Raw genomic sequence first — 50,254 nt, 5'->3', positions numbered from 1 at the left:
GATCGAACCGCTGACCTCTTGCATGCCATGCAAGCGCTCTCCCAGCTGAGCTATACCCCCATCGTGATCTGACTCACTTCGGGGCGCCAGACTGGCACCGAGACTTGATCCATCAACAGCATTGCTGTGTCACCAGCAATGCCCATAAAGAGCTTGGCGGAGTGGACGGGACTCGAACCCGCGACCCCCGGCGTGACAGGCCGGTATTCTAACCAACTGAACTACCACTCCGCAGTGGTTGACAACTGCGCTGGTCTTGCGACCAGCCAAGTGCTGCCAAAACTTGGCGTCTCCTAGGGGATTCGAACCCCTGTAGCCACCGTGAAAGGGTGGTGTCCTAGGCCTCTAGACGAAGGAGACATCAATTCTGTCCAACCCGATCGACGCTGTGCTCGGCAACATTCTGCAACCAGACCACCGCTGCAACTTGTGGTTGCTTGGTGGAGGTAAGCGGGATCGAACCGCTGACCTCTTGCATGCCATGCAAGCGCTCTCCCAGCTGAGCTATACCCCCTCAAGAATTGCTTCCTTCAGGTTGCCCGGCTGCTCTGTTGTTTCAAACAAAGCGTCGTTCAAGCGAGACCAAGAGTATATACCGACTTTTGAGCTTTGATCAAGCTGATGCGTTTTTTTAACGCTTCTTTTGTCGTGCGTGCTGAGCGCGCCTGAGGCGATGGACTGGGCGCTGCTGGCTTTCCAGCACTTCGCCCAGCTCCAGCCCTGTCGGCAAAGGCCACAACCGCCTCAGCAAACGCCCCCAAGCCGACTGCTGACGCTGTGCCTCCAGCCACGCCAAGCGATCAGAGACGAACAACACACCTTCCCGATGCTCGATGGCACGCACTTGCCAGGCTTGCGCCCACCAGCGAGACAGCACACTCACATACAGCCACCCTGCCATTCCGTGGCTGAAGCAGAAAGCAAACAACTGCAGCCCGCCGTCGCCCACCCAGGCCTTCAACAAGGGATAGCTGGCCACGGACAAGGCCCCCACCCAGGCACCGCTGACACCCGCAGCACCCGATACCTTGATCGACCGCTCGATGCGACAGGGGCCCAGATGAATACGGCACATGAACCACTCAAGGACGCCATCGCCATCCCCCACAGGAGAACGCAACTGCCACAGGCGCCAAGCCGTTGAGACCACCAGCACCAGGAGATGAAGGACCAGCGTTCCCCCCATGATGAACAGGTCTCCCGGATAGGTCAGCATGGGCGACATGGCCAGGGAGAAGGGCAGTGTGAAGCACAACACCATCACCGCCACGGCCACCAAGGTCGTGCGCGAGCCATACAGCGACAGCCAAATGGCCACCTGAGCCAGAAGCCAGGTGATCAACACCAAAGGCAACAGCCAATAGGACACAGGACCCAGGCCTCCTCGGGCCCCTGTCACCATCAGCACGACACTGATCCCAGACAGGATCGGCACAAACCACGCAGCGCCCCGCAGCGTCTTGAAGGTGTCGGATGGCGTCAACACGTGCGATCCTCAGTCAAAAAGACCCCTGACCCAGTCTGCTGAGGCTTGATCGGCGCCATAGTAATTCCAGGCGACCTGCGCGGCCAGGCCCAAGCCAAATCCAATGATCAGCACCGGCAAGGTACCAGCCAATGCCACCGCGCCCACAGCACCCACCCCCCATGCGACCCCAGCGCCGACTGCAAATCCCACAGCATTACCAGACTGACTGGCGGCCGAACTCACCGCAAACCCCTTCCAGTTCACTGACACGCCGTCACTGGTGCGTGATGTGTTGTCATACAGGTCCATCACTGCACTCGGGCCAAATGCCAATACACCAGGCGCACCTCGAGCTCCTGCGGCTCGCAGGAAGGTTGAGCTCTGGCGACGAGCGTTGGTCAGGACATCGCTTGCGGCTACGACAGACCGCGTATTGGCCGGACTCACCCGCATGGAACCGAACCCGCCACCCGCCTTCATCACCACAGAAGATGGCAATGATTGCATCACACGCACCGGCAAACCTTGGATGCGCACCTTGATAGCGGCCCCTTTACGCAAATCGCCGCCCTTCCCGATTCGGAACGGTTCAAGGCGAATGTGAGGTGTCAATTTCACTGAACCAGTGACTCGCCCCGCTGCGAGGCCAGACAGAATCAAGCGGATCTGCGCCTTCCAGGCAGCCCTCAAGGCCATCTCTGCCGATGTGACAACATTACCGGGCAAATTGCCCCAGCCAAAAGCAGCATCCTTGGCCGCGGTCCAAAATCGATCGATGGCCGCCTCAGCCTTGCCTGCGTCCTTGGGCAACTGATCCCCCATGAACTCGGCCACCAATTGCGCCGTACCTTGAGGGTCTTGGGTCGCCAGTTGAGGCAACAGGGCGCAAAAGACCGGGTAGTCCAGCAAATATTCGTCGTCGATCCGGGTCGCGAACATGTCGAACGATGACGAGGGCCCGTTGCTCATGGCATAAGCCCCCATGCCAGGCGCCTGACAACCCTGGAAAAACTGATCTACCCGACTCAGTTGTGCAAAAGTTCGCTGCTCAGCTCCTGTGCGGGGAGCCATCGGGCACATCCCGGCCATATTGCCTCACCCCTTCAGTCGCGCCAGCACCGCCTCACGATCAAACAAGGCCAGCACCGCATCCACCGACGGTGTCTGGGCCGTGCCGCACACCAGCAGGCGCACAGGGATGGCCACTTGCGGCATCTTCAGGCCGAACTCGGCCAGGGTCTCCTTGAGGGCCTGCGCGATGGCCGCCTTGTCCCAGGCCACCGTGGCCAGGCGTTGGGCCAGCGCCGCCACCGCGGGCCGATTGGCATCGTTCAGTTGGGCCGCCAGCTCATCGGCCGAAGCGCTCACCGGGGCCACATACATGCCCAGCCAGTCAGCCAGTTCCACCGTGGTGGCGCAGCGGTCCTTGAACAGGGCGCACATGGCCTGGAGGCGGTCGCTGCCCGGCAAGTCGGCGGGCACCTGGATGCCGCTGGTCTGCCATTGCTGCACCACCAGGGTGGACAGCAGGGCATCGTCGGCCGTCTTCATGTGCTGCTGGGCCACCCAGCGCAGCTTGGCCTCGTCGAACTGACCGGCGCTCCTGCCCAGGTGGTCCAGGTTGAACCACTCGATCAGTTGCTGGCGCGAGAAGATCTCGTCATCACCGTGGCTCCAGCCCAGGCGCGCCAGATAGTTCACGATGGCATCGGCCAGATAGCCCTCATCGCGGTACTGAGTGACCGGCTTGGCGCCGTGGCGCTTGCTCATCTTCTCGCCCTGCTCGTTGAGCACGGTGGGCAGGTGGGCGTAGATCGGCGGCTCCTTGCCCAGGGCGCGGAAGATGTTGATCTGGCGCGGCGTGTTGTTGACGTGATCGTCGCCACGGATCACGTGGGTGATGCGCATGTCCAGGTCATCCACCACCACGCAGAAGTTGTAGGTGGGCGTGCCATCGGGGCGGGCAATCACCAGGTCATCGAGCTCGCTGTTGCTGATCTCGATGCGGCCCTTGACCTTGTCTTCCCACACCACCGAACCCCCTTGCGGGTTCTTGAAACGCAGCACGGGCTGGACGCCTTCGGGCACGGGCGGCAGCGTCTTGCCGGGCTCGGGGCGCCACGTGCCGTCGTAGCGGGGCTTTTCCTTGTTGGCCATCTGTCGCTCACGCAGGGCATCGAGCTCCGTGGTGGACATGTAGCAAGGGTAGACCAGGCCCTGCGCCAGCATCTGCTGCAGAACCTCCTTGTAGCGGTCCATGCGCTGCATCTGGTAGAACGGGCCCTCGTCATGGTCCAGACCGAGCCACTTCATGCCCTCGAGGATGACGTCCACCGCCTCTTGCGAGGAGCGCTCGACATCGGTGTCCTCAATGCGCAGGACAAACACGCCCTGGTTGGCGCGCGCAAAGGCCCAGGGATACAGGGCCGAGCGGATGTTGCCCAGGTGGATGAAGCCCGTCGGAGACGGGGCAAAGCGGGTGCGAACTTGGCTCATACGTTCAAGGTGTTCAGACCACGGGCCAGGTCGGCCTTGAGGTCGTCAATGTGTTCCAGGCCGACCGCCACGCGGATCATGCCCTGGGTGATGCCTGCGGCCAGACGCTGCGCTTCGGACAGGCGGCCGTGGGAAGTGCTGGAGGGATGGGTGATCAGGGTCTTGGTGTCACCCAGGTTCGAGGTGATCGAGCACAGACGGGTCTGGTCGATCACATGGAAGGCCGCCTGGCGCTGACGCAGTGCGGCCTCGTCCAGCCCTGCGGGGCCGGTCACCGTGACAGACCCCGTCGCGGGCTTGACGGTGAAGGACAGCACCGCGCCCCCCGAGCCGTTCTGCTGCGCCATGGCCAGATCGTGCTGCGGGTGGCTGGGCAGCCCCGGGTAATACACGGTGTCGACCGTGGGCTGCTGTTCCAGCCACTGGGCCAGCTTCAGGGTGTTGGCGCTTTGTGCCGCCATGCGGATGGCCAAGGTCTCCAGGCCCTTGAGCACCACCCAGGCGTTGAAGGGCGACAAGGACATGCCCGCCCCGCGCAAGGTGGTCATCAATGGGCCATTGATGATGGCATCGGTGCCGCAGACGGCCCCCGCCAGCACCCGCCCCTGCCCGTCCAGGTACTTGGTGCCGGAATGCACGATCAGGTCGGCCCCCAGCTTGACGGGCTGCTGCAAAGCCGGCGTGCAAAAGCAGTTGTCCACGGCCAGCAGTGCGCCACCGGCATGGGCGATGTCGGCCAGAGCACGGATGTCGCACACCTCGGTGAGCGGGTTGCTCGGCGTTTCGGCAAACAGCAGCCGGGTGTTGGGCTGCATGGCCTCGCGCCATTGCTGCACATCGGTCTGCGACACGAAGCTGACCTGCACGCCAAACTTGCCGAACTGGTTCTGCAGCAAGGAGATGGTGGAGCCGAACACGCTGTGCGAGCACACCACATGGTCACCCGACTTGAGCAGCCCCATCAGCAACAGCAAGATGGCACTCATGCCACTGGCCGTGGCGATGGCCGCTTCCGTGCCTTCGAGCGCGGCCAGCCGACGCTCGAACATCATCGTCGTCGGGTTGGTGAAGCGCGAGTAGACAAAGGCCTCTTCTTCGTTGGCAAAACGGGCGGCGGCCGTCGCCGCATCGGGGTGGTTGAAGCTGCTGGTCAGAAACAAGGCTTCGGAGTTTTCACCCCATTGCGTGGCCGGCAGGCCCTCGCGCACGGCCAGCGTCTCGATGCGGGCATCGGGCGGCAGGTCCTTGCGCGGCAGTGTCTTTTTGGAATCAGATGAGGCCATGGGGCCCTCCAGTGTCTTCAGTCGGCCTTGTTCTGCAAGGCCAGTCGAGAGTTGCTGGCCTCGTCCTCGCCTTTTTGCGTCAGGCGCTGGGACTCGATGGCGGCGAAGTCCTCGGCGCTCACATCGCCGGTGATATACACGCCGTCAAAGCAGGAGGCCTCGAAACCCTTGATCTTGGGGTTGAGCTTGGCCACCACGCCCTTCATCGCGTCCACATCCTGGTAGATCAGGGCGTCACAGCCGATGATCTTGCGAATGTCTTCGTTGCTGCGGCCATGGGCCACCAGCTCGGTCTTGGTGGGCATGTCGATGCCGTACACATTGGGGAAGCGCACCGGCGGGGCCGCCGAGGCCAGATAGACCTTGTTGGCGCCAGCCTCACGGGCCATCTGCACGATTTCCTTGGAGGTGGTGCCACGCACGATGGAGTCATCGACCAGCAGCACATTGCGCCCCTTGAACTCCATGCCGATGGCATTGAGCTTCTGGCGCACGGACTTCTTGCGCACGCCCTGCCCCGGCATGATGAAGGTGCGGCCCACGTAGCGATTCTTGACGAAGCCTTCACGGTAGGGCTTGCCCAGCTTCTGTGCCAGTTGCATGGCCGAGGGACGGCTGGATTCGGGGATGGGGATGACCACGTCGATCTCGGACGGGGGCATGGTCGAGACCACGCGCTGCGCCAGGGTTTCGCCCATCTCCAGACGCGCCTGGTAGACGGAGACGCCATCGATGACCGAGTCGGGGCGAGCCAGGTAGACGTACTCGAACATGCAGGGGTTGAGCACGGCGTTGTCGGCGCACTGCTCGGCATGCACGACGCCGTCGAGGTCGATGAACAAGGCCTCACCCGGCTGCACATCGCGCACGAAGTGGTGGCTCGTGCCCTCCAGGGCCACGGACTCACTGGCCACCATGACCTCGCGGCCCTCGGGCAGATCGGCCTCGCCGTAGCACAGCGGCCGGATGCCGTAGGGGTCGCGGAAGGCCACCATGCCGTAACCGGCGATCAGGCAGATCACGGCATAGGAGCCCTTGATGCGCTTGTTGACAGCGCGCACGGCCGCAAAGACGGCTGCGGGCGTCAGCGGCAGCTCACGGCCAGCCAGCTCCAGTTCATGGGCGAACACATTGAGCAGCACCTCGGTGTCGCTGTCGGTGTTGAGGTGGCGGCGATCGATGGCGAACAGATCTTCACGCAGGGCGTGGGCGTTGGTCAGGTTGCCGTTATGCACCAGCACCAGACCGAACGGTGCATTCACGTAGAAGGGCTGTGCCTCTTCCTCGTTGAAGGCATTGCCCGCCGTGGGGTAGCGCACCTGGCCCAGGCCCACCGTGCCGGGCAAGGCCCGCATATCGCGGGTGCGGAACACGTCCTTGACCATGCCACGGGCCTTGTGCATGAAAAACTTGCGTCCGTTCGCATCGGGACCGGCCGTCACGATACCGGCCGCATCCTGACCACGATGCTGCAGCAGCAACAGCGCGTCATAGATCAGCTGGTTGACGGGCGTCTTGGAAATCACACCAACGATGCCGCACATGAAATCACCTCTTGTTCACAACTTCAAAAAAGATCAGGCCGCCTTGGGCAACAGCTCGACCACCTCGTCTGGCAAGACCGGCCTCAGCGCGTCAAGCACGACGCGCAACCAGGGCACCGCCCGAGAGGCCTGCCAGGGGGCCCATTGGGTCATGGGCGTCATGCTGACCAGGGTGAAGACCACCAGGGCCACCAGCATGCCGCGCATCAATCCGAACACGGCGCCCAGCAGGCGGTCGGCACCACTCAGACCCGAAGCACGCACGATCTCTCGCACCGCCCAGGACAGCACCGCCCAACCCAGCCAGACCGCCACAAACACCACCATCATGCCCGCAAGCGCATTCACGCGCGTGCCAGGCTCGCCCACCGGCACCCAGGCCCCCGCCTCGGGGCCCCACCACTGGGCAGAAAAATAGGCCACGCCCCACCCCATCAGGGAGAGCACTTCTCGCAACAAGCCGCGCCACACGCCCACCAGCATCGACAAGAGCAGCCCGATGCCCAGCACCAGGTCCACGATGGACCAGGCCTGAGCGGCTGCCTCTTGAACTCCGGTGTCCACAGCAATCACAGGGTCAGCAAGTTACCCACGACGCCTGCCTTGCGCAGGGTGGCCATGGCCTTGTCCGCCTCGGCCTTGGAGGCGTAGGGGCCGATGCGCACACGGATCTTCTTGCCCGCTGGCGTGTCCACCGCCTGGGTGTAAGTCTTGATGCCCAGACGCTCGACCTTCATGCGGGCCGTGTGCGCCGAGGGGCCATCACTGAAGGCCCCCACCTGGACGATGTAGCGGGTGTCTGGCGTGGCTTTGGGATCCGCCTTGGCCTCGGCCGGCTTGGCCTCGGGCTTGACAGGCGCCTTGGCCACAGCCACGGGCTTGGCGGGCGCCACCACCGGTTTGGAGGCCACCGCCTTGGTCACTGCTTCAGGCTTGGCTGGCGGCTTGGGTACCGGCTTGGGCACCACCGCGACCTTGACGGGCGCCGACGCCTTGGCCTGCGCCGGACGAGGCAGCACGGGTGCCGGTTTGGGCACGATCACCGGCTTGACCTCGACCGGCCTGGCGACCACCGGTGGACGCGCTTCAGGTGCGATCTCGGGGCGGGATGCGATCACCTCCTCGGCGTCTGCCTGCTCGGGAACCACCACGACGGGAGGACGCTGCGGCTCCACCACGGCCACACGGGTCTCACGGGTCACGGCGGACGGGCTCACGGCGGCCACCGGTGCCGACGCAGCCGCACTGACCACCTGCACGTCATGCGACAGGGGGCGCGGCTGTGTTTCGAACAACCAGGGGAAGCCGATCACACCCACGCCCACCAGCACGGCCATGCCGATCATGCGTCGGCGCGCCCGGACGCGGGCCTGCTCGATGTCCGCAGATGACAGTGGCGCCGGCGGTGGAACCGGTGCACCGGATCGGAAGCGCTGGAGGAAGTTGGGCAGCGGCATGCTCGGCGGGTGTCAACAAGTGATCGGTGGCGGGGCGGTCTGAGGCAACAGCAAACGCTTCAGTCCTGGGCGGCGTCGCTCGGCATGTGGGGCGCATTGAGACGGGGCAAGCCCTCGTGCAACACACCGCCCACGGTGAAAAACGAACCGAAAACCAGGATTCTATCTGCCGGGTCCGCCGCAGCGAGTGCCGCATGCAGCGCAGCCATGGGATCAGGGTGGGTGCTGATGGCAGGCTTGGGCGCGGTCGCAGGCCCCGGCTGGGCGCTCACCGCCTGCACGATATCAGCCAGTTGCACCGCCGACGCCGCGCGGGGTGTGGGCAGATCACAGCAATACCAGGCATCGACCAGCAGGCGCAGTTTCTCGACCATGCCCGCCATGTCCTTGTCGGCCATGGCCCCCCAGACCACATGGGTGCGCGGGAAAAAGCCCATCTGATCCAGATTGACGGCCAGGGTGGCCGCCGCATGGGGGTTGTGGGCCACGTCCAGGATCAAGGTGGGCTGCCCCGGCACGATCTGGAAGCGCCCGGGCAACTCCACCGTGGCCAGCCCCGTGCGCACAGCCTGCGCCGACACGGGCAGGCGCACCCGCTGCGACTCCAGTGCTGCCAGCACGCCCGAGGCGTTGAGCAACTGATTGGCGCCCCGCAGCGAGGGGTAGCCCATGCTGTTGAAACGCTTGCTGCGCCCGCCCCAGGACCACTGCTGACGATCACCCGCGTAGTTGTGGTCGCGCCCGAAAAGCCAGAGATCCGCCCCCAGGGCCTCGGCATGCTCGACCACGCTGCGCGGCGGCTGCGGATCGGACACCACCGCCGTGCGGCCCGCGCGCATGATGCCCGCCTTCTCGCGGCCGATGGCCTCGCGGTCCGGGCCCAGGTAGTCCATGTGGTCCAGATCGATGCTGGTGATGATGGCGCAATCGGTGTCGATGATGTTGACCGCATCCAGGCGCCCACCCAGCCCCACTTCGAGGATGACGGCATCCAGATCGGCCTGCGCCATGGCCGACAGGATGGCCAGGGTCGTGAACTCGAAATAGGTCAGGGGCGTGCCGCCCCGTGCCTGCTCGACCGCTTCGAAATGCGGCAGCAGGGCCTCGGCACGGATGAGCTCGCCATGGAGGCGGCAACGCTCCTCGAAATGCACCAGGTGGGGCGATCCGTAGACCCCCGTGCGGTAACCCGCCGACAGCAAGATGCGCTCGAGCATGGCGCAGGTCGAGCCCTTGCCATTGGTGCCCGCCACGGTGAACACCACGGGGCCCTCGCCTGCTTCGTCCTGTCCCATGGGGGTGCCCAGGCGAACGCCCATGCGCTGCCAGACCTCGGCCACGCGGGCCAGGCCCAGCTCGATCTCGGTGGTGTGCAGTCGTTCGCAATGGCTGAGCCATTGTGCGAGGGAGGCAAAACGTGAACTCATGGGGTCCAAGGATCAAGACAGAAGGGGGGCTGGAAAGCATCACGGGCTGCCCTGGAGCAGCCCGTGTCGGAGGTGGCGCGAGCCCTGCGGGTCAGACCAGGGCGTCAGCGGGTTGGCGCAGCAACATGGCCAACTGGCGCGCGACGGCCAGGCGCATCTCGCGACGATCGATGATCATGTCGATGGCCCCTTGCTGCATCAGGAACTCGGCCCGCTGGAAGCCCTCAGGCAGCTTCTCGCGCACGGTGTTCTCGATCACGCGGGGGCCGGCAAACCCGACCAGGGCCTTGGGCTCGGCGATCACGACATCCCCGACAAACGCGAAACTGGCCGACACCCCACCCATGGTGGGATCGGTCAGCACGCTGATGTAAGGCAATTTGGCCTTGGCCAGGCGCGTCAGGGCCGCATTGGTCTTGGCCATCTGCATCAGGCTCAACAGGCCTTCCTGCATGCGCGCGCCGCCCGTGGCAGTGAAGGACACAAAGGGCGTCTTCTGGTCCACGGCCATCTCGACGCCGCGCACGAAGCGCTCACCCACGACCGAGCCCATGGAGCCGCCCATGAAGTCGAACTCGAAACAGGCCGCCACCAGGGCGATGCCATGCACCGAGCCCCCCATGACGATCAGCGCATCGGTCTCGCCGGTGGCTTCCATGGCCTGCTTGAGGCGATCGGGGTACTTCTTGCTGTCGCGGAACTTGAGGGCATCGACCGGCAGGACTTCCTGACCGATCTCGAAGCGGCCTTCGGCATCCAGGAAGGCATCCAGACGGGCCCGCGCGCCGATGCGGTTGTGGTGACCGCACTTGGGACAGACATTGAGGTTGGCCTGCAGATCGTTCTTGTAGAGCACGGTCTCGCAGGTTGGGCATTTGGTCCACAGACCCTCGGGCACCGTGCGGCGCTCGGCCGGATCGGTGGGCTGGATCTTGGGGGGGAGCAGTTTCTCAAGCCAACTCATGCTCAGGCTCCTTTCAGGGAATCGAGCGCCGACCGGATGTCGGCAATGAAACGTCCGGCCGCAGGCACCACGGTATCACGCGACTGCTCTTCCAGCAATTGCACGATGCGGGAGCCGATCACGACAGCGTCGGACACCGCCGCCACCGCCTTGGCCGTCTCGGCATCACGGATGCCGAAACCCACGCCCACGGGAATGTGAACGTGCTTCTTGATCAAGGGCACCATCCGGGCCACGGCATCCGTGTCCAGGTGGCCCGCCCCCGTCACGCCCTTGAGCGAGACGTAGTAGACATACCCGGCGGCCACACGACCGACGGCGGCCATGCGCTCCTCTGAGGAGGTGGGGGCCAGCAGGAAGATGGGGGCCAGATTGTGGGCCTTCATCGCCGCAGCAAAAACCTCGCACTCTTCGGGCGGATAGTCCACCACCAGCACACCGTCCACGCCGGCGGCCTGTGCATCGCGCACGAAGGCATCGGCACCATGGCGCTGGTCGTAATGCTCGATCGGGTTGGCATAACCCATCAGCACCACGGGGGTCTGGCTGTTGCGTGTGCGAAAACGCTTGACGTCCTTGAGCACGTCGGCCAGCGAAATGCCATGGGTCAGCGCCCGCTCGGCGGCACGCTGGATCACCGGGCCATCGGCCATGGGATCGGAGAAGGGCACGCCCAGCTCGATCACGTCGGCGCCGGCATCGGCCATGGCCCACATCAGCTCGGGGGTCAGGTCAGGATAGGGGTCACCACAGGTGATGAAGGGGATCAGGGCCTTGCGGCCTGCCGCGCCCAGGGCCGCCAGGGCGGTGTCGATGCGGTTCGCGCTCATTTCACAGGCCCCCTTTGACGGACTGCCCACGGCAGGAGGGGCGGCAGAAGAACTCGGCGCCGGTCAGATCGGCCACGGTGCCGATGTCCTTGTCACCACGACCGGACAAGTTGACCAGGATGTGCTGATCCGGGCGCATGGTGGCCGCCAGTTTCATGGCGTGAGCCACGGCATGGCTGGACTCCAGCGCGGGGATGATGCCTTCGGTACGGCACAGGCGGTGGAAGGCCTCCAGGGCCTCCTTGTCGGTGATGCCGACATACTCCGCACGGCCGATGTCCTTGAGGTAGGCGTGCTCGGGGCCCACGCCGGGGTAATCCAGACCGGCGGAGACCGAATGCGTTTCGGTGATCTGGCCGTTCTCGTCCTGCAGCAGGTAGGTGCGGTTGCCATGCAGCACGCCGGGCGTGCCCAGTTGCAGCGACATCGAATGCTTGCCGCTGGCCGCGCCCTCGCCCGCAGCCTCGACACCGATCAGGCGCACGTTCTCGTGCGGGATGTAGGGATAGAAGATGCCCATGGCATTGCTGCCACCCCCCACGCAGGCAATGACGGCATCGGGTTGACGGCCGATCTTCACGGGCATCTGCTGCAGGCACTCCTGACCGATGATGCTCTGGAAGTCGCGCACCATGGCGGGGTACGGCGAGGGGCCCGCCACCGTGCCGATGATGTAGAAGGTGTTCTCGACGTTGGTGACCCAGTCACGCATCGCTTCGTTGAGCGCGTCCTTGAGGGTCTTGCTGCCAGATTCGACCGGCACAACCTTGGCGCCCAGCAAGTGCATGCGGTAGACATTGGGCGACTGGCGCTTGACGTCCTCGCTGCCCATGTAGACCACGCACTCCATGCCGTAGCGGGCACAGATGGTCGCCGTGGCCACCCCATGCTGGCCCGCACCGGTTTCGGCGATCACGCGGGGCTTGCCCATGCGCTTGGCCAGCAGGGCCTGACCGATGGTGTTGTTGACCTTGTGCGCGCCCGTGTGATTGAGGTCTTCACGCTTGAGGTAGATCTGGGCGCCGCCCAGTTCACGGCTCAGGCGCTCGGCGTGGTAGATCGGGCTGGGGCGCCCCACAAAGTCTGCCAACTCCTTCTTGAACTCGGCGATGAACTCCGGGTCGTGACGGTAGTGCTCATAGGCGTTCTTGAGTTCATCGAGCGCATGGATCAGCGTCTCGGACACGAAGGTGCCGCCATAAGGGCCGAAGTGGCCGCGAGCGTCAGGCTGGTCGTATTTCAACATGTGGTTGATCTTTGGAATCTTGATCCGCGCGGAGCATCGCCAACTCAGCACAGCGCTGATCGGCCGCCCGCACGGCCTGACAAAACTGGCGCATCAGCGCCGCATCCTTGAGCCCCTTGCCTGCCTCGACGCCGGAACTCACATCCACCCCCCAGGGGCGCACCTGAATCACGCCCTCGGTGACATTGCCGGGGTGCAGCCCGCCCGACAGGATCATCGGCAGGGGCAGTTGCCGGGGCAACAAGGACCAGTCGAACACCTTCCCGCCGCCACCGTAGCCGTCGACATGGGCATCGACCAGCATGGCCTGGGCGTCCGGGAACTGCTGGCTGAAGTTTAACAAATCGAAACCGGGGGCCATGCGCGCCGCCCGCAGATAGGCCTGACCGCCGCGCCGACACTGCTCGGGCGTCTCGTCACCGTGGAACTGCAGCACCCCCTGGGGCACCGCCTGGCGCGCTGCCTGAACGGCCTCGTCCGAGGCGTTCACCAGCAAAAGCACAGGAGTGACAAAGGGTGGAAGGCGTTTCGCGAGGTCTGCGGCACGGGCAGCGCTCACGAAACGGGGGCTTTTTTCATAAAGCACAAAACCCAGGGCGTCGGCGCCCGCAGACACGGCGGCATCCACATCGGCTTCGCGGGTGAGTCCGCAAATCTTGATGCGGGTGCGGTGATCGGGCGGGAGAGACATCCGGGCGATGATGGCGTGGACAGGCACACCAACAGTAGAGACACGTCAGATTGTCTCAAAAAACCGGCAAGCAGCCCAGCGCCGGGGTGACGTTGGGCAATCCCCAGGCAGGGTCATAGCGCGGCCCCAGGAAATACAGGCCATCCGCAGCAAAGGTGGGTGCCGCCACCTCACGGCGCCGAGCCTCCAGCACCTGGCGCATCCAGTCGGGCGAGCGCGTACCCGAACCGACCGCGATCAGGCAGCCCATGATGTTGCGGATCATGTGGTGCAAAAAGGCCTGCCCTTCGAAATCGAAACGCCAGTACACGCCCTGCCCTCCCAGAGCCGCCATGGGCCCCGAGCCGACCGGCGGGCACACATCGGGCTGCGCCGCGTCCGGAGAGGAAGGCACCACCGGTCGCCGCGGGTCGGGCCCACGCGTGATGCGGATCTCGCGCAGCAACTTGACCGGCGTGGGTGACTGACACTGAGACGAGCGGAAGCTGCTGAAATCGTGCTCGCCGATCAGCATGGCCGCCGCCTCCTGCATCGCCGCCAGATCCAGCGGCTTGAACACCCAGCCCACCTGCCCGGATTCCAGGGCGGGCCGCACAGGAGCCTGCAGCAGGATGTAGGCATATCGGCGCCCCTGGGCGCTGTTGCGGGCGTGGAAGCGATCGTCCACCTCGACCGCCCATTGCACGGCGATATCGGGCGGCAGAAAGGCATTGGTGCCTCGCACCCAGGAAAAGGGCTCGCGCGCCAGCGGGGTGTCCAGGTGCACCACCTGGTTGATGCCATGCACACCGGCATCGGTTCGCCCTGCGCACATCACCGACACCGGCTGGGCCGCGAACGCACTCAGGGCCCGCTCCAGCGCGTCCTGCACCGTGCGGCCGTCGCTCTGGCTCTGCCAGCCCCGATACGCCGTGCCTCGATAAGAAACGCCAAGGGCGACCCGGCGGGTCGCCCTCGGCGCGGGCGTCGCAGCGCCCGCAGAGGCATCCAACATCCCTTGGGACATCAGCTCAGATTGTCAAGCATGGCTTGTGCCTTGGCTCGGGTGGCGCCTTCGGCCGTGGCGATGACCTCTTGCAGCAACTCGCGCGCACCGTCCACATCACCGATGTGGCGGAACTCTTCAGCCAGCTCCAGCTTGCGCGCCAGCGGATCGGCCGCTTCGTCGACCGACACGCCCGCATCAGCGAACGGATCATCCACTGCGGGCAGTTCGAGCTCCGCGGCTGCGGCGGCAGCCGGTGCGGGTGCCGCTACCGGTTCGTCCAGGTCCAGGCTGATGCTGGACATGTCGAAAGCCGGCGGCTCCGGCGCCACGGGTGCAGGTGCAGGGGCCGGCGCGGGGGCCGGAGCCTCCACAGGCGGCAGATCAAAGTCCAGGGACAGATCCGGTGAGGCGGCAGGCACAGGTGCGGCCACTTCGGCCGGCATCTCCAGAGGTGGCAGATCTCCCAGATCGTCAGCCGGTTGCGGCGCCGAGATCGGGGCCTCATCCAGCGCTGCGGGCACGGAGATGTCCAGATCCAGATCCATGTCCTCAGCCGGTGCAGGCTGCGGCACAGGCTCCATGGCATGCAATGGCGGCATCTCGGAGACCGGCACCGTGCTGGCACCCAGAGGCTCCTGGTAGGCCGGCTCGGGCGTCATGCTGGACACTGGCTGACCGCCAGGTTGATACAGCGGGTTCTCGGGATCGATGCTCAAGCCCATTTCCTGGGCATGCAACCACTCTTCGCCCTGACCGGAGGTCAGTGCATAGAGCTGCGTGGCCAACTGCTCAAAGCCCTTGGTGTCACGACGCTTGGCATAGACCTCCAGCAGCTTGGTTCGGATGGCCAGGCGATCCGGGTTGCTGCGCAGAGCTTCCTTGAGGATTTCCTCGGCCTGCAGGTCACGGCCATAGGCCAGATAGACATCGGCCTCCGCCACGGGATCGACATCGCCAATGGCATCGAGCTGGCTGAGCGAATAGCTCATGGACGACGGACCACCGGTCGCATCGCGTGTGTCCACGCGTTGACCGCCGCTGGCACCGAAGAAGGAATCGGGCTGCAGACGGCTTTCCAGGAAGGAGGTCTCTGCACCATCCGGACGGCGACGCGAGCGCAGGTACAGACCCAGACCGGCGATGGCCGCCACCACGGCACCGGCACCTGCCAGCAAAGCCGGGTTGACCGAGTCGAAGAAGCCAGGAGTCTCGGGTTCGGGCTCAGGCACAGGGATCTGGACCGGCTTGGGCAGCGTTGGCACGATCGCCTCGGGTGCCGATGCCACAGGCAGCGAAGCCGCATCGGCCACCACGGTGGCCGCACCGGAGGCAGCCATGGCTGGCTCGGACGCTGGCAGCGAGGCGGGTGCCGACGGTGGCACCGGAGCCGGAGCCGGAGCGGGAACTGGCGCGGGGATGGGCGCTGGCGCGGGTGAAGGCGCAGGCTTCACCACCGGCGCGGGTGGCGGGACTGGCGCAGGCTTGGGCACCGGCGCCGGCGTAGGCGCGGGCTTGGACGCAACGACCGGCGCAGGTGCCGGCTTGGGCGCCACCACGGGCGCAGGAGCCGGAGCCGGCTTGACCTGTTCCTTGAGCTTGCGCAGATCATCCAGGTTGCGCGACAACTCGGCCACACGGGTACCGCTGTCCTTCTTGGCACGGTCCTTGGCCAGTTGATCTTCAGCGCCAGGCTGCTTGCCCGTTGCCATGCCACCCTTGCTCAGGGTCAGCTTGTCTGGCGTCGGCGCAGCGGCCTGCTTGCGGTCCTGCACCTCGGCCTCGACCTTGCCGGCAGCCTGACGCTGCTGCGTCGGGGCCACCGACTCGGTCACGCCAGCAGCCATGCGCTGACGGAATGCGGCGAAATCGGCGCTCTGCGCGATGATGACCTGGCGGGCTTCGGCCGGAGACACCGACTTGGCCTTGTCGGCGTCGGGCACATTGAGGACCACCCCGGACTTGAGGCGGTTCATGTTGTCGCCCACAAAAGCCTGGGGGTTGGAGCGGTACAGACCCACGATCATCTGATCCAGGGCCACGCCGGGGGTCAAGGTGCGCTCGGCGATCTGAGACAGGGAATCACCCGGACGCACACGGACCGAACGGCCTTGCGCATCGCTCATGGGCGCTGACGCCGGCACGACAGCGGGCTTGGGCGCCGGTGCAGGTGCGGGGGCAGCGGCCTTGACCGGTGCCGACGCCACGGAAGCCGCCGGCGCGGGCTTGGCCACCGGGCGCTGTGGCGCCCGGACCGGTGCAGCCACGGGAGCCGGGGCCGGCGCCACGGCAGGTGAAGGGGCAGGTGCAGGAACCGGAGCCGCCACAGGTGCGGGGGCGGGTGCCGGTGCAGGCGGTGCGTCCATGACAGGCGCCGTCATCGCCGGCGCAGTGTTGGCTCGCGGCACGGGAGGATCGAACAGCAGCGTGTACTCACGCACCAGACGCCCCGACGACCAGGCCAGATCCAGAATGGCATCCACGAAGGGCTCGGACACGGCCCGATCGCTGCTCAGGCGCAGGTAGGAGCGGCCATCGGCCCGGCGTTGCAGGGTGATGTTGGTTGCGCCCAGCACCGGGTTGAAGTCCACCCCGGCTGCCCGGTAGGTCTCCGGACTGGCCACGCGGGCTTGCAAGGACGAAGCCTCGTCCGCCGTGATGCTGGTGATGTCGATTTCCGCTCGCAGCGGTTCACCCAGCGCCGACTGGACATTCAGCCGCCCCAGGCCCAGAGCCCAGGATGCAGCAGGTGCCAGCGACAAGGCAGAAAAGGCCGCAGCAAGGGCGACCTTTTTCACAGTGAACGGCAAGCCAGATGGCGAGGGTTCAGCCCCCGCAGACAACGATCGATCTTTCAAAGCGTCCCCCGAGTCGTCTCAGCCCGAGGGGTACAAAGGCCCGCGACGCTAGACGATAGAAGAAATCACAATAGCATCAAGCAGATAGGGTGACAAGCTCACGCAAATACTGATCAGTGATTTGCGAGGCTGTCACCCCTAACTACAGGAGCCCACAGGCGGCCATTGTCGCCCCACGGCAACATGCCACCGTCACAACTTGTTTCAGCGCGCCGTTCAGGCGTCCAGCAAGATGCGCAGCATGCGGCGCAGAGGTTCTGCCGCGCCCCACAGCAACTGGTCACCAATGGTGAATGCACCGACGTACTCGGGGCCCATGGCCAGCTTGCGCACACGCCCCACGGGAATGGTCAGCGTGCCGGTCACGGCCACCGGCGTGAGGTCACGGATGGAGGCCTCGCGGGTGTTGGGCACCACCTTGGCCCAAGGGTTGTCGGCAGCGATCATGGCCTCGATCTCGGCCACAGGCACGTCCTTCTTGAGCTTGAAGGTCAGGGCCTGGCTGTGGCAGCGCATGGCACCGATGCGGACACAGAAACCATCGACCGGCACGGCAGGCGAACCAAAGCCCTCGCCCTGCCCCAGGATCTTGTTGGTTTCGGCCATGCCCTTCCACTCTTCCTTGGACTGGCCATTGCCCAGATCCTTGTCGATCCAGGGGATCAGGGAGCCACCCAGGGGCACGCCAAAGTTGGCGGTCTCGGCTTCGGTCAGCGAGCGCTGCTTGGCGATGATCTTGCGATCGATCTCCAGGATGGCGCTCTTGGGGTCGTCCAGCAGCGAGCGCACTTCGGCGTTCAGGGTGCCGAACTGGGTCAGCAGCTCGCGCATGTGCTGCGCGCCGCCACCCGATGCGGCCTGGTAGGTCTGCGTGGACATCCACTCGACCAGGCCGGCCTTGTACAGGGCCCCCACGCCGATCAGCATGCAGCTGACCGTGCAGTTGCCGCCGATCCAGTTCTTGCCGCCGCTGGCCAGCGAGTTCTTGATCACCGGCATGTTGACGGGATCGAGCACGATCACGGCGTCATCTTTCATGCGCAGGGTCGAGGCGGCATCGATCCAGTGGCCATTCCAGCCGGCCGCGCGCAGCTTGGGGAAGACCTCGGTCGTGTAGTCACCCCCCTGGGCGGTGATGATGATGTCGCAGCGCTTGAGCGCGTCGATGTTGTAGGCGTCTTGCAGCGTGGTTTCGTTCTTGGCCATCGACGGGGCCTTGCCGCCCGCGTTCGAGGTGGAGAAGAACAAAGGCTCGATCAGGGCGAAATCGCCCTCGGCCTGCATGCGGTCCATCAGGACCGAGCCGACCATGCCGCGCCAACCGACCAGACCAACCAATTTCGTTGCCATCATGTGTCCTTATCTATGTGCCTCAGGGGTGTTCTTGGGGGACGCTCGGGGGCGCCTTATTGCGCCTTGAGCGCGGCCACCACGGCCTCGCCCATCTGGGCGGTGCCGACCTTGGTCGTGCCTTCGCTGTAAATGTCGGGCGTGCGCAGGCCCTGCTCCAGCACGCTCTGCACAGCGCGCTCGATGCGGCCAGCAGCCTCTTCCTGGTTCAGGCTGAAGCGCAGCATCATGGCCGCGCTCAGGATGGTGGCCAGGGGGTTGGCCACGCCTTTGCCGGCGATGTCCGGGGCCGAGCCATGGCTGGGCTCGTACAGGCCCTGGCCCTTGGCGTTCAGCGAGGCCGAAGGCAGCATGCCGATCGAGCCCGTCAGCATGGCCGCAGCGTCCGAGAGGATGTCGCCAAACAGATTGCCGGTGAAGAGCACGTCGAACTTCTTGGGCGCCTTGACCAGTTGCATCGCGGCGTTGTCCACGTACATGTGATCCAGCTCGATGTCGGGATACTGGGCATGCACCTCGGTGACCACGTCCTTCCAGAACTGGAAGGTCTCCAGCACATTGGCCTTGTCCACGCTGGTGACACGCTTGTTGCGCTTGCGGGCCGCCTGGAAGGCCACGTGGGCGATGCGCTCGATCTCCGGGCGCGAATAGCGCATGGTGTCAAAGCCCTCTTGCGCGCCTTTGAACTCGCCATCGGGTGCCTCACGGCGGCCGCGGGGCTGACCGAAGTACACGTCGCCGGTCAGCTCTCGGATGATGAGGATGTCCAGACCCGCCACCAGCTCGGGCTTGAGGCTGGACGCATGGGTCAGTTGCGGATAGCAGATGGCCGGGCGGAAATTGGCGAACAGGCCCATGTTCTTGCGCAGGCCCAGGATGGCCTGCTCGGGACGCAGGGGGCGGTCCAGCTTGTCGTACTTCCAGTCACCCACCGCACCGAACAGCACGGCGTCGGACTCCATGGCCAGCTTCAGGGTGTGCTCGGGCAGCGGGTGACCGTGCGCGTCGTACGCGGCACCGCCGACCTTGGCTTCCTCCATCTCGAAAGGCAGGTCCAGGACCTGAAGGACCTTGACCGCCTCCGTGACGATTTCGGAACCAATGCCGTCACCCGGCAACACAGCAATCTTCATGACCATGGGAAATACTCAGTTCAAACAATGCGGTGGTTCAACCAGGGCTTCTGGGCCAGGCGCTCGGCCTCGAAGGCCTTGATCTTGTCGGCATGACGCAGGGTCAGACCGATGTCGTCAAAGCCGTTGAGCAGGCAGAACTTGCGGAAAGGCTGCACGTCAAAGGGCAGCTCGCTGCCGTCCGCCGTGATCACGACCTGCTTTTCCAGATCGATGGTGAGCTGGTAGCCAGGAAAGGCAAACACTTCATTGAACAGCTTGTCGACTTGCGGCTCGGAGAGCTGGATGGGCAGCAGGCCGTTCTTGAAGCAGTTGTTGAAGAAGATGTCGGCGAAGCTGGGGGCGATCACGGCGCGGAAACCGTACTGATCCAGCGCCCAGGGCGCATGCTCACGACTGGAGCCACAACCGAAGTTCTTGCGGGCCAGCAGGATCGAGGCGCCCTGATAGCGCTCCTGGTTGAGCACGAAATCCGGGTTGGGCTTGCGCGTGGCGGGGTCCTGGCCGGGCTCGCCCGCGTCCAGGTAGCGCCACTCATCGAACAGATTGGGGCCAAAACCGGTGCGCTTGATGGACTTCAGGTACTGCTTCGGGATGATGGCGTCGGTGTCGACGTTTTCCCGGTCCATCGGAGCGACCAGCCCCTTGTGGATGCGAAAGGCTTGCATGGTGTGATTACTTCTTCGACGCACCGGAGATCGCGTCTCCGGCCTTCTGGATGTCCTGACCCATGCCGTGCATGGTGTTGCAACCGGTCAGGGCCACCACGGCAACAGCGGCCATCAGAAAAACGATACGCTTCATGAGAGTTCTCCAACAGGGTTGATACGGTGGTTCAGGAAATGCGACGCACGTCGACAAAATGGCCCTGCATCGCTGCAGCGGCGGCCATCGAGGGGCTCACCAGGTGGGTGCGGCCACCCGCGCCCTGACGGCCTTCGAAGTTGCGGTTGCTGGTGGACGCACAGCGCTCACCGGGCTCGAGACGATCGGCGTTCATGGCCAGGCACATGGAGCACCCCGGCTCACGCCATTCAAAGCCAGCCGCCTTGAAGATCTGGTCCAGACCTTCACGCTCGGCCTGCTCCTTGACCAGACCGGAGCCCGGCACGACCAGCGCCAGCTTCACGTTGGACGCAATGCGCCCCCCGATGTGCTTGACCACCTCGGCCGCCGCGCGCATGTCTTCGATGCGCGAGTTGGTGCACGAACCGATGAAGACCTTGTCGATACGGATGTCGCTGATGGCCTTGTTGGGCTCCAGCGCCATGTAAGTCAGTGCCCGCTCCATGGCCGAGCGCTTGACGGGGTCCTTTTCCTTGTCCGGATCGGGCACGCGGTCATTGACGCCCACCACCATCTCGGGCGAGGTGCCCCAACTGACCTGGGGCTGAATCTCGTCGGCGTTGAGTTCGACGATGGCGTCCCAGTGCGCATCCGGATCGGAATGCAAGGTGCGCCAGTAGGCCACGGCCTGCTCCCACTCGACGCCTGTGGGCGTGAAGGGGCGGCCCTTGACGTATTGGATGGTGGTGTCGTCCACCGCCACCAGGCCCGCGCGCGCGCCGCCTTCGATGGCCATGTTGCACACCGTCATGCGGCCTTCCATGCTCAGGGCACGGATGGCGCTGCCAGCGAACTCGATGGTGTAGCCCGTGCCGCCGGCCGTACCGATCTTGCCGATGATGGCCAGCACGATGTCCTTGGCGGTGCAGCCCTTGCCCAGGGTGCCTTCGACCTTGACCAGCATGTTCTTGGCCTTCTTGGCCAGCAGGGTCTGCGTGGCCATGACGTGCTCGACCTCGGAGGTGCCGATGCCATGAGCCAGTGCGCCAAAGGCGCCATGCGTGGACGTGTGGCTGTCGCCGCAGACCACGGTCATGCCAGGCAGCGTGGCGCCCTGCTCGGGGCCGATGACGTGCACGATGCCCTGGCGCTTGTCACCCATCTTGAACTGGGTGATGCCGAAACGATCGCAGTTCTGGTCCAGGGTGTCGACCTGCAGCTTGGAGATCGGGTCCTTGATGCCATCGCGGCGGTCGGTCGTGGGCACATTGTGGTCGCTCACAGCCAGATTGGCCGACAGGCGCCACAGCTTGCGGCCAGCGATGTCCAGGCCTTCAAACGCCTGGGGGCTGGTCACTTCATGCAGCAGTTGACGGTCGATGTACAGCACGGCGGTGCCGTCATCTTCGGTGTGGACGACGTGTTCGTCCCAGAGCTTGTCGTAGAGGGTGCGTCCCATGGTGGCAGCGGGCCCCTTTCAAGGGCAGGAGTGAGGGCAACAGTGGGAAAGATGTCGATTTTAAGTCATGCGCCGGCACCCACTGTTCAGGGGGGCATTCCCCCCTAGCCTTTGGGGTGGCTGCATCGCGCCAAGCCACTTACAGTCCTTTACAAGGCTGAATACGATCAGGGATCAGGCGCGGGCTTGCCGTCCACGCCACGCGTTGTCCACGAAGGATCCTTGGGCGAGCCTTGCTGACCCATCAACCACTCGAGGATTCAACATGATCAAGAAAATTGCTGCCATTGCCGCTTTCGTGGCACTGAGCCCGGCCATGTCCCAAGCCGCCACGACCACCGTGGACTTCAACGATGGCACCGATGGCGCTGTCGTGAGCAGCTTCTACGCCGCTCAGGGCGTGACCTTCTCCAACGCCTCATGGACCAGCACGTTCGGCCTGCCTGGCTCGTCCAACCCCCTGGGCATCCGCAGCACCGATGGCGGCTTCCAGTGGTTCAGCAGCAACCCCCTGATCGCCACCTTCTCCGGCAACGTCACCTCGGTGAGCATTGTGGGCATCGACGTGGGCTCCAACGGCCTGCAGATCAATGCCTATGACGCCATCTCCGGCGGCAGCCTGGTGAGCACGTCTCAGGTGTTCGGCTCCAATGTGGGTGTGGGCGAGTTCTACACCGTGGGTGCATCCGCCTCGCTGATCAAGCGCATTGAGATCTTCCAAGTCCAGAACATCACTGGCGACGGCATCTTGCTAGACAACCTGGAGTTCACCACCTCCGCCGTCCCCGAGCCCGGTTCGCTGGCCCTGGTCGGCGCAGGCCTGGCCACCCTGGCCTTCGCTCGCCGCCGCCGTCAAGGCTGAGCCCAGCATGCCGGGCAGTGCCTGGCGTGAACCCAGCCGGACAGCCCTGTCCGGCTTTTTTGTGCCTGCCCTTGATTCGCCTCCTTGGCGACACGGCACTCAGGCCTCCGCCTTGGCAATCTCCGCAAAGGCGTGGCCAAGCCACATCTTGACGCGCTGGCGGTCCATCATGCCCAACCCTGCACCGGCCCCATCGCTCTTGGCCGCCCAGAAGCTGCTGCTGCTCTCATCGATCTTCTGCACTGCAGCCTCGTGCAGCCGCTTGATCGTGATGACGGTGGCGCCCAGAGCCTGAGCGCGGGCCAGTTGCCCGGACTTCTCCAGCATGCTGAAGTCATCTCCCCGCAGTTGATTGAGCACCAGGACATAGCGCAAGCGCCCACCAAAGCGATCGAGCAGGCGGGTGAGCAGGTCCACCGAGTCACGCCCGGCGTCCATCACATGCCAGTAACACAGTGAAAAGCCCGACACATCGGCCATGTCGAGCACGCCCGAGTCATCCATCCACTCAAGCAGTGGCGCATGCGTCTGGGCCGCCAGGTCCACCAGCACCCGGCGACCGGGCTGCTCGACCGCGCTTTCGATGATCTGATCCAGCGCCTCGTAGCGATCCACCACGACGGGTGATGCGTAATCGGCGTAAAAGCGCATCAAGGCGCCATGCGATCGATCCGTGTCAAAGCCCACAAAAGGCAGATGCTGGTCGATGAAGTACTGCGCCAGCAGGCGCGAGACCATGGACTTGCCTACACCGCCTTTCTCTCCACCAATGAGGTGGACTCTGGAAGATGAGGTGGTTTCGAGCGTGGTGACGGGCATGGTGAGGCAAAGGGCAGTTGGCCGACATGGCCAGCATCACGTACGCAAGAGTCAAGCCACCGCTAGAGCAGCTCGTAGCCCGCGCTAGCGGGCCTTGATTCACCATCGTCCGCGCTCCCCTGTCCTATGGCTACCTCACCCAGCCTGCCCCCTCATTCGTCATGCTCGTGACACCCGCTCGCGCCCTACACTCAACGGCATCTCGATTTTCGTGCCTGATCGACCATGGACTACCCCAAAGTGCTGACCGCTGCAGACTGGGATAAGAAGAAGGGGGTGATCGCCAAGGCCCACGCCACGGGCATTGGCGACGCACTGAAAATACTGCAAAAAGCCTACGACGCTGTGGGCTGGTCTCAGTGCGACCCGTTACTCTGGACCAAGGCACATCCCACGGCCGATGCCTTCGAAAAAGCGCTTGACGGCCTGCTCAAGCAAGCCGAAGCCAAGATCAAGCCACTCAAGACCCAGGCCGACAAGGTCGAGTCACTGGCCAGCAAGTGGGCGCTCGCCTTCACCAAGGACAAGCTCGCGCCCAAGTCCGCGGCGCAAGCGGCCAAGGACGTGGCCGCAGCGGCTCAGACGCTGGGTAAAGCACTCACACCGTGGCTGGACCAGCTTGAGAAGCAGGCCAACGCCGTGCTGGCCAGGCTTCCGCAGCCCACGGAAGACGACGAGCCCAAGGACACACTGCTGTCGCCCGATTTCCTCAAAGCCAACATAGTGCGCTGTCGCAACAACGACGCGCTGAGGGCCAGCTTTGCCTATTGCCCACCGGGCAAGGACGGCGCCACCGCGTTCGCGGTACACACCAAGATTCCACCCAAGCGCCTGCTAGCCAAGCTGCGCGAAGCCTCGGGCGGGGAGAAAGGCGCCAGCGGCACCCTGCAGGTGCGCAATGGCGAGGTGCTGCTCACGGCCGACAGGGTGCTCACCGGCATGGCCAAACGTATCCGCAGCGTGTTGCTCGATGTCGGCCTTCGTTTCAAGGCCGTGCGCCTGATCGACGAATCGGGCACCGAACTCGACGCTGAAAACGACGACACCGAAACCTCCGACCTTTCGGCCATTGAGCAAGAGCTCAAGCAGATCACAGGCAGCGTGGCCGACGCGCTCAAGCGCGCCCCCAGCCTGAAAGCTGCACTGCTGGCGGCCGTGAGCGGCGTGCAGAACGCCGTCAAGCGCGACGATGCTGCCGCCGCCAAGATCGAACTCGCTCGCCTCAAGGCCCTGGTGGCGCCCCCCAAGACCAGCACCACCCCACCCGACCCCCAAGCCCCGGACAAGCCCTCAACGACGAGCTCGAACCTGGCCCATGAGGCCGCTTACGCCGGACGCAAGCGGCAACTGTCTGCGCCGCTCAAGGACGCCCTGATGCGGTCGGCGCTGGCCAAGGAGCTCAAGGCCCAGTTCATCCAGGCCGAAGCCCTGGCCAAGCAAGGCAAGTTCGACGAAGCCAACCAGGCCCTGGCCACGCTCGCAGATCGCCTGGACGCCATCGCCGCCGAAGATCAGCGCTTCAAAACCCAGGCCAAGTCCGTGCTGTCGGTGATCGACGAGTTCATCAAGACAGTGTCAGCCAAGAACCAGGAGCGGCTCAACAAGCTGAGAACGTTCGCCCTGAGCAAGTTCCAGGCGGGCGAATACGACGCTGCCCACAAGGCCCTGCAGGAACTGCCCAGACTGGCCAGCGCCATCAGGAAAGAGTCGACACCGTCGAGCGTGGCCACAGACGACGAGGCGGCCGGCGAATTCCTGCGATCGATGAACGATGAGTCCGACTGGGGCAGCCAGAGCCAACTGATCGAAGAACTGCGCACCAAACTGGGCGCCCTCAAGGGCTGGGGCGAGCCCGACCACGACAGTCTGAAGGGCCCCTTCGAGCAGATGGAAGAAGCCGCCAAGGTGGGCCAATTCGGCAAAGCCCTGGAACTGCTGCTTGAGGTGAGCCCGAAAATCCTGCGCCGCCACGTGCAGTACCCCGCCCGCAAGGATTGGCTGGGTCGCGACGCCAAACGAACCGGTGCACAGGATGCCATCGACGATCTCGACACCCAGGGTGCCACCGAAGTGGCAGCACTGCGCTACGACCTGGCCTTTGCCCTGAGCCTGGGTCGACAGGAAAAATACATTGAAGCGGTGGCCAAGCTCGACAAGGTGCACAAGCGCGCCACCGACCTGCTGGCCCGCTACAAGAGCGACCCCGACTTCAAGCGCTGGGCCAGCCTGGACGGTCTGTTGCTGCAAGTCGGCGGGCAACTGGAACAGGCTGCCGAGTCCCTGAGCGATGTACTCAAACCGCCGCCCGCCATCATCGCCACGCGGAAGTCCGAACTGGCGGCCCTGCGTCTGGCGGCTCGCCACCAGCAGTTCGGCGATGCAAGTGATCAGTTGACCGCCCTGGCTCCGCTGGTGAAGACGCTGCACGACGCGTCCACCCACCTGTTGCGCCACCACTGGGCCATGAACGCGGTTTCGTCCCGCGTGGTCGGGGCCAATGCCATCGAACCCACCCCGCCGCTCGATGCCCTGGTCGCCACCTATCGGCAAGCCCGTGATGCGGCCAAGAACGCCACGACCCTGGCCAAGGCCTCGCAGCTCGATGGCCTGCGCGCCACCTTGCTGGCCCAACTGGACACTTTGCTCTCCGAGTTCGAACTGCTCACGCCCAAGCAACGTGCCAAGCAACCCGCGGCTGAAGGCGTTGCCTACATGGTCCAGCGTGACAAGCAGATCAAGCCCATGCTGAACATCATCTGGGCCAAGGACTTCCAGCCCATCACCGGGACCATGGAGACCTTACTCAAGAACTTCAACGCCAGCTACAAGGAAATGCTCGCCCTGGCCGACACGGGCAAGTACAAGGAAGCGATGACCAAGGGAGAACAGGTGCTGGAACTGGGGCGCCAGCTACAAGCCGCACGCACCCAGGCTGGCAAGGTCGGCCAGGCTTTCAACAAGCGATGGAGCCCCCTGGTCAAACGCATCGACGGGCTCAAGCAGCACATTGAGGGCCTGAGCCCCCCCCTTGCCAAAGAGCAGACCACCTACATGAAAGCCCTGCAGACGATGACCACGCTGCGATCAGCTGACCCCGTGGACTTTGCTGCCTGTCTGACCCACCTCAAGCAAAAGCTCGAACCTGCGCTCAAGGCGGCCCTGGCTCAAAAGGCAGAACAGACCCGCCTGGAGGTGGACCAAGCCAACGACACCGCTCAGGCCGAAACCCTCATCAAGGACAAACAGGACTGGGAAATCGAAGCCCTCCCTCCCGAGCAACGCGCCAAGCTGCTTCACAACCTGCGCAAAGGCTGGGGCAATCCACCGTCAGACGACAAGCGTGCGGCCCAGCGCAAGGTGTACGCGGCCACCCGGCTGGACGAAGACTTTCTGGCCTACGACAAGGAACAGCGCGGCAAGATCGTTGAATCATTCAAGGGTGACCAGGAACTCAAGACCGCGCAGACTGGCTGGGGCACCATCCCCTGGCCCGAGCGCCTCAAGCAATTGCAACGCGTGGCGAACGAGCAGTGCAAGGCCTATGACTTCGGTCCCCCACCTGTGGTCAAGCTGGTGGACCTGGGTGGCGACGCCGGCAGTGTGACCAATGGCTACTTTGACCCCAACACCAAGTGCATCGTGATCAACACCAACCCCTACAGCTCGGCCAATGACTTTGGCAAGGCGGTGGACCTGATCGTCCACGAGAACAGCCACTACTTCCAGGATCAGTTGACCTCAGGCATGATCGACGCAGGCAGTCGCGATAAACGACTGGTGGCGCAGACCGAGTTGTTTGCCATGAACAGCGAACCCGGTGGCTATGTGACATCGGGCGAAGCCCCCGGCGCCCACGCCGTGTACCAGCAACAGCCCCTGGAGGAGCACGCCCACCTTGCAGGCCCCAAGACCGCCCAAGCCATTCTGAAGGCCCTGTGAACACACAGGCCAGACCATGACCGACGACACCACCATGACGAGCGCCACCGCACCCCTGTTGCTGAACCTTACCGCCTTTGACGACGACGATGATGGCTGGACGGACCTGGGTCAGTTGACCCTGAGCGCCGACGGCTTGCTGAGCGTGAAAGCCATTACCGCCCCCACTGTTCGAGCAAAGGTGGAAGAGTTCGTGAAACTCACCAACGACAAACCCGGCCTGCACATGGACACAGCTCCCCTGCCAGGCAGCCCTCAGTTTGCGGTGGCGAGCCGCTTTATCGCGCGTGGCGAGCCGGACTTTCTGGCGGCGATCGTGGATTACGCGGACAAGTACTACGGCTGGACGGTGGAGGTGGGCTGAGGCGCGCACCCACAAAAAAACCCGGCCGAAGCCGGGTTTGATTCAGGGGATCCTGAGGCTCAACGCTGAGCGATGGGCTTGACGTCGCGCTTGTCAGCGCCAACGAACAGCTGACGGGGACGGCCGATCTTGTACTCGGGGTCGCCGATCATTTCGTTCAGTTGGGCAATCCAGCCCACGGTGCGAGCCAGGGCGAAGATGGCGGTGAACAGCTGCACAGGGATGCCGATGGCGCGCTGCACGATGCCGGAGTAGAAGTCGACGTTCGGGTACAGCTTGCGCGACACGAAGTATTCGTCTTCCAGGGCGATCTTTTCCAGGGCCATGGCCAGCTTGAACAGCGGGTCGTTCTGCAGACCCAGTTCGTTCAGCACTTCGTGGCAGGTTTCACGCATCAGCTTGGCGCGCGGGTCGTAGTTCTTGTACACGCGGTGACCGAAGCCCATCAGCTTGACACCGGAGTTCTTGTCCTTGACCTGGGCGATGAACTCACCGATCTTCTCGACGCCACCCTTCTTCTGGATCTCTTCCAGCATGGTGAGGGCTGCTTCGTTGGCGCCACCGTGAGCAGGGCCCCACAGGCAGGCCACGCCTGCGGCGATGGCGGCAAACGGGTTGGTGCCGGACGAGCCGCACAGACGCACGGTCGAAGTCGAGGCGTTCTGCTCGTGATCGGCGTGCAGGATGAAGATGCGGTCCATGGCGCGCACCAGCACGTCATTGACCTTGTACTCTTCGCACGGGGTCGCGAACATCATGCGCATGAAGTTCTCGGTGTACGACAGATCGTTCTTCGGGTACACGAAAGGCTGACCGACACCGTACTTGTAGGCCATGGCCACCAGGGTGGGCATCTTGGCGATCAGACGGATGGCGGCGACCTTGCGGTGCTCCGGGTTGTTGATGTCGGTGCTGTCGTGATAGAAGGCCGACAGCGCACCCACCAGACCGGTCATCACGGCCATGGGGTGAGCATCACGGCGGAAGCCGCGCAGGAAGAACTGCATCTGCTCGTTGACCATGGTGTGCTGCGACACCGTGTGCACAAACTCGCTCTTCTGGGTGCCGTTGGGCAGCTCGCCGTTCAGCAGCAGGTAGCAGGTTTCCAGGAAGTCGCAGTTGGTGGCCAACTGCTCGATGGGGTAGCCGCGGTACAGCAGCTCGCCCTTGTCGCCATCGATGTAGGTGATGGAGGAGTTACAAGAGGCGGTGGACAGGAAGCCGGGGTCGTAGGTGAACTTGCCGGTCTGGCCGTACAGCTTGCGGATGTCAATCACATCCGGGCCGACAGAACCCTTGTAGATGGGCAGTTCCATGCTGGGGCTGCCGTCAGAAAACGACAGGGTGGCTTTCACGTCGGACGGTGTCATGAGCACTCCTAGGGGTCGGTCTTGTGAGAAATATGATCGGAATGACTAGGGATTAACCTAAGTCGGCATTATGAACGCAGTCCATTCACTTCAGGCCATGGGCACACGCATCATTGACAGCACTTGTGCGACTTCCGGGCTGGCCACATCACCTTCAGGCTCCTTGCGGGCCAGCAGGAGATCGAGCAGATCGTTGTCAGACAGGTCCATCAGCTGAAGCAAGCCCTGGACCTGGTCGGTCGTCAGGCGGTCGCCGTGGGCTTCGAAGAAACGATCGATGAAAAGATCGTTCTCCAGCAGCCCCCGCCGACAACGCCAACGCAGGCGCCTCAGCACGTCCGGGTCCGGCGTCTGGCTGGCGTCAAGGGTGGGCGAGGTCATGGCGGTGGCGGACACGTGCGTGCAGTCTGAAGTGAAGGATGATCGTCAGGACATCAAACGGCGCGACGCACCATCAGTTCCTTGATCTTGCCAATGGCCTTGGTGGGGTTGAGACCCTTGGGGCACACGTCCACGCAGTTCATGATGGTGTGGCAACGGAACAGACGGTAGGGGTCTTCCAGATTGTCCAGGCGCTCGGCAGTGCCCTGGTCGCGGCTGTCCGCAATGAAGCGGTAGGCCTGCAGCAGACCGGCGGGGCCCACGAACTTGTCGGGGTTCCACCAGAAGCTGGGGCAGCTGGTCGAGCAGCTGGCACACAGGATGCACTCGTACAGGCCATCGAGCTCCTCGCGCTCTTCAGGCGACTGCAGACGCTCCTTGTCGGGCGGCGGCGTGTCGTTGATGAGGTAGGGCTTGATGGAGTCGTACTGCTTGAAGAACTGCGTCATGTCCACGAACAGGTCGCGGATCACGGGCAGACCCGGCAAGGGCTTGAGCACGATGGTCTGGGGCAGCGTGCGCATGTTGGTCAGGCAGGCCAGACCGTTCTTGCCGTTGATGTTCATCGCGTCCGAGCCGCACACGCCTTCACGGCAGGAGCGGCGGAACGAGATGGTGGGGTCCACCGCCTTGAGCTTGACCAGGGCGTCCAGCAGCATGCGCTCATTGCCGTCGAGTTCGATCTCGATGGTCTGCATGTAGGGCTTGGCATCCTTATCGGGATCGTAGCGGTAGATCTGGAAAGTGCGCTTTTGGCTCATGATGAATTCCTAATGACGTGTCGCTGACGATCAGAACGTACGGGCCTTGGGCGGCACGGATTCGGCCGTCAGGGGCTGCAGGTTGACCGGCTTGTAGTCCAGGCGGTTGCCTTGGGAATACCACAGCGAGTGCTTCATCCAGTTGTCGTCGTCGCGGTTGGGGAAGTCGTCATGGGCATGGGCGCCACGGCTTTCCGAACGGGCTGCGGCGGCCACCATGGTGGCTTGCGCGGCTTCGATCAGGTTCTCGACTTCCAGGGCCTCGATGCGGGCGGTGTTGAAGACCTTGGAGTTGTCCTTCAGACCGATGCTGCCCACGCGCTCACGCACGGCGGCGATGCGCTTGACGCCTTCGTCCATGGACTTCTGGGTGCGGAACACGCCGGCATGCTTTTGCATGGTGGCGCGGATCTCGTTGGCCACGTCCTGCGAGTACTCACCGTTCTTGGCGCTGTCCAGGCGAGCCAGGCGGGCCAGGGTCTGGTCAGCGGCGTCCTTGGGCAGGGGCTTGTGGTTCTTGGACTTGAGGTTGAAGTCGACGATGTGGTTGCCGGCAGCACGGCCGAACACCACCAGGTCGAGCAGCGAGTTGGTGCCCAGGCGGTTGGCACCGTGCACCGACACGCAAGAGCACTCACCTACTGCGTACAGGCCGTTGATGATCTCGTTGGGCTTGCCATTGGCCGGGATCACGACCTGACCGTGCACATTGGTGGGGATACCGCCCATCTGGTAGTGGATGGTGGGCACCACGGGGATCGGCTCCTTGGTGATGTCGACGTTGGCGAAGTTATGGCCAATTTCGAACACCGAAGGCAGACGCTTCATGATGGTCTCGGCGCCCAGGTGGGTCATGTCCAGCAGCACGTAGTCCTTGTTGGGACCACAGCCACGGCCTTCCTTGATTTCCTGGTCCATGGAGCGGGACACGAAGTCACGCGGGGCCAGATCCTTCAGGGTGGGGGCATAGCGCTCCATGAAGCGCTCGCCGTTGCTGTTGCGCAGGATCGCGCCTTCGCCACGGCAGCCTTCGGTCAGCAGCACGCCCGCGCCGGCCACGCCGGTGGGATGGAACTGCCAGAACTCCATATCCTCCAGGGGGATGCCGGCACGAGCGGCCATGCCCAGACCGTCGCCGGTGTTGATGAAGGCGTTGGTGGAAGCCTGATAGATGCGGCCGGCGCCACCGGTGGCGAACAGCACGGTCTTGGCATGCAGCACATGCACTTCGCCGGTTTCCATCTCGAGGGCGGTCACGCCCACGGCATCGCCCTCGGCATCACGGATGATGTCCAGGGCCATCCACTCGACGAAGAACTGGGTGCGGGCCTTGACGTTCTGCTGGTAGAGGGTGTGCAGCAGGGCGTGGCCGGTACGGTCAGCGGCCGCGCAAGCGCGTTGCACGGGCTTTTCGCCGTAGTTGGCGGTGTGGCCACCGAAGGGGCGCTGGTAGATGGTGCCGTCGGCATTGCGGTCGAACGGCATGCCAAAGTGTTCCAGCTCGTAGACCACCTTGGGGGCTTCACGGCACATGAACTCGATGGCGTCCTGGTCGCCCAGCCAGTCAGAGCCCTTGATGGTGTCGTAGAAGTGGTAGTGCCAGTTGTCTTCGGACATGTTGCCCAGCGAGGCACCGATGCCACCCTGGGCAGCGACGGTGTGCGAGCGTGTGGGGAAGACTTTGGACAGCACGGCCACGTTCAGGCCAGCCAGCGACAGTTGCAGCGAAGCGCGCATGCCCGAGCCACCGGCCCCGACAATCACGACATCAAACTTGCGGGTAGAAAGAGAGGTAGCGCTCATTTTTTACAGTCTCCACAGCACTTGGATGGCCCAGCCAGCACAACCGGCCAGCCACACGATGGCAAACACGTGCAGGCTCAGGCGGATGCCCACGGGTTTGATGTAGTCCATGAAGATGTCACGGATGCCGACCCACACGTGGTAGAGGATCGAGAGAATGACGACGAAGGTCAGGAACTTCATCCACTGCTGGGAGAAGATGCCGGCCCACTTGTAGTAGCTCACGGGCTCGCCGAAGATGACCTGCACCAGCAGCACGATGGTGAACAGCGCCATCAGACAGGCGGTCACGCGTTGGGCCAGCCAGTCACGCAGGCCATAGTGCGCACCGGTCACGATGCGCTTGGTTCCGTAGTTTTGAGACATGGTGTGATTCCTGCGGTCAGAGTCAGAACAGGCCGAAGAGCTTGGCGCCCAGCACGACGGTCAGGGCGATGCTCAGGCCCAGCGTGATCAGTGCGCTCGAGTGGCCCTGCTCCTTGCTCACGGTGTGCTTGACATCCATGATCAGGTGGCGCACGCCAGCGATGAAGTGGTGCAGGTAGGCCCAGATCAGACCCAGGGCGATCAGCTTGAAGAACCAGCCAGGCACGGCGCCATCGGCACAGCCGGCCTCGAACACCGAGGTGAACTGGTCGTAGGTGATCTCGGAGGTGACGCTGGTGTCAAACATCCAGATGATGAAGGGCAACAGCAGGAACATCACGACGCCGCTGATACGGTGGAGGATCGAGACGATCCCCGCCGGAGGCAGGCGATAGCTGACGATGTCAGTGACGTGGATGTTCCGGTAGACGGGGCGGGGGGTTTTCGCGTTGTCAGCCATGATTTGATGGGCTCTGCCGAGCGTCAAGGAACAGTTACAAAACCGTGAATTTTAGGGCAATCCCTTGCAGAGAGCCGGCGACGGTGTTTCGTCAGCCCCTGGTCACGTCAAGAACAGCTCAAAAACGTGAGGGAATGCAGCGTTGAAGGAGTGGGTGCCAGTCAGTTCAATTCGTTGCGGTAGTGATGCGCCTCCGTTCGGTACAGGCCGCGGCGCAGCTCCACCGGCTGGTCGTCATAGGTGCGCGACAGGCGCTCGACGCTCAGCAGGGGAGACCCCACCTCGACACTCAGCAGGTCAGCCTCGGCCTGGTCAGCCAGGACCGCCCGCAACTTCTCTTCGGCCCGGATCATGCGGACGCCGAATTCCGTCTCGAAAAACCCGTACATCGGGCCTTTGTACTCACTCATGCGCTCTGCGGTGAGCCCCTTGAACAGATGACCTGGCAGCCAGATGTCGTCCAGAACGACAGGCTGCCCGGCGAAATGCAGCACGCGCCGGACCTCGACGACCGTGTCACCGGGCTTGAGGTTGAGGGCTCGTGCGATGTCGGTTGGGGCACGCAGGCGGCGGCAATCGAGCAGCTCCCGCTTGACGGGGCCGACCTTGTCGGGATCGTCCGGCGTGAGGCGCAGAAAACGGTATTGAACACGCTCTTCGGCGTGGGTGGCGACAAAGGTGCCCTTGCCCTGGCGGCGCACGAGGAGATTCTCGGCAGCCAGTTCGTCGATGGCCTTGCGCACCGTGCCCTGGCTGACCTTGAAACGTGCCGCCAGGTCGATCTCGCTGGGGATGGCCTCGCCGGGACGCCATTCTCCGGTCTGCAGGCTGCGCACGATCAGGGCCTTGATCTGCTGATACAAAGGGCTGAACGAGGGGCCCAGAACAACAGCCGCCTCCACCTCGCCACCTGAAACCGAGGCTGATTCCACGGAAACCTGGGATTGGGAGGGCTGGGGCACGGGCGGGAGATCCGGTTGACAAGCAAGGAAGAGCGGGCAGCCCGCATTGCACCACAAAGCAGCCCTTGCCGTCCACAGTCTGATGAAAGATGTCTTATATAAGACATAAGACCATTGACGGAAGCGGACGATGTGCCTAGACTGCGCGCAGCGCTACACTTAAGGGTTGTCTCTAACCCTTCCAACCTCACTTCCTCTTTCGGAGTTGCACATGAGCAAAGCACCCGTTCGCGTCGCCGTCACCGGCGCCGCTGGCCAAATCGGTTACGCCCTGTTGTTCCGCATCGCCTCTGGCGAAATGCTGGGCAAGGACCAGCCCGTGATCCTGCAACTGCTGGAGATCCCTGACGAGAAGGCCCAGAACGCGCTCAAGGGCGTGATCATGGAGCTCGAAGACTGCGCCTTCCCCCTGCTGGCCGGCATCGAAGCCCACTCCGACCCCCTGACCGCCTTCAAGGACACCGACTACGCCCTGCTGGTCGGCGCCCGCCCCCGTGGCCCCGGCATGGAGCGCGCTGATCTGCTGGCCGCCAACGCCCAGATCTTCACGGCTCAAGGCAAGGCCCTGAACGCTGTCGCTTCGCGCAATGTCAAGGTGCTGGTTGTCGGCAACCCCGCCAACACCAACGCTTACATCGCCATGAAGTCGGCTCCGGATCTGCCGGCCAAGAACTTCACCGCCATGCTGCGCCTGGACCACAACCGTGCTGCGTCGCAACTGGCCGCCAAGACCGGCACCAAGGTCGGCGACATCAAGAAGCTGACCGTGTGGGGCAACCACTCGCCCACCATGTACGCCGACTACCGTTTCGCCACCACGAACGGCCAGTCGATCAAGGACATGATCAACGACCAGGTCTGGAACGCGGACACCTTCCTGCCCACCGTGGGCAAGCGCGGTGCTGCCATCATCGCCGCTCGCGGCCTGTCGTCGGCTGCTTCGGCTGCCAACGCTGCCATCGACCACATGCGTGACTGGGCCCTGGGCTCCAACGGCGAATGGGTCACCATGGGCGTGCCTTCGAACGGCGAATACGGCATCCCCGCTGGCATCGTGTTCGGCTTCCCCGTGACCACCACGCCTGACGGCGAGTACAAGATCGTCACCGGTCTGGAAATCGATGCTTTCTCGCAAGAGTGCATCAACAAGACCCTGGCTGAGCTGCAAGGCGAGCAAGACGGCGTCAAGCACCTGCTGTGATCCTTGCTTGAACCCAGCGCCTGACATTGGGCGCTGGGGCCAACAAACAAGCCGACGACCTCAGGGTTCGTCGGCTTTTTTGTTCTTCGCGGACGCTAGATCTTGTGTTTTTACGGTGCAGCGCGCATACGATGCCGCACTCCAAGCGCGGAACTCACTCAACGCGGAACACCGAGACCACGTTGGCCAGACGCGCAGCCTGATCCTTGAGGCTCTGAGCTGCAGCGGCAGACTGCTCGACCAGCGCGGCATTCTGCTGGGTCATGGTGTCCAGGTGGGACACCGCCACATTGACTTGGCCGATGCCGTTGGATTGCTCACTGGAGGCCGAGGTGATCTCGCCGATGATGTCGGCCACCCGCTGCACGGATTCGACGATGGCGGCCATAGACGCACCGGCCTCGCCCACCAGGCCTGCCCCGGCGTCCACGCGCTCGCTGGATTCGCCAATCAAGGTCTTGATCTCCTTGGCGGCATTGGCAGCGCGCTGCGCCAGGGCGCGCACCTCACCTGCCACCACGGCAAAACCGCGCCCTTGTTCACCCGCACGCGCGGCTTCGACGGCCGCATTGAGCGCCAGAATGTTGGTCTGAAAGGCAATGCCGTCGATGACACCGATGATGTCGACGATGCGCTTGGAGCTCTGGGTGATCTCATCCATGGTCGAGATCACCTGAGAGACCACCGCACCACCTTTGGTCGCCGCCTGGGCGGCCCCGGCTGCCAGTTGATTGGCCGTGCTGGCGGCGTCTGCCGTGTGGCGGATGGTGCCGGAGATCTCCTCCATGGTGGAGGCGGTTTCCTGCAGATTGGAGGCGGCGGCTTCGGTGCGGCTGGACAGATCATGGCTGCCCACGGCCACCTCATCACTGGCCATGCGGATGGACTCGGTGGATTGGCGCACATCGCCCACGATCTGGCGCAGGGATTGCTGCATGGCCTCCAGGCTGCGGCACAGATCGGCGACCTCGTCGTGACCACGAACCTCGATGCGCTGCGTGAGGTTACCGCCTGCGATGACCTTGGTGGACTCGACGGCCTGGCTCAGGGGGCCGGTGACCGACCGGGTCATGGTCCAGGCGCAGGCCACACCCAGGATCAGGGAGGCCGCAGCCAGACCCAGCAAGATGGCCTTGGCACGATCCGCCCGCTGATGCATCTGGGTGGCACTGAGATCCGCCTTGTCGCGCTGCGCCTTCTGGTAGGCATTGATGGCCGCGACATAGCGCTCCGCCGCAGGCAGGAGCTGGCTCTTGAGCGCCTCCTTGGCCCCCGGGTCATCCATCTCCAGGAAGGAGAATATGGAGTCGCGGGCCGTGATGTAGGTCTTGCGCTTGGCGGCGATGTCTTCGAACTGGGCTTTTTCGTCCGGGGTGCTCGCGCCGGCCTCCAGCTCCTTCTGGATGGCACTGATCTGGGCCGAGGTCTCCTTGATCAAGGGCGCGAAGTGATCCTTGACGTCCTTGACAGGCCCAGCGTTGGCAATGGCCAGCGTGCGGTTGACATTGAGCATGGTCAGGCTCTCCCATCGGAGCGCCGCCGTGGCCTTGGCCTGCATCTGGTCGGTGGCGTCCACATCCTGCATGGTCTGGGCCAGACGCCACCATCCGACCGCAGCGATCAGGGCCGTCAGCGTCAGCACCAGACCGAAACCCCAGCCCAGGCGCTTGCCCAGGCGGTAATGATTCAAGCTCCACATAGAGATGCCTCTCTCACTCAAGTGCGCTCGACCTCCCGGGAACGCAGCCGGCCTTCGTTGGACGTGATCGGTTCATCAGGCCCAGAACTCCCAAGGTAGCCCGACCTTAGCGGATACCCACCATGGACAGAGGGCCAATGAACGATGCCATCTTGGTGCATTTCTGCTCATTTGGGGGGATTGCGCGTAATCACGGATGGTCCTATTGCGCACATTGACTCACTATTGTTCATGTGCATAACATTATCTTGCTTACATTTTTTACATGATGGAGAAACCCATGAAGCATGCAGTCATCGGCAAGACGCTCCTGGCCCTGGCGGCCTCCGTGCTCGTCGCCGCGCCCTCCGCCCAGGCCGCCACCACCGTGGCCAAGACCAAATACCCGATCGTGCTGGTGCATGGTTTCATGGGCTTTGACGACATCCTGGGGGTGGACTACTTCTACCAGGTGCCCGACGACCTGCGCAAAAATGGCGCCAAGGTCTATGTGGCGGCCGTCTCCCAGGTCAGCAGCAGCGAAGGCCGTGGTGAGCAATTGCTCAAGCAGATGCAGCAATGGGCCGCCAAGGACGGCGTCAAGAAGTTCAACCTGATCGGGCACAGCCAGGGGGGCCCAACCGCCCGTTATGTCGCGGGCGTCGCCCCCGGCCTGGTGGCCAGCATCACCACCGTGGCCAGCCCCTCACGCATGACCGTGCAAGATGGCGACAACGCCATCGCCGACCTGATCAACAACTACAGCTCGCTCACCACCAGCTTCGGCTCCTTCGTGGCCTGGATATCGGGCAACAGCAAGCTGCCTCAGGACATTGAAGGCGCCAAGCTGTTCGCCGATGAGATCAATGCCTTTGCCACGCGATTCCCGGCGGGTGTGCCCTCGACCTACTGCGGCCTGGATGGCAAGGAGTTCGAAGGCGGCATGTACTTCTACTCCATCACGGGCAACAAGGCCAAGACCAATGGCTGGGACATCTCGGACCTGGGCATGGTGGAAGGCCCCACACCCAGCGACGGCGCCATCCCCGTGTGCGCGTCCCACTTCGGCAAGGTGCTGCGCAACGACTACCCCTGGAACCACATCGACGAGATGAACCATGTCTTCGGGTTGATCGGCAAGGGGGCGCCCGACCCGGTGGCCTTCTACCGCACGCAGGCCACACGACTGAAGCTCAAGGGCATCTGATCGGTGCGCAGATGGGCCGCCACCTGGTCGTGTGCGGCCCCAGGCCGTACGCATCACCCGGTTTGGGTCAGCCGCTCAACCAGACGCCGGGTGATGGGAGCCACCACCAGCACAGCGGGAAAGGCGATGGCCCAGGCCGTGAGCCAGGCCCCCAGCCAGATGCCCATGAAGCCATGAACCAGACCAATGGCACGCAAGGTGGAGATGCCTGAGACCAGGAGCGACATCAGACCCGATAGCAGCAGGCCGAAGAGGATGGGGGCGTATTTCTTGGGAATCATGGCGTGACGGGGTGAGCTCGACCGACGATTGAAGCAAAATTCTGGCCGAACAGGTGCGCTGTCTTGGTATCTCCGCTCACAAAGGCGTTGGCGGGCTGGCCGTGCCCGGCCTGTGCCATCAGGCCTGACCACGATCCCAGACGGTTGACGGCCTCATCGACAGGCACGCCTTGGTGCTGCTCTGGCAGGAAGGGATTGCCCACCCACAGCATGCCGTGCTGCATGCCAAACACGAACATCGACATCAAGGTGGACTGTTTGTCACCCGATGGCAACGACGACACGGTGAACCCAGCCGCGAACTTGCCTTGGAGTGCTTGCTGGCGCCACAGGCGACCGGTCGCATCCATGAAGGTCTTGAACGTGCCCGATACGCCGCCCAGGTAGGTGGGCGAGCCCATGATGATCCCGTCGTAATGCGTCAAACGGTCAGGGTCTTGGGCCAGGTCCTCGGCCCGCAACAGGTCCACCTGCGTGGAAGTCACGCTGCGGGCGCCCTCCAGCACGTGGTGCGCGATGTGTTCGGTGTGCCCATGAGCACTGTGATAGACGATGGCAAGCTGTTTCATGTCAGTGTCTCCAGATCAAAGTGGCCAGGGATGGGTGAGTACCGGGCCCACCAGCACAGCCGAGAGGTACAGGCCCAGACCGAAGACGGTGTGATTGGCCAGGTTGCGAAGGCAGTTTTTGAAGGGGGTGGGCGTTTTGCTGGCGGCCCAGCCTGCGCCCATGGCGGGCTGCATCACCAGCCAGGGCAGCAGCACCGTGCACACCCCCACGAGGAGAGCGGCATGGGCCGTGGGACGGGCCATCCAGGCCGGCCCCTGCAGCACCACCAGCACAGCGGCAAATCCGATGCCCACGGCGTAATGTGTGGCCCAGCCCAGGGCCAACTCACCCGGAATGGGCGGCGAGCGCCCGATGGCCTCGTGTCTCAGGCGCCCTCGCAGCAGGTGCCCGACCCAGCGACCGATGATGTCAAAGCCCTGGGTGGGCACCCCCAGGCGCTTGAGCAGCATCAGCCACAGGTCCATGACCGCCGTGGCACCGATACCGATGAGAACAATGAGCACTGTCTGTTGCAGCCATGTCATGAGAAGACTCCTTGTGTTGACCTGTGAGCGAATGAAGTTCACTATAGAAGTTGAAGTCAACTTCAAGTCAAGAGCTTTTTGATGGACATCGCCGAAGTCGCCAAACGCTCAGGGGTGCCCGCCTCTACCCTGCGTTATTACGAGAAGAAGGGGCTGATTGCCTCGGTGGGGCCTGCCGGGGTGCGGCGCCGTTTTGCGCCGGGTGTGCTGGACCAGTTGGCGCTCATTGCCCTGGGCCAGGCGGCCGGGCTGTCGCTGGACGAGATCCAGTCCATGCTGACACCCAGCGGCGGCCACCACATCGACCGGCAACTGCTGTCGGCCAAGGCCGATGACATCGACGCCACGATCAAGCAACTCCGTGCCGTGAGCCGAGGACTGCGACACGCCGCAGCCTGCCCAGCCCCCAGCCATGCCGAGTGCCCGACGTTTCAGGGCTTGCTGAAGGCTGCGGCGTCAGGAGCGCTGGATCGGCAGCGGGTGGGGCGAAAGTTGGGGCCGGCGGGCACCTGACTCCAGGTGGCCACAGGGGTCGCCACACCGCGCCCCCAAACCCCTCAAATTGCGCGAGACTAAGCACATTGCAATGAGCAATCCACCCGCCATGTCCACCCTCACTGCCATCCACCCCCGTCACGCGCTGTTTGGCGCCGAAGCGCCCTCCCCCATGCTGCCGGTTTGCGACCACTACGCTGGTGTCGAGGCGCGCATGCACAAGAGCCTGGCCCTGCAAGCCGAGATGGCCGAAGCCAGCGGGCGGGCCGTGTTCGATGTGACGCTGGACCTGGAAGATGGCGCCCCCGTAGGCGGTGAGCACGAACACGCCCTGCTGGTGGCCGAACTGGTCAACAGCCCGGCCAATGCCTACGGCCGGGTCGGTGTGCGGGTGCATGATCCCCGGCACCCTCGCTTCGAGGACGAGGTCGACACCCTGATCAAGCTGGCCGGCCCCCGGCTGGCTTACCTGATGGTGCCCAAGCTGGCCGACGCGCGCGACACGGCCTGGGCCATCGAGGTGATCAAGACCACCCGGCTGCGCCATGGCGTGGGCCACATCGTGCCCGTGCATGGTCTGATCGAAACCCACAAGGCCCTGCAGCAGGTGGCCGAGATCGCCGCCCTGCCGGGGCTGGAGTCCCTGTCCTTCGGACTGATGGATTTTGTCTCCGAGCACCGGGGCGCCATTCCCGCATCGGCCATGACGGCCCATGGACAGTTCAGCCATCCGCTGGTGCTGCGCGCCAAGCTGGAGTTGTCGGCGGCCTGCCATGCCGCGCGGATCACCCCGTCACACTGCGTGGTCACCGAGTTCAAGGACAAGCGTGCCGTGGGCCAGGCGGCCGAGAAAGCCTCGCGTGAACTGGGCTACACGCGCATGTGGAGCATCCACCCCGACCAGATCGCCGTGATCGTGGACGCCTTCGCGCCGGTCATGGCCGAGGTGGACGACGCCGTCGAGATCCTCAGTGCCGCCCAGGCCGCCCATTGGGCACCCACCTCGCACCGGGGCCAGTTGCACGACCGAGCCAGCTACCGCCATTACTGGCATGTGCTGGAGCGGGCCTGGCTGACAGGCCAGCCCCTGCCCAGCGAGATCGAAGCTGCTTTCTTTGGCGCCTGATGTTCACCCTGCACCTGGCCGGCTCCGAGGTGCGCGCCTTGCGCATGGACGGGGACAGACTGTGCATCGAGTTCTCGGCCGCCTGCGTGGCGCGTGAGGCGGCCGATGTGCAGGCCTCAGGGCAAGATCGGCACGAGATGGGTTACCTCAAGCCCCTGAGCCTGTGGCTCGATGGGGTCCAGTGGCATCCACAGGAGCAGACGGCATCGCTGACAGACTGCTTTGGCGCCGTCGCGCAGGGGCAGGTGCGCATCGATGGACAGGCGATCGCGGCCCTGCGTCTGCCATTGGCAGAGCGGGGTGTGATCGATTTGACCCTGTCCATGCAGGCGCGCGACACTTGGTGCTGCACAGCCCGTCAGTTGCGCTGCGACATCCCCGATGACGCACGCTTCATCGCGTCCATGGCCTGCTGAGCGGGCCAGATGTTCACGTGGACAGCGCCCGCTCGATGAAGCGCCGCGGCACCGTGGACTTGGGTACCTTGATGTGGAACCAACTGCGGATGTCCGACTCCAGCCCGATGCCGTGCATGAAGTTGTAGATGGCCTTCTTGAGCGCCACACCCAGGGCGTCGTGGTCCACACCCGTGGGGTCGATGAAACCGATGTCGTTCTTGGCAAAGCTCACCGGTGGCAGGGGGATGAGCTGGACGCCATAGTCCTGCGGCGCCTGCCCCACCGGTGAATGCACCGTGCAGGCAAAGCGATGAAAGAAGCCGGACTGGATGCACCCTTGCTCGAACAACTGGCGCACGTACTCCAGTGCATCGACCGTGTCCTGCACCGTCTGCGTCGGAAAGCCATACATCAGGTAGGCGTGCACCAGGATGCCCGCGTCGGTGAAGGCGCGTGTCACACGGGCCACCTGCTCGACGGACACACCCTTCTTCATCAGGGTCAAGAGGCGGTCGGAGGCCACCTCCAGCCCGCCGGAGATGGCAATGCAGCCACTGTCGGCCAGCAACTGGCAGAGCTCGGGCGTGAAGGACTTCTCAAAGCGCACATTGCCCCACCAGGAGATGGTGACCCCGCGCCGGATGAGCTCGTGCGCCAGGGCCTTGAGCACCTTGGGGGGCGCAGCCTCGTCCACGAAATGGAAGCCCGTCTGGCCGGTCTCACGCACGATGGCTTCGATGCGGTCCACCAGCAGTTCGGCCGAGGCCGCCTCATAGCGCGAGATGTAGTCCAGGCTGACATCGCAGAAGCTGCATTTCTTCCAGTAGCAGCCATGGGCCACGGTGAGCTTGTTCCAGCGCCCATCCGACCACAGGCGGTTCATGGGGTTGAGCATGTCCAGCAGGGACAGGTAGCGGTCCAGCGGCAGGCCATCCCAGGTGGGAGTGCCCACCTCGCTGAAGGGCACGTCGGGCTCCTGCCAGTTGACGTAAGTGACCTGGCCGGTGTCGGCCTCGCGCACGAAGGCACGCACCAGGCGCTGCCGTGAGCGTCGCCCCTGCACGTGCTCCAGCAAGGCCAGCAAGGGGCGCTCGCCCGCATCCAGGGTGACCACATCCACGTAGTCGAACACGCGCGGCTCGCTCAGCTCGCGCAGCTCGGTGTTGACGAAGCCTCCACCCAAGGCCACGGTGATGTGCGGGTGCTCGGCCTTGATGGCCTGGGCCATGCGGAAGGCCGCATACACCGCCCCCGGAAACGGCACCGACAGCAGCACCAGTTGCGGCTGGTGCCGGTCGATGGCGGCCAGGGTCAGGCGCCGCAGGAGGGTGTCGACCAGATTGAGGGGCTGGGCCAGGGCCTCGGCCAATGGCTCGAAGGTGGGCTGGCTCATGGCCAGCGACTCGGCATAGCGCACGAACTCGAAGCGCGGATCGATGGCATCGCGCAGGACATCGGCCAGCTCGTTGAGGTAGAGCGTGGCCAGGTGGCGGGCGCGGTCCTGCATGCCCAGCGCCCCGAACGCCCATGCCAGAGGGTCGCCCCCCTCCTCGTCCAGATAGACCTCCAGATTGGCAAAACGCGCGCCCTCGGGCAGAAAGTGCCGGGTGCAAATGCGGTGGCCCAGGGTGCTGTCACGCCCTTGCAGAAAGGCGATGGTCGGATCGATCGTGGCCAGGTAGCGCTCGATGTGGTCCATGAAGAAGTTCACGGGGGCGCTGCGCTCGGCCTCGGGCATCTGATCGATGACCTCGCGCACGGACTGCAGGCCCTCGCGCGAGAGCAGGCTCAGCACCAGGGCCAGGGCCAGATCTTCCTGCACGGCGTCGACCCCGCGCGAGCGCAGGAAGCCCGTGAGGTAGGCGGTCGAGGGATAGGGGGTATTGAGCTGCGTCATCGGTGGGATGACGGACAGCACCTTGACGGATGACACGGTCATGGAACGACGCCGACCCTTCAGCGATCCAGGTGCTGGTGCAGGAAGGCCAGCGTGCGCTGCCAGGCCAGGTCGGCGCAGGCTGCGTCGTACACCTCGGGACGGGTCTGGTTGAAGAAGGCGTGATCGGCGTCGTAGTGATGGATCTCGGGCGATTGGCCCGCACCGCGCAAGGCCTGCTCCAGCGCCTGTGCGAGTGCCGGGGTGCACCAGCCATCGCGCTCGGCAAAATGCCCCATGAAGGGCAGTGTGATCAGGGCGGGGTCGGCCAACTCCTTGGGCGGAATGCCGTAGAAGCACACGGCGGCCGACAGGCCGGGCACATGCACCGCCGCCGAGATGGTGAGGGCGCCCCCCATGCAAAAGCCCATCACGGCGATCTTGCCCGCGCCCTGAGCCGCCAGCCAGGCCGCCGCGCCACGCAGGTCCTGCTGGGTCGCGTCGACAAAGTCGAGCCCGTTCATCATGTGGCTGGCCTCGTCGGCCGAGCTGGCCAGACGCCCACGGTACAGATCGGGCGCCAGGGTGCTGATGCCCGACTGCGCCAGGCGGTCGGCGATGGCGCGCATATTGTCGTTAAGGCCCCACCACTCCTGGATCAGGATGAGCGCCGGACGGCCGCTGCCCGCATCCGCAAAGTAGCCCTGCGTGTGCGCGCCATCAGGGCGGGAAAACTCGATCATGTGGCCCATGGGAACTGCCTCGACTGGTCAATCAGCCGGGCAGTCTAGCGCGATCGCTCAAGTTTGGCGACCTGAGCGGCACACTGGCCTCAGTCCACACGCAGCTTGCGCCACAAGGTGGTCCGGCTGATGCCCAGGCGCTCGCTGGCCAGACGCCGGTCGCCGCCACACTGATCGAGCACACGCTGGATCTCGGCCCGCTCGGATTGCTGCTGACGCTCGCGCCAGCGCGTCTCGCCCTCCGGCAGAAGGGTCTGAGGAGCCCCGGCGCCAGACCCGAACAGCTCGGGCGCCATGGTGCGCAACAGGTCCTCGGCCCGGACAGGGTCCCGAGCCTCCTGGGCATCGAGCACATCGCCATAGGCCATGACGCGTTCGATGATGTTTTCCATCTCGCGCACATTGCCTGGCCAGTCGTAGTGCGGCGCCTGACGCACCAGCGCATCGATCAAGGGCATCGAGCGGCTCGCGGGCACCGACAGCCGCGTGCACAGGCGGGCATGCACAGCCCGCGCGATGGCGCCGATGTCGTCCACACGCTCGCGCAGCGGCGGCACGTCGATGCGCAGGATGTTGAGCCGATAAAACAGATCCAGCCGGAACTCACCCCGCTCGACATGGGCACGCAGGTCGCGGTGGGTGGCGGCAATGACCCGCACATTGACGGGTGTGGGCTCGGTGGCCCCCACGCGCAGCACTTCACGCTCTTGCAGCACGCGCAGCAAGCGCGCCTGCAAGGACACGGGCATCTCGCCCACTTCGTCCAGGAACAGCGTGCCGTTGTGCGCCGCCTCGAACAGGCCGATCTTGCCGCCACGGCGTGCGCCGGTGAAGGCGCCCTCCTCGTAGCCAAAGAGCTCGCTCTCCAGCAAGGTCTCGGACACGGCGGCGCAGTTCACTGCCACAAAGGGCATGTCCCGCCGCTCGCTGGCCCTGTGGATGCCCTGGGCGATGAGCTCCTTGCCCGTGCCGCTCTCACCGATCAGCAGCACCGTGGCCGTGCTGCGGGCGCAGCTCAGGGCCATCTGGCGCACACGCTCGACCGCCGCGCCCGTGCCCAGGAACTGCCCCAGCTCGTAGCGCTGCGCCAGCGCCTGTGGCTTGATGCGCGTGCGGATGTGCCGGTCCACCCGCTGGATAGAGATCGGATCCTGACAGCTGAGCACCGCGCCCGTCAGCACGCCCTGCTCGATGATGGGCATGCGGCTGACGATCAGGGCCTTGCCCCGCACGCGCTCGATCTTCTCCAGCTCCTGGGTGGCCAGGCGCAGCGTGCCTTGCAGGCTCAGGTCCGGGCAGACGTCGCTCAGAACCCTGCCCAGCCACTGCCCCGGCGTCACGCCCAGCCACTGGGCCATGGCCGGGTTGAGGGTCTGGATGCGCTCTTGCTGGTCCACCGCGATCACGCCATCGCTGAGCTGGGCCAGGATGGTGTTGAGACGCTCGCGCTTGGCCAGCTCGATGCGCGACGCACGGGCCACCTCGACGGCGTCCTCCAGGGCGTCGCGCACGGCATCCATCGAGTAGAGGAAGACCCCCGTCAGTCCCAGTTCGTCGGCCAGATCGGCCACCAGGCCGGTGCCCACCACCACCTCGACCCCCAGGTGCTGGAGTTCGCGCAGGCAGGCACGGGCATCGTCTTCGGTTTCATAGCTGCGCTGCACCACGCCCAGCTCGAACACCTCGCCAAACGGCGCCAGATCCGGCGCCATGCCCTGGTAGGTGACCAGCCCCACATGCGAGGACAAGCGCTTGGCGCGCGCCAGCGCCTGCATCAGGTCGAAGCCGCCCACCTTGACCAGCACCACCGGCATGTCCAGATGCTGGCGCAGATAGGCGCCGTTGGAGCCCGCCGCCACCACCACGTCGATGGCGCGACGGGCCTGCATCTCGCGGATGCGCGCCACCGCCTGCTCGAAGCCCATGTCCAGCACATCGACCGAGGCCTTGCTGGCCAGACCCGGGGCCAGCTCCTGCAGCATCTTGTTGATGCGCTTGAAGCCGACCGCCACGATCTGCGGCGGCCCGGACCGGGGGGGGAGCACAGAGTTCAGTGGAGAGGACATGCCGGATCAATCCATTTCACAAACGAAACCATGTTTCATACGTGATTCTATTTTGTTTCACATTGGAAACAAAGCAATCCAGCCCTCACGCCGATCACCGCGGAGCCAGGCACCTTTCCCCTTGCGAATCAAGCACTTGCTGCAGCGCATCAACAAATCGCTCAATCACTGGCACACTGGCACACCCGTTGCGATGACACATGCAGTACTTCGTTCGACCCTGAACCGCTGGAGATCTGACATGGCCACCTTGACCGCAGGCGCGCGTTTTCGCCAAGCCCTGAGAGAAGAATCCCCCCTTCAAATCATCGGCGCCATCAACGCCAACCACGCCTTGCTGGCCAGGCGTGCCGGCTTCAAGGCCATCTACCTCTCTGGTGGCGGCGTGGCCGCAGGCTCGCTGGGCCTGCCCGACCTGGGCATCAACACCCTGGACGATGTACTGACGGACACCCGCCGCATCACCGATGTGTGCGACACGCCTCTGCTGGTCGACATCGACACTGGCTTTGGCCCCAGCGCCTTCAACATCGAGCGCACCATCAAGAGCCTGATCAAGGCCGGTGCAGCCGCCTGCCACATCGAAGACCAGGTGGGCGCCAAACGCTGTGGTCACCGCCCCGGCAAGGAAATCGTCACCACCGAAGAAATGGTGGACCGCGTCAAGGCCGCCGCCGACGCCAAGACGGATCCGGACTTCTTCCTGATCGCCCGCACGGACGCCATCCAGGTGCATGGTGTGGACGCTGCCATCGAGCGCGCTTGTCGGTGCGTCGAAGCGGGCGCCGACGGCATCTTCGCCGAGGCCGCCTACGACCTGCCCACTTACGAGAAATTCGTCGCCGCCGTGAAGGTGCCCGTGTTGGCCAACATCACCGAATTCGGCAAGACCCCGCTGTTCTCGGTCGACGATCTGCGCCCCACCGGCGTGGGCATGGTGCTCTACCCCTTGAGCGCCTTCCGCGCCATGAACAAGGCCGCCGAGGCTGTTTACACTGCGGTCCGTCGCGACGGCCACCAGCGCAACGTGATCGACCTCATGCAGACCCGCGAAGAGCTGTACGACCGCATCGGCTACCACGAGTTCGAACAAAAGCTCGATGCCCTGTTCGCCGCCAAGAAATAACCCCTGCCTGCCCAACCTTCATCAGGAGACTCACACCATGAGCGCTACCCCCGAAACAACCACCCCTGGTTTCAAGCCCAAGAAGTCCGTGGCCCTGTCCGGCACGGCGGCAGGCAACACCGCACTGTGCACCGTCGGTCGCACCGGCAATGACCTGGCCTACCGTGGCTACGACATCCTGGACGTGGCCACCACCTGCGAATTCGAAGAAATCGCCCACCTGCTGGTGCACGGCAAGCTGCCCACCGTGGCCGAACTGGCGGGCTACAAGGCCAAGCTCAAGGCCCTGCGCGGCCTGCCCGCCGGCCTCAAGACCGCCCTGGAGCAACTGCCTCCGTCGGCCCACCCCATGGACGTGATGCGCACGGGCGTGTCCGTGCTGGGCTGCCTCTCGCCCGAGAAAGACGACCACAACCACCCCGGCGCCCGCGACATCGCCGACAAGCTGATGGCCTCGCTGGGCTCGATGCTGCTGTACTGGTACCACTACAGCCACAACGGCAAGCGCATCGACGTGGAGACCGATGACGACTCCATCGGTGGCCACTTCCTGCACCTGCTGCACGGCGAGAAGCCCCGTGACAGCTGGGTGCGCGCCATGCACACCTCGCTGATCCTGTACGCCGAGCACGAGTTCAATGCCTCGACCTTCACCTCGCGCGTGGTGGCCGGCACGGGCTCGGACATGTTCTCTGCCATCACCGGCGGCATCGGTGCCCTGCGTGGACCCAAGCACGGTGGCGCCAACGAAGTGGCCTTCGAGATCCAGAAGCGCTACGACACCCCCGATGATGCCGAGGCCGACATCCGTGCCCGCGTCGAACGCAAGGAAGTGGTGATCGGCTTCGGCCACCCCGTCTACACCGTGAGCGACCCCCGCAATGTGGTCATCAAGAAAGTGGCGGAAGATCTGTCCAAGGAACAGAACAACATGAAGATGTACGACATCGCCGAACGCCTGGAATCGGTGATGTGGGAGATCAAGAAGATGTTCCCCAACCTGGACTGGTTCTCTGCTGTGAGCTACCACATGATGGGCGTGCCCACCGCCATGTTCACGCCTCTGTTCGTGATCGCCCGCACCAGCGGCTGGTCCGCTCACGTGATCGAGCAGCGCATCGACGGCAAGATCATCCGTCCTTCGGCCAACTACGTCGGCCCCGAGGACCAGAAGTTCGTGCCCATCTCGGATCGCAAGTAATCGCACGCCATGAACACGAATTTCCGCAAGAACCTGCCCGGCACCTCGCTGGACTACTTCGACACCCAAGCCGCCGTTGAAGCGATCCAGCCAGGTGCCTGGGCCACCCTGCCCTACACCTCGCGTGTGCACGCCGAGAACATCGTGCGCAAGGCTGATCCGGCGATCATCAACGACTGCCTGACCCAGTTGATCGAGCGCAAGCGCGAGCGCGACTTCCCCTGGTTCCCGGCCCGCGTGGCCTGTCACGACATCCTGGGGCAGACCGCTCTGGTGGACCTGGCGGGCCTGCGTGACGCCATTGCCAAGGAAGGGGGCGATCCCGCCAAGGTGAACCCCGTGGTGCCCGTGCAGTTGATCGTGGACCACTCGCTGGCTGTGGAGTGCGGCGGCTTTGACCCCGACGCGTTCCAAAAGAACCGCGACATCGAGGAGCGCCGCAACGAAGACCGTTTCCACTTCATCGAGTGGACCAAGAACGCCTTCGCCAATGTGGACGTGATCCCCGCGGGCAACGGCATCATGCACCAGATCAATCTGGAGAAGATGTCGCCCGTGATCCATGCGGACAACGGTGTGGCCTACCCCGACACCTGTGTCGGTACCGACTCGCACACCCCGCACGTGGACGCACTGGGCGTGATCGCCATCGGCGTGGGCGGTCTGGAGGCCGAAAACGTGATGCTGGGCCGCGCCTCGTGGATGCGCCTGCCTGAAATCGTCGGCGTCAAACTGACGGGTGAACGCCAACCAGGCATCACCGCCACCGACGTGGTGCTGGCACTGACCGAGTTCCTGCGCAAGTCCAAGGTCGTGGGCGCCTACCTGGAGTTCCATGGCGAAGGTGCGTCCAAGCTGACCATTGGCGACCGCGCCACCATCTCGAACATGGCCCCCGAATACGGCGCGACTGCCGCCATGTTCAGCATCGACCAGCAGACACTGGACTACCTGACGCTGACGGGCCGCGATGCAGCCCAAGTCAAGCTGGTCGAGACCTATGCCAAGACCGCCGGCCTCTGGTCGGATTCACTCAAGGACGCCGTGTACGAGCGCGACCTGACGTTCGACCTGTCCACCGTCGTGCGCAACATGGCCGGCCCCTCGAACCCGCACGCCCGTGTGGCCACGTCTGACCTGGCTGCCAAGGGCATCGCCGGCCAGTGGGCCATGCCCGCCGCCGGTGAAGGCACCATGCCCGATGGCGCCGTCATCATCGCCGCCATCACCTCCTGCACCAACACCTCCAACCCGCGCAACGTGATCGCGGCCGCACTGCTGGCCCGCAACGCCAACAAGCTGGGCCTGACCCGCAAGCCCTGGGTGAAGTCCTCGCTGGCCCCTGGCTCGAAGGCGGTGGAGCTGTACCTCAAGGAAGCCAATCTGCTGGGTGACCTGGAAAAGCTGGGCTTCGGCATCGTGGCCTTTGCCTGCACCACCTGCAACGGCATGTCGGGCGCGCTGGACCCCAAAATCCAGCAAGAGATCATCGACCGCGACCTGTACGCCACCGCCGTGCTGTCGGGCAACCGCAACTTCGACGGCCGCATCCACCCCTATGCCAAGCAGGCCTTCCTGGCTTCGCCCCCGCTGGTGGTGGCCTACGCCATTGCCGGCACCGTGCGCTTCGACATCGAAAACGACGTGCTGACCGTGGTGGACGGCAAAGAGATCCGCCTGAAGGACATCTGGCCTTCG

At 64.3% G+C, this 50,254-nt stretch carries 45 protein-coding genes and 3 tRNA genes; 11 read left to right on the top strand and 37 right to left on the bottom strand.

From position 1 onward, the window contains the following. Positions 1-154 precede the first annotated feature (154 nt). From VFW84_RS05485 to leuC, 22 genes are all read right to left on the bottom strand, one after another. Positions 155-231 (bottom strand) — tRNA-Asp (locus VFW84_RS05485). A 53-nt stretch (positions 232-284) separates the two neighbouring features. After that, a tRNA-Glu gene (locus VFW84_RS05480) sits at positions 285-360 on the bottom strand. 78 nt (positions 361-438) lie between these two features. After that, a tRNA-Ala gene (locus VFW84_RS05475) sits at positions 439-514 on the bottom strand. A gap of 117 nt (positions 515-631) precedes the next feature. Then, positions 632-1,486, bottom strand: coding sequence for a hypothetical protein (locus VFW84_RS05470; RefSeq protein WP_329679429.1), 855 nt, complete (start codon positions 1,484-1,486; stop codon positions 632-634). Positions 1,487-1,495: 9 nt separating this feature from the next. Next, complete coding sequence (locus VFW84_RS05465) at positions 1,496-2,437, bottom strand: hypothetical protein (protein ID WP_329679428.1); 942 nt, start codon at positions 2,435-2,437, stop codon at positions 1,496-1,498. A gap of 126 nt (positions 2,438-2,563) precedes the next feature. Next, positions 2,564-3,964, bottom strand: a complete 1,401-nt coding sequence (gene gltX / locus VFW84_RS05460; RefSeq protein WP_329679427.1) for a glutamate--tRNA ligase — start codon at positions 3,962-3,964, stop codon at positions 2,564-2,566. Next, positions 3,961-5,247, bottom strand: coding sequence for an O-succinylhomoserine sulfhydrylase (locus tag VFW84_RS05455; RefSeq protein ID WP_329679426.1), 1,287 nt, complete (start codon positions 5,245-5,247; stop codon positions 3,961-3,963). Before VFW84_RS05455 ends, gltX begins: the two co-directional genes overlap by 4 nt. A gap of 17 nt (positions 5,248-5,264) precedes the next feature. Further along, positions 5,265-6,791 carry an amidophosphoribosyltransferase gene (gene purF, locus VFW84_RS05450; protein WP_329679425.1) on the bottom strand — a complete coding sequence of 509 codons (1,527 nt, stop codon included), beginning with the start codon at positions 6,789-6,791 and terminating at the stop codon, positions 5,265-5,267. A gap of 33 nt (positions 6,792-6,824) precedes the next feature. Continuing rightward, positions 6,825-7,355 (bottom strand): CvpA family protein, encoded by a 531-nt coding sequence (locus VFW84_RS05445; protein ID WP_329679424.1) that lies wholly within the window; start codon positions 7,353-7,355, stop codon positions 6,825-6,827. A 5-nt stretch (positions 7,356-7,360) separates the two neighbouring features. Further along, entirely contained in the window at positions 7,361-8,248 is an 888-nt protein-coding gene (locus VFW84_RS05440; RefSeq protein WP_329679423.1) for an SPOR domain-containing protein, read from the bottom strand. Positions 8,249-8,307: 59 nt separating this feature from the next. Beyond that, on the bottom strand, positions 8,308-9,675 hold the full coding sequence (gene folC / locus VFW84_RS05435) for a bifunctional tetrahydrofolate synthase/dihydrofolate synthase (protein WP_329679422.1): 1,368 nt from the start codon (positions 9,673-9,675) through the stop codon (positions 8,308-8,310). Positions 9,676-9,766: 91 nt separating this feature from the next. Continuing rightward, positions 9,767-10,639: an acetyl-CoA carboxylase, carboxyltransferase subunit beta gene (gene accD / locus VFW84_RS05430; protein ID WP_329679421.1), complete on the bottom strand. Its 873-nt coding sequence runs from the start codon at positions 10,637-10,639 to the stop codon at positions 9,767-9,769. Positions 10,640-10,641: 2 nt separating this feature from the next. After that, positions 10,642-11,469: a tryptophan synthase subunit alpha gene (gene trpA, locus VFW84_RS05425; RefSeq protein WP_329679420.1), complete on the bottom strand. Its 828-nt coding sequence runs from the start codon at positions 11,467-11,469 to the stop codon at positions 10,642-10,644. A 1-nt stretch (position 11,470) separates the two neighbouring features. Next, positions 11,471-12,715 (bottom strand): tryptophan synthase subunit beta, encoded by a 1,245-nt coding sequence (gene trpB, locus VFW84_RS05420; RefSeq protein ID WP_329679419.1) that lies wholly within the window; start codon positions 12,713-12,715, stop codon positions 11,471-11,473. After that, positions 12,693-13,406 carry a phosphoribosylanthranilate isomerase gene (locus tag VFW84_RS05415; protein WP_329679418.1) on the bottom strand — a complete coding sequence of 238 codons (714 nt, stop codon included), beginning with the start codon at positions 13,404-13,406 and terminating at the stop codon, positions 12,693-12,695. The genes trpB and VFW84_RS05415 overlap by 23 nt, the downstream gene beginning before the upstream one ends. Before the next feature lie 55 nt (positions 13,407-13,461). Beyond that, a complete protein-coding gene (truA, locus tag VFW84_RS05410) occupies positions 13,462-14,400 on the bottom strand; it encodes a tRNA pseudouridine(38-40) synthase TruA (protein WP_329679433.1) in 939 nt (312 codons plus the stop codon). A gap of 11 nt (positions 14,401-14,411) precedes the next feature. Beyond that, complete coding sequence (locus VFW84_RS05405; protein WP_329679417.1) at positions 14,412-17,189, bottom strand: FimV/HubP family polar landmark protein; 2,778 nt, start codon at positions 17,187-17,189, stop codon at positions 14,412-14,414. Positions 17,190-17,465: 276 nt separating this feature from the next. Next, on the bottom strand, positions 17,466-18,599 hold the full coding sequence (gene asd / locus VFW84_RS05400; protein WP_414638901.1) for an aspartate-semialdehyde dehydrogenase: 1,134 nt from the start codon (positions 18,597-18,599) through the stop codon (positions 17,466-17,468). 56 nt (positions 18,600-18,655) lie between these two features. Next, positions 18,656-19,732: a 3-isopropylmalate dehydrogenase gene (gene leuB, locus VFW84_RS05395; RefSeq protein ID WP_329679432.1), complete on the bottom strand. Its 1,077-nt coding sequence runs from the start codon at positions 19,730-19,732 to the stop codon at positions 18,656-18,658. Positions 19,733-19,752: 20 nt separating this feature from the next. After that, positions 19,753-20,400 carry a 3-isopropylmalate dehydratase small subunit gene (gene leuD, locus VFW84_RS05390; RefSeq protein ID WP_329679415.1) on the bottom strand — a complete coding sequence of 216 codons (648 nt, stop codon included), beginning with the start codon at positions 20,398-20,400 and terminating at the stop codon, positions 19,753-19,755. Positions 20,401-20,407: 7 nt separating this feature from the next. Next, positions 20,408-20,536 (bottom strand): entericidin A/B family lipoprotein, encoded by a 129-nt coding sequence (locus tag VFW84_RS05385; RefSeq protein WP_329679414.1) that lies wholly within the window; start codon positions 20,534-20,536, stop codon positions 20,408-20,410. A 31-nt stretch (positions 20,537-20,567) separates the two neighbouring features. After that, positions 20,568-21,977 (bottom strand): 3-isopropylmalate dehydratase large subunit, encoded by a 1,410-nt coding sequence (gene leuC, locus VFW84_RS05380; protein ID WP_329679413.1) that lies wholly within the window; start codon positions 21,975-21,977, stop codon positions 20,568-20,570. 265 nt (positions 21,978-22,242) lie between these two features. On the opposite strand from leuC, the gene VFW84_RS05375 reads away from it, so the two are divergent. Then, positions 22,243-22,839 carry a PEP-CTERM sorting domain-containing protein gene (locus VFW84_RS05375; RefSeq protein ID WP_329679412.1) on the top strand — a complete coding sequence of 199 codons (597 nt, stop codon included), beginning with the start codon at positions 22,243-22,245 and terminating at the stop codon, positions 22,837-22,839. Positions 22,840-22,938: 99 nt separating this feature from the next. Here VFW84_RS05375 and VFW84_RS05370 read toward each other — a convergent pair whose 3' ends face one another. Further along, positions 22,939-23,658 (bottom strand): mobilization protein, encoded by a 720-nt coding sequence (locus VFW84_RS05370; protein ID WP_329679411.1) that lies wholly within the window; start codon positions 23,656-23,658, stop codon positions 22,939-22,941. Between the two features lie 225 nt (positions 23,659-23,883). On the opposite strand from VFW84_RS05370, the gene VFW84_RS05365 reads away from it, so the two are divergent. Continuing rightward, positions 23,884-27,597, top strand: a complete 3,714-nt coding sequence (locus VFW84_RS05365; RefSeq protein ID WP_329679410.1) for a hypothetical protein — start codon at positions 23,884-23,886, stop codon at positions 27,595-27,597. A gap of 16 nt (positions 27,598-27,613) precedes the next feature. Continuing rightward, a complete protein-coding gene (locus tag VFW84_RS05360) occupies positions 27,614-27,961 on the top strand; it encodes a hypothetical protein (protein WP_329679409.1) in 348 nt (115 codons plus the stop codon). Positions 27,962-28,020: 59 nt separating this feature from the next. Here VFW84_RS05360 and VFW84_RS05355 read toward each other — a convergent pair whose 3' ends face one another. The 7 genes from VFW84_RS05355 to VFW84_RS05325 form a co-directional block, all read right to left on the bottom strand. Beyond that, entirely contained in the window at positions 28,021-29,331 is a 1,311-nt protein-coding gene (locus VFW84_RS05355) for a citrate synthase (protein WP_329679408.1), read from the bottom strand. Positions 29,332-29,421: 90 nt separating this feature from the next. Next, positions 29,422-29,712: a succinate dehydrogenase assembly factor 2 gene (locus VFW84_RS05350; RefSeq protein ID WP_329679431.1), complete on the bottom strand. Its 291-nt coding sequence runs from the start codon at positions 29,710-29,712 to the stop codon at positions 29,422-29,424. Between the two features lie 53 nt (positions 29,713-29,765). After that, complete coding sequence (locus tag VFW84_RS05345; protein WP_329679407.1) at positions 29,766-30,473, bottom strand: succinate dehydrogenase iron-sulfur subunit; 708 nt, start codon at positions 30,471-30,473, stop codon at positions 29,766-29,768. Between the two features lie 30 nt (positions 30,474-30,503). Further along, positions 30,504-32,276, bottom strand: coding sequence for a succinate dehydrogenase flavoprotein subunit (sdhA, locus tag VFW84_RS05340; protein ID WP_329679406.1), 1,773 nt, complete (start codon positions 32,274-32,276; stop codon positions 30,504-30,506). Positions 32,277-32,279: 3 nt separating this feature from the next. Beyond that, the gene (gene sdhD, locus VFW84_RS05335) at positions 32,280-32,642 is read right to left on the bottom strand and encodes a succinate dehydrogenase, hydrophobic membrane anchor protein (RefSeq protein WP_329679405.1); all 363 of its coding nucleotides are present in this window, start codon (positions 32,640-32,642) and stop codon (positions 32,280-32,282) included. 22 nt (positions 32,643-32,664) lie between these two features. Continuing rightward, entirely contained in the window at positions 32,665-33,102 is a 438-nt protein-coding gene (gene sdhC, locus VFW84_RS05330) for a succinate dehydrogenase, cytochrome b556 subunit (protein WP_329679404.1), read from the bottom strand. A 161-nt stretch (positions 33,103-33,263) separates the two neighbouring features. Further along, on the bottom strand, positions 33,264-34,034 hold the full coding sequence (locus VFW84_RS05325; protein ID WP_329679430.1) for a GntR family transcriptional regulator: 771 nt from the start codon (positions 34,032-34,034) through the stop codon (positions 33,264-33,266). Between the two features lie 241 nt (positions 34,035-34,275). On the opposite strand from VFW84_RS05325, the gene VFW84_RS05320 reads away from it, so the two are divergent. Then, entirely contained in the window at positions 34,276-35,265 is a 990-nt protein-coding gene (locus tag VFW84_RS05320) for a malate dehydrogenase (RefSeq protein WP_329679403.1), read from the top strand. Positions 35,266-35,419: 154 nt separating this feature from the next. Here VFW84_RS05320 and VFW84_RS05315 read toward each other — a convergent pair whose 3' ends face one another. Continuing rightward, positions 35,420-36,964: a methyl-accepting chemotaxis protein gene (locus VFW84_RS05315; RefSeq protein WP_329679402.1), complete on the bottom strand. Its 1,545-nt coding sequence runs from the start codon at positions 36,962-36,964 to the stop codon at positions 35,420-35,422. Positions 36,965-37,244: 280 nt separating this feature from the next. Between VFW84_RS05315 and VFW84_RS05310 the strand changes: the two genes are divergently transcribed. Beyond that, a complete protein-coding gene (locus tag VFW84_RS05310) occupies positions 37,245-38,150 on the top strand; it encodes a triacylglycerol lipase (protein ID WP_329679401.1) in 906 nt (301 codons plus the stop codon). Between the two features lie 53 nt (positions 38,151-38,203). On the opposite strand, the gene VFW84_RS05305 is transcribed toward VFW84_RS05310, so the two are convergent. Genes VFW84_RS05305 through VFW84_RS05295 form a run of 3 tightly spaced genes read right to left on the bottom strand, consistent with a single transcriptional unit; the run spans position 38,204 to position 39,525 of the window. Then, positions 38,204-38,431 carry a DUF2798 domain-containing protein gene (locus VFW84_RS05305; RefSeq protein WP_329679400.1) on the bottom strand — a complete coding sequence of 76 codons (228 nt, stop codon included), beginning with the start codon at positions 38,429-38,431 and terminating at the stop codon, positions 38,204-38,206. Further along, positions 38,428-39,000 (bottom strand): flavodoxin family protein, encoded by a 573-nt coding sequence (locus VFW84_RS05300; protein ID WP_329679399.1) that lies wholly within the window; start codon positions 38,998-39,000, stop codon positions 38,428-38,430. Before VFW84_RS05300 ends, VFW84_RS05305 begins: the two co-directional genes overlap by 4 nt. Before the next feature lie 15 nt (positions 39,001-39,015). Next, complete coding sequence (locus VFW84_RS05295; protein WP_329679398.1) at positions 39,016-39,525, bottom strand: DUF2938 domain-containing protein; 510 nt, start codon at positions 39,523-39,525, stop codon at positions 39,016-39,018. Between the two features lie 81 nt (positions 39,526-39,606). Between VFW84_RS05295 and VFW84_RS05290 the strand changes: the two genes are divergently transcribed. The 3 genes from VFW84_RS05290 to VFW84_RS05280 all read left to right on the top strand — a co-directional run bounded on the left by VFW84_RS05290 (position 39,607) and on the right by VFW84_RS05280 (position 41,562). Then, the gene (locus VFW84_RS05290) at positions 39,607-40,038 is read left to right on the top strand and encodes a helix-turn-helix domain-containing protein (protein ID WP_329679397.1); all 432 of its coding nucleotides are present in this window, start codon (positions 39,607-39,609) and stop codon (positions 40,036-40,038) included. Positions 40,039-40,129: 91 nt separating this feature from the next. After that, complete coding sequence (locus VFW84_RS05285) at positions 40,130-41,146, top strand: HpcH/HpaI aldolase/citrate lyase family protein (RefSeq protein WP_329679396.1); 1,017 nt, start codon at positions 40,130-40,132, stop codon at positions 41,144-41,146. Then, positions 41,146-41,562, top strand: coding sequence for a hypothetical protein (locus tag VFW84_RS05280; RefSeq protein WP_329679395.1), 417 nt, complete (start codon positions 41,146-41,148; stop codon positions 41,560-41,562). The genes VFW84_RS05285 and VFW84_RS05280 overlap by 1 nt, the downstream gene beginning before the upstream one ends. 13 nt (positions 41,563-41,575) lie before the next feature. Here VFW84_RS05280 and VFW84_RS05275 read toward each other — a convergent pair whose 3' ends face one another. From VFW84_RS05275 to prpR, 3 genes are all read right to left on the bottom strand, one after another. Further along, entirely contained in the window at positions 41,576-43,483 is a 1,908-nt protein-coding gene (locus tag VFW84_RS05275; protein WP_329679394.1) for a B12-binding domain-containing radical SAM protein, read from the bottom strand. A gap of 17 nt (positions 43,484-43,500) precedes the next feature. Continuing rightward, the gene (locus VFW84_RS05270) at positions 43,501-44,163 is read right to left on the bottom strand and encodes a dienelactone hydrolase family protein (RefSeq protein WP_329679393.1); all 663 of its coding nucleotides are present in this window, start codon (positions 44,161-44,163) and stop codon (positions 43,501-43,503) included. A gap of 89 nt (positions 44,164-44,252) precedes the next feature. Continuing rightward, on the bottom strand, positions 44,253-46,229 hold the full coding sequence (gene prpR, locus VFW84_RS05265) for a propionate catabolism operon regulatory protein PrpR (protein WP_329679392.1): 1,977 nt from the start codon (positions 46,227-46,229) through the stop codon (positions 44,253-44,255). 241 nt (positions 46,230-46,470) lie between these two features. Between prpR and prpB the strand changes: the two genes are divergently transcribed. The 3 genes from prpB to acnA form a co-directional block, all read left to right on the top strand. Beyond that, positions 46,471-47,355: a methylisocitrate lyase gene (prpB, locus tag VFW84_RS05260; protein WP_329679391.1), complete on the top strand. Its 885-nt coding sequence runs from the start codon at positions 46,471-46,473 to the stop codon at positions 47,353-47,355. Between the two features lie 37 nt (positions 47,356-47,392). Further along, positions 47,393-48,556 (top strand): bifunctional 2-methylcitrate synthase/citrate synthase, encoded by a 1,164-nt coding sequence (gene prpC / locus VFW84_RS05255; protein ID WP_329679390.1) that lies wholly within the window; start codon positions 47,393-47,395, stop codon positions 48,554-48,556. A gap of 9 nt (positions 48,557-48,565) precedes the next feature. Next, positions 48,566-50,254, top strand: a 1,689-nt coding sequence (gene acnA / locus VFW84_RS05250; protein WP_329679389.1) for an aconitate hydratase AcnA, incomplete at its 3' end; no start/stop codon positions are given.

Origin of the sequence: Aquabacterium sp., from assembly GCF_036279655.1 — a bacterium.
Classification (GTDB): domain Bacteria; phylum Pseudomonadota; class Gammaproteobacteria; order Burkholderiales; family Burkholderiaceae_C; genus Aquabacterium.
The sequence above is the reverse complement of the archived record's forward strand: the minus strand, read 5'-3'. Positions and strand labels throughout refer to the sequence as shown.

Bases quoted from the DNA above. Each gene is read 5' to 3' on its own strand.
- VFW84_RS05465 (WP_329679428.1), bottom strand. From the start codon at position 2,437: ATGAGCAACGGGCCCTCGTCATCGTTCGACATGTTCGCGACCCGGATC.
- gltX (WP_329679427.1), bottom strand. From the start codon at position 3,964: ATGAGCCAAGTTCGCACCCGCTTTGCCCCGTCTCCGACGGGCTTCATC.
- VFW84_RS05455 (WP_329679426.1), bottom strand. From the start codon at position 5,247: ATGGCCTCATCTGATTCCAAAAAGACACTGCCGCGCAAGGACCTGCCG.
- purF (WP_329679425.1), bottom strand. From the start codon at position 6,791: ATGTGCGGCATCGTTGGTGTGATTTCCAAGACGCCCGTCAACCAGCTG.
- VFW84_RS05440 (WP_329679423.1), bottom strand. From the start codon at position 8,248: ATGCCGCTGCCCAACTTCCTCCAGCGCTTCCGATCCGGTGCACCGGTT.
- folC (WP_329679422.1), bottom strand. From the start codon at position 9,675: ATGAGTTCACGTTTTGCCTCCCTCGCACAATGGCTCAGCCATTGCGAA.
- accD (WP_329679421.1), bottom strand. From the start codon at position 10,639: ATGAGTTGGCTTGAGAAACTGCTCCCCCCCAAGATCCAGCCCACCGAT.
- trpA (WP_329679420.1), bottom strand. From the start codon at position 11,469: ATGAGCGCGAACCGCATCGACACCGCCCTGGCGGCCCTGGGCGCGGCA.
- trpB (WP_329679419.1), bottom strand. From the start codon at position 12,715: ATGTTGAAATACGACCAGCCTGACGCTCGCGGCCACTTCGGCCCTTAT.
- VFW84_RS05415 (WP_329679418.1), bottom strand. From the start codon at position 13,406: ATGTCTCTCCCGCCCGATCACCGCACCCGCATCAAGATTTGCGGACTC.
- truA (WP_329679433.1), bottom strand. From the start codon at position 14,400: ATGTTGGATGCCTCTGCGGGCGCTGCGACGCCCGCGCCGAGGGCGACC.
- asd (WP_414638901.1), bottom strand. From the start codon at position 18,599: ATGGCAACGAAATTGGTTGGTCTGGTCGGTTGGCGCGGCATGGTCGGC.
- leuB (WP_329679432.1), bottom strand. From the start codon at position 19,732: ATGAAGATTGCTGTGTTGCCGGGTGACGGCATTGGTTCCGAAATCGTC.
- leuD (WP_329679415.1), bottom strand. From the start codon at position 20,400: ATGCAAGCCTTTCGCATCCACAAGGGGCTGGTCGCTCCGATGGACCGG.
- VFW84_RS05385 (WP_329679414.1), bottom strand. From the start codon at position 20,536: ATGAAGCGTATCGTTTTTCTGATGGCCGCTGTTGCCGTGGTGGCCCTG.
- leuC (WP_329679413.1), bottom strand. From the start codon at position 21,977: ATGGGACGCACCCTCTACGACAAGCTCTGGGACGAACACGTCGTCCAC.
- VFW84_RS05375 (WP_329679412.1), top strand. From the start codon at position 22,243: ATGATCAAGAAAATTGCTGCCATTGCCGCTTTCGTGGCACTGAGCCCG.
- VFW84_RS05370 (WP_329679411.1), bottom strand. From the start codon at position 23,658: ATGCCCGTCACCACGCTCGAAACCACCTCATCTTCCAGAGTCCACCTC.
- VFW84_RS05365 (WP_329679410.1), top strand. From the start codon at position 23,884: ATGGACTACCCCAAAGTGCTGACCGCTGCAGACTGGGATAAGAAGAAG.
- VFW84_RS05360 (WP_329679409.1), top strand. From the start codon at position 27,614: ATGACCGACGACACCACCATGACGAGCGCCACCGCACCCCTGTTGCTG.
- VFW84_RS05355 (WP_329679408.1), bottom strand. From the start codon at position 29,331: ATGACACCGTCCGACGTGAAAGCCACCCTGTCGTTTTCTGACGGCAGC.
- VFW84_RS05350 (WP_329679431.1), bottom strand. From the start codon at position 29,712: ATGACCTCGCCCACCCTTGACGCCAGCCAGACGCCGGACCCGGACGTG.
- VFW84_RS05345 (WP_329679407.1), bottom strand. From the start codon at position 30,473: ATGAGCCAAAAGCGCACTTTCCAGATCTACCGCTACGATCCCGATAAG.
- sdhA (WP_329679406.1), bottom strand. From the start codon at position 32,276: ATGAGCGCTACCTCTCTTTCTACCCGCAAGTTTGATGTCGTGATTGTC.
- sdhD (WP_329679405.1), bottom strand. From the start codon at position 32,642: ATGTCTCAAAACTACGGAACCAAGCGCATCGTGACCGGTGCGCACTAT.
- sdhC (WP_329679404.1), bottom strand. From the start codon at position 33,102: ATGGCTGACAACGCGAAAACCCCCCGCCCCGTCTACCGGAACATCCAC.
- VFW84_RS05320 (WP_329679403.1), top strand. From the start codon at position 34,276: ATGAGCAAAGCACCCGTTCGCGTCGCCGTCACCGGCGCCGCTGGCCAA.
- VFW84_RS05315 (WP_329679402.1), bottom strand. From the start codon at position 36,964: ATGTGGAGCTTGAATCATTACCGCCTGGGCAAGCGCCTGGGCTGGGGT.
- VFW84_RS05310 (WP_329679401.1), top strand. From the start codon at position 37,245: ATGAAGCATGCAGTCATCGGCAAGACGCTCCTGGCCCTGGCGGCCTCC.
- VFW84_RS05305 (WP_329679400.1), bottom strand. From the start codon at position 38,431: ATGATTCCCAAGAAATACGCCCCCATCCTCTTCGGCCTGCTGCTATCG.
- VFW84_RS05300 (WP_329679399.1), bottom strand. From the start codon at position 39,000: ATGAAACAGCTTGCCATCGTCTATCACAGTGCTCATGGGCACACCGAA.
- VFW84_RS05295 (WP_329679398.1), bottom strand. From the start codon at position 39,525: ATGACATGGCTGCAACAGACAGTGCTCATTGTTCTCATCGGTATCGGT.
- VFW84_RS05290 (WP_329679397.1), top strand. From the start codon at position 39,607: ATGGACATCGCCGAAGTCGCCAAACGCTCAGGGGTGCCCGCCTCTACC.
- VFW84_RS05285 (WP_329679396.1), top strand. From the start codon at position 40,130: ATGTCCACCCTCACTGCCATCCACCCCCGTCACGCGCTGTTTGGCGCC.
- VFW84_RS05280 (WP_329679395.1), top strand. From the start codon at position 41,146: ATGTTCACCCTGCACCTGGCCGGCTCCGAGGTGCGCGCCTTGCGCATG.
- VFW84_RS05275 (WP_329679394.1), bottom strand. From the start codon at position 43,483: ATGACCGTGTCATCCGTCAAGGTGCTGTCCGTCATCCCACCGATGACG.
- VFW84_RS05270 (WP_329679393.1), bottom strand. From the start codon at position 44,163: ATGATCGAGTTTTCCCGCCCTGATGGCGCGCACACGCAGGGCTACTTT.
- prpR (WP_329679392.1), bottom strand. From the start codon at position 46,229: ATGTCCTCTCCACTGAACTCTGTGCTCCCCCCCCGGTCCGGGCCGCCG.
- prpB (WP_329679391.1), top strand. From the start codon at position 46,471: ATGGCCACCTTGACCGCAGGCGCGCGTTTTCGCCAAGCCCTGAGAGAA.
- prpC (WP_329679390.1), top strand. From the start codon at position 47,393: ATGAGCGCTACCCCCGAAACAACCACCCCTGGTTTCAAGCCCAAGAAG.